Source organism: Pseudomonas sp. H3_C08 (assembly GCF_054669455.1).
On record NZ_CP162803.1, the window covers coordinates 3,145,510 to 3,202,500 of the forward strand.

A 56,991-nucleotide genomic window follows, 5' to 3' on the forward strand; every position below is an offset into this window, starting at 1 on the left:
TTCCGGGACGATCAGGGTGATCTTGTCGCCAACATTGAGACGGAAACGGCGGGCGGTGATTTCGCCAATCACCACGCCGAACTCGCCGGGCTTCAAGGCATCCAGACGGCCCTGCACAATGTGCTGGGCAACAATCGACACCTTGCCTTCCTGCGCAGGATCGACGCCGCTGATCTGGATCGGCTGCATCAAGCCCTTGTAGGAGAGCATGCCTTCCATCTCAGTGAACGGCACGGCGGCAGTCACTTCAGGATTTTTCATCGCGGCGGCGGCCACCGGCTGCCAGTCATCGATCGGCTTGACGCCAACGATGGTCGCGTGGGGCACCATGCCGAGGATGCGCGAGCTCATTTCGCGCTGGAAGCCATTCATCACCGACAACACCACGATCATCGCCAGCACGCCGAGGGCGAGGCCGATCATCGAGGTCATCGAAATGAACGAAACAAAGCGATTGCGGCGCTTGGCGCGGGTATAGCGCGTGCCGATAAAGATCGATAACGGTCTGAACATTCGCTGGGGCACCGTATAAAAATAAAAGACCCGACGCCTTTACAGACGTCGGGTTTCAGCCAGTCAGATAGGCGTGAGGCAACCTTCTTGCAGGTGCAGTACGCGATCCATCTGGCGGGCCAGGTTCATGTCGTGAGTCACCACCAGGAACGCCGTGCGCATGGAGGTGCTGAGTTCCAGCATCAAATCCTGAATGCCTTGGGCGGTGTGGGAGTCGAGGTTGCCGGTTGGCTCGTCGAGCATCACCAGGCCCGGCTTGTTCACCAGGGCGCGGGCGATGGCCACACGCTGACGTTCACCGCCGGACAGTTCCGCCGGTTTGTGCTCCAGGCGATGACCGAGGCCGACGCGCTCCAGCAACGCCGTGGCGCGCTGACGCGCTTCCGGGATCGGCGTCTTGCCGATCAGCAGCGGCATGCAGACGTTTTCCAGTGCGGTGAATTCCGGCAGCAAGTGGTGGAACTGGTAAACGAAACCGAGCGCACGGTTACGCAGCAGGCCACGCTTCTTCTCGCTCAGCGCCGACAGTTCTTCACCGTCGAGCCAGACGCTGCCCTTGGTCGGCGTATCGAGGCCGCCGAGCAGGTTGAGCAAGGTACTTTTGCCCGAACCCGAGGTGCCGACGATCGCGACGCGCTCGCCCGGGTGTAACTCCAGTTGCAGGCCGGCCAGTACTTCTACCGATTCCGGGCCTTCCTCGTAAGATTTGCCCAGGTTGCGGCAGCTCAGGATTGCTTGTTCACTCATGCCCGACTCACTCATAACGTAGCGCCTCCGCCGGCTGGGTGCGCGCCGCACGCCAGGCTGGATACAGGGTGGCGAGGAAACTCAGGACCAACGCAGCGGCGCAGACCATGACCACATCCTGGCTCTGCACCTGCGACGGAAGATAATCAATGAAATACACGTCAGCATTAAGGAATTTGTGGCCGATCAGGCCTTCCAGTGCCGAGATCGCCGCGCTGACATTAAGCGCGGCGAAAATACCGACCACCGCGCCAATCGCCGTGCCGACCACACCGATCACCGTGCCCTGCACCATAAACGTGCGCATGATCGTGCCCGGCGTCGCGCCCAACGTACGCAGAATGGCGATGTCGCCCTTCTTGTCGTTGACCACCATCACCAGCGTGGAAATGATGTTGAACGCAGCGACGGCGACGATCAGCAACAACAGCAGGCCGATCATGGCTTTTTCCATACGGATCGCCTGATACAGATTGCCGTGGGTGCGGGTCCAGTCGCGGGCGTAGTAATGGTCTTCGCCAAGCTGCTGGGCGATGTTCCATGCCACACGCGGCGCCTGGAACAGGTCGTCGAACTTCAGGCGAATGCCCTGCACCTGATCCGGTTTCCAGCGGTGCATCTTCGCCAGATCCTGCAGGTTGGTCACGCCCAGATAGCCATCGAGTTCGCCAGCGCCGACATGGAAAATGCCGACCACGGTGAAGCGCTTCATGCGCGGGAACATCCCGGCCGGGGTCACGCTGACCTCCGGCGCGACAAAGGTGACCTTGTCACCGATGCCGACGCCGAGCTTGGTCGCAGCCTTGTCGCCGATGACGATGCCGAAACTGCCCGGCGTCAGATCGTCGAGTTTGCCCTGTTTCATGAAGTTGTCGATGATCGACACATTGCGCTCGAGCGCAGGGTCGATGGCGTTGAGCAACACCTTGGACACCTGACCATTATTGGTCAGCAGGCCCTGCATCTGCGTAAACGGCGCAACCGCCGTCACCTGCGGGTTCTGCTTGACCTGGGTGGCCAGGCTTTGCCAATCGTTGATCGGTTCAGTGGATTCAATGGTCGCGTGGGGCACCATGCCCAGCACACGGGTGCGCATCTCATGATCGAAGCCGTTCATCACCGACAACACGACGATCATCACGACCACGCCAAGGGCGAGCCCGATCATCGAAGTCAGGGAAATGAATGACACAAAATGATTGCGACGCTTTGCACGGGTATAACGCGTGCCGATAAATACGAAGAGAGGTCTGAACATGTCGGGGCTTGTTCGGAGGGAAAAGGAACGTCCTTGTGGCGGGGGTCGATAACCAGCTTTACACTCAGACCACCGCCGCTACCATGGGTTCGCCATGTCGACATTAGATGAAGAAGATCGCCGCGAATACTACCGTATCGAGGACACGATCGCACTGGAAATTCGGCCCCTGTCTGCTCCCGAAGCTGCAGGCCAGGAAGTGTTGCAGGATGCTTCCCCACTGTTCAACCTGCTCAGCGAACTGCACCTGAGTGAATTCGAGTCGCAACACCTGTTGCGGCAGATCAGCGAGCGCGACCGGGCCATTGCCGCGTTCCTGAAATCCCAGAACAAGCGCATCGACCTGCTCAGCCAGGTGGTCGCCCTGACCGTGCTCGGCCATATCGGCGAGCCGCAACCGGTGATCATCTCCGAGGGCGGAATCGACTTTCAGCACCCGACACCGATTGCCACCGGCGCTCACCTGTCAGTGAAACTGGTGCTGATGCCGCAAGCGCTGGGCCTGTTGCTGCGTGCCCGCGTCACCCATTGCGACCGCAAGGGCGAAGGTTATGACATCGGTACCGAGTTCGAACACCTGACCGATGCCCAGCGCCAGTTGCTCGCCCGCTATATCTTGCAGAAGCAGGCCCAGGAACGACGTCTGGCCCGCGAACAGAACGAATCAGGCATTTAATTTAAGGAAGAACCGTGACCCTCATCTACGGCCACCGCGGCGCCAAGGGCGAAGCACCGGAAAACACCCTGAGCAGCTTTCAGGAATGTCTCAAGCACGGCGTGCGCCGTTGCGAACTCGATCTGCACCTGTCCAAGGACGGCGAGTTGATGGTCATCCACGACCCGACCCTCAAACGCACTACGGAGCGGCGCGGCAAAGTCGTCGAACACACCGCCGCCGAGCTGGTCACTTACGACGCGCGCAAGGGTGGCCCGGGCTGGATCAAGCCGTGCCCGATTCCGACGCTGGAAGAGTTGTTCGAGAAGTGTGATTTCGAGCATTGGCAACTGGAGGTCAAAAGCGCTTCACGTACTCGCGCCGCAACCACGGTGCTGGCGATTCGTGAAATGGCGCAACGGCATGGCCTGCTCGACAAGGTGACGATCACCTCGAGTTCGCGGGAAGTGCTGAAAGCGGCGCTGGATCTGGTGCCGGATGTGTCACGCGGATTGGTGGCCGAATACGCCTGGCTCGACCCATTGAAAGTCGCGGCCAGCTATGGCTGTGAGATTCTCGCGTTGAACTGGACGCTGTGTACGCCGGAACGTCTGCAAAAGGCGCAGCGTCAGGGGCTGCATGTGTCGGTGTGGACCGTCAACGAGCCTGCGCTGATGCGCAGACTCGCCGACTTCGGCGTTGACAGCCTGATTACAGACTTTCCCGGTTTGGCCACTGCCACCCTCGAGAATTGCTGAAATCGGTCTCCCCGGCCGGCTCAGGCCACCGGCCGGAGCCCGTCAAAAAGCCGGTTGAGGCCATCGTACGCCGCTACCCGATAGGCTTCGGCCATGGTCGGGTAGTTGAACGTGGTGTTGACGAAGTACTTCAGGGTGTTCAGCTCGCCCGGCTGGCTCATGATCGCCTGGCCGATGTGAACGATCTCCGACGCCTGATAACCGAAGCAGTGAACGCCCAGCACTTCCAGGGTTTCACGGTGGAACAGAATCTTCAGCATGCCTTGCGGCTCGCCGGCGATCTGCGCACGCGCCATGCTCTTGAAGAACGCCTTGCCGACTTCGTACGGCACTTTGGCCTGGGTCAGTTCATGTTCGTTCTTGCCGATCGAGGCTGATCTCCGGAATGGTGTAGATGCCGGTCGGCACGTCATTCACAAAGCGCCAGCTACCGTTATCGACGATGCTGCCAGCAGCCGAACGACCCTGGTCGTGGGCGGCACTGGCCAGGCTCGGCCAGCCGATCACGTCACCGGCACCGTAGATGTTCGGCACGCAGGTGCGGTAAGCCTCGTCGACCTCGATCTGGCCACGGCTATTGACCTTGACGCCGATGTTTTCCAGGCCCAACTGGTCGGTGTTACCGGTCCGGCCGTTGCACCAGAGTAAGGCATCGGCCTTGATCTTCTTGCCGGACTTGAGGTGCAGGATCACGCCGTTGTCGACGCCTTCAACGCGATCGTAATCTTCGTTGTGGCGCACGGTGATGTTGTTGTTGCTGAAGTGATAGCTCAACGCCTGGGAGATTTCCGAGTCGAGGAAGCTCAGCAACTGACCACGGTTATCGACCAGTTCAACCAACACACCCAGACCGCTGAAGATCGACGCGTATTCGCAACCGATCACGCCGGCGCCGTAAACGATCAGTTTGCGCGGGGTGTGGCCGAGGCTGAGGATGGTGTCGCTATCGTAGATACGCGGGTGGTGGAAATCGATGTCCGCCGGGCGATACGGGCGCGAACCGGTGGCGATGATGATGTGCTTGGCCACCAGTTTCTCGACCACGCCGTTGGCGCAGACCACTTCGATGGTTTGCTCATCGGCGAAGCTGCCGGTGCCGAAGAACACGTCGACGCGGTTACGGGCGTAGTAGCCGGTGCGTGAAGCGACTTGTTTGGAAATAACCTTTTCAGCGCTTTTCAACACGTCCGGGAAGGAGAACCAGCGTGGTTCGCCGATCGCCCGGAACATCGGGTTAGTGTTGAACTGCATGATCTGCCGCACCGAGTGACGCAGTGCCTTGGACGGGATGGTGCCGAGGTGGGTGCAGTTGCCGCCGACCTGGCGACGGCTGTCGACCATCGCGACCTTGCGCCCTGCTTTGGCGGCGTTCATTGCCGCGCCTTCTCCCGCCGGGCCGGAACCCAGCACCACCACGTCGTAGTTGTAGACAGCCATGCGTACTCCTCAGAACAGGCCGCGGTGCCAGCAGCACCGGCGGCTAAATCACGCCGAACGGCGGCGCGAAGGAACAATTGGGGGTCAATCAAGAACCCGGACACAGTCTATAGAAGCGTCAACGCCGCGCACATTAACCCTTGGTCGCGTCGTAGGCTACTTTTGCCTGCACTACAACGCCAGCTTTCGTATTGCTCTCAGTCAGTTTTCTTGCCAGTGAGGCGCTCGAAAGCCGTATTGGTACGAACGACAAAACCTGTATCGGCACGAATCACAAAGAATGCACCAATGTCATGTTTTTCCGCATAGTCCCACGCCCTTTCCGGGCCAAGAATCAGCAACAGCGTCGATAGGCCATCGGCCATCAGCGCTGAAGGATGAATCACCGTGACGGACGCCAGGTCGTGTAGGACCGGTGCGCCGGTGCGCGCATCAAAGGTGTGGGAATAACGCCGGCCGTTCTGCAGGAAATAGTTGCGGTAGTCGCCGGAGGTGGAAACGCCGTAGCCGTCGACATTGATAATGTGCTCGGTCACCTGTTGATCGTCACGAGGCTCTTCCAGCGCGATGCGCCACGATGAGCCGTCAAGCTTTCGCCCCTTTGCCTTTAGCTCACCCGTGGCTTCAGCGAGGTAATCGTGGATGCCCATGGCATCGAGCCGTGCCGCGATGGTGTCGACGGCATAACCGGCGGCGATGCTGTTGAAATCGACTTCGACGGCGGCGTCCTTGCACAACTGCTCGCCATTGATGCGCAAGTGCTGATAACCGACGCGCGACATCACCTCGGCGAGTGCGGCGGCGCCAGGGACTTTCTCTTCGCGCCCCTGCGGGCCGAACCCCCAGAGATTCATCAGCGGTTCGACAGTCAGGTCGTAGGAGCCTTCGCTTTGCGCTGACAGTTGTTCGCCTGTGCGGACCAGTTCAAGTACCGCTGCAGGCATTTTCTGACAGCTGTTGGCGGGCAAAGCGTTGAAGCGCTCGATGTCCGAATCGTTGCGATAGGTGGATAGCTGCCGATCGACTTCGCCGAGGATCCCCTCCACTTCACCGCGAACTTGCTTCGGCTCGGGCAAGCCGGCGCGGCGCACATACTTGATCGAATATGTGCTGCCCATGGTCGGCCCACCGAAGCCTTCCATGGAGTCGCCATTGCCGCAGCCAGCCAACAAGCCAGCCAGAATCACAAGCCCCAGCAACCGTCCAGTGAACAATTATTCATCTCTCCGTAAAACCGCGACGGCCATTATGAATTAAAGGATCTGCAACATCTTTATACAAAATCCAATAGTGAGTACCTGAACATGTCCTCCACCACGGGCAAAGGCAAAGCGATTTTTCGCGTTGTCAGCGGCAACTTCCTCGAAATGTTCGATTTCATGGTCTACGGCTTTTACGCCACAGCCATTGCCAAGACCTTCTTCCCCACCGACAGCGCCTTCGCTTCGCTGATGCTTTCACTGGCAACCTTTGGTGCCGGCTTCCTGATGCGACCGCTCGGGGCGATTTTCCTCGGCGCCTATATCGACCGCCATGGCCGTCGCCAAGGGCTGATCATCACGCTGGCGTTGATGGCTGCCGGTACGGTGCTGATTGCCTGTGTGCCAGGCTACGCGACCCTCGGCGTTGCCGCGCCACTGATCGTGCTGTTCGGTCGCTTGCTGCAAGGCTTTTCCGCTGGCGTAGAACTGGGCGGTGTATCTGTCTATCTGGCAGAGATCGCCACCCCGGGCCGCAAGGGCTTCTTTGTCAGTTGGCAATCCGCCAGTCAGCAAGCGGCAGTGGTTTTCGCCGGCCTGCTCGGGGTCGGCCTCAATCACTGGCTGAGCCCGGAACAAATGGGCGACTGGGGCTGGCGCGTGCCGTTCCTGATCGGCTGCATGATTGTGCCGGTAATCTTCGTCATTCGCCGCTCGCTGGAGGAGACGCCGGAGTTCCAGGCCAGAAAACACCGCCCTACCCTGCGGGAAATCGTCCGCTCGATCGGTCAGAACTTCGGCATCGTCATCGCCGGCATGGCGCTGGTGGTGATGACCACGGTTTCTTTTTACCTGATCACCGCCTACACCCCGACGTTCGGCAAGGCTGAGCTGCACCTGTCGGACTTCGATGCGTTGCTTGTAACGGTATGCATCGGCCTGTCGAACTTCTTCTGGTTGCCGGTGATGGGCTCGGTGTCTGACAAGATCGGCCGTAAACCCTTACTGCTGGCGGCGACGATTCTGGCGATCCTGACCGCCTACCCGGCGCTGTCGTGGCTCGTGGCGAACCCGAGCTTCAGCCATTTGCTGATTGTCGAGTTGTGGCTGTCGTTCCTCTACGGTTCGTACAACGGCGCGATGGTGGTGGCGCTGACCGAGATCATGCCGGTGGAGGTGCGCACGACCGGTTTCTCGCTGGCTTACAGCCTGGCAACCGCGACGTTCGGCGGGTTTACCCCGGCGGCGTGTACGTATCTGATTCATGTGCTGGATAACAAGGCTGCGCCGGGGATCTGGCTCAGTGGTGCGGCGGTGTTGGGATTGATTGCAACTCTGGTGTTGTTCCGCGGCAATAAGCATGAACTGCGCACCGCGCAAGCGGCCATACCCGGCGGCACTCGATAGAACGCTTTCGCGAGCAAGCTCGCTCCCACAGGGGATTTTCTGAGCGACACAGATCCAGTGTGGGAGCGAGCTTGCTCGCGAAGAGGCCGGTACTGACAACACAGCTATAAAAGGCACACAAACAAAAACGCCCCGACCTAAGTCGGGGCGTTTTCATTTGCAACGAGTGCTTAGCGCGGGAACGCTGGCGGGTTTACACCGGCCATGTCTTCCATCACGCGAACCACCTGGCAGCTGTAGCCGAACTCGTTGTCGTACCAGACGTACAGAACAACGCGGTTGTCCTGAACGATGGTCGCTTCAGCGTCGACCACACCGGCGTGGCGCGAACCGACGAAGTCAGTCGAAACCACTTCCTGCGAGTTGACGAAGTCGATTTGCTTGTGCAGATCGGAGTGCAGCGCCATGTAGCGCAGGTACTCGTTCATCTCTTCACGGGTAGCGGCTTTCTCAAGGTTGAGGTTGAGAATGGCCATCGACACGTTTGGCGTCGGAACGCGGATCGCGTTACCGGTCAGCTTGCCGGCCAGCTCAGGCAGGGCCTTGGCAGCAGCGGTGGCAGCACCGGTCTCGGTGATGACCATGTTCAGCGCGGCGCTACGGCCACGGCGATCGCCCTTGTGGAAGTTGTCGATCAGGTTCTGGTCGTTGGTGTACGAGTGAACGGTTTCGACGTGACCGTTGATGATGCCGAACTTGTCATTCACAGCTTTCAGCACCGGCACGATGGCGTTGGTAGTGCAGGAAGCGGCGGACACGATCTTGTCGTCAGCGGTGATTTCGTTGTGGTTGATGCCGTGAACGATGTTCTTCAGCTTGCCTTTGCCAGGCGCGGTCAGAACAACGCGGTCGATACCCGGGCAGGCCAGGTGCTGACCGAGGCCATCGGCGTCACGCCATACACCGGTGTTATCCACCAGCAGCGCGTCTTTGATGCCGTACTGGGTGTAATCCACCTCGGTCGGGTTCTTCGCGTAGATCACCTGGATCAGGTTACCGTTGGCGGTGATGGTGTTGTTTTCTTCGTCGATGGTAATGGTGCCGTTGAACGAACCATGGACCGAATCGCGACGCAGCAGGCTGGCGCGCTTGGTCAGGTCGTTGTCGGCGCCTTTGCGCACGACGATGGCACGCAGACGCAGACCGTCGCCACCACCGGTTTTCTCGATCAGGATGCGCGCCAGCAAACGGCCGATACGACCGAAGCCGTACAGCACAACGTCGGTGCCTTTACGTGCGGAAGCGTTTTGCTGGCCAACCACGTCAGCCATTTCTTCACGAACGAATTGCTCGGCGCTGCGGCCATTGCCTTCGTTACGGAATTTGAACGCCAACTTGCCCAGATCTACCGAAGCCGCGCCGAGCTTGAGCTCGCTCATGGCCTTGAGCAGTGGGAATGTTTCGTGGACGGAGAGTTCGCTGTCGTCGGAAGAACGGTGGCGCGCAAAGCGGTGAGCTTTGAGAATCGCGATGACAGACTGGTTGATCAGGCTGCGGCCATAGATCGAGCTCACCACGTTGTTATTGCGGTAGAGCTGACCGATAAGCGGAATCATCGCTTCTGCGAGTGCTTCACGGTCGATCCATTCACCAAGACACTGGTCGGGCTTCTGAGTCACGGTAACCTTCCACATGTAGGGGCAGAAAAAAGGGGCTACATTATGCCGCCGACAACCTCATTCAGCAATGCGCGCTTGTCGCGAAATCGGTAACAAAATCCAGTTCAAAAAAATTACGCCTCGCGCCAGCCCAGTAAAACCGGGGCTTTCAGCGCAGTCAATTTTTCGACGACTGTTAGACGATGTCTGTAACCCTCCGTAACACCAGCCACTTTCGGCACTACATAATCGCTAAAAAACCGCTGGTTTTTATGGTTACCACTACATTTCGTCCAAACAGCGAAGATAGACGTAGTCTGCAACTGACAGGCGGCACCGGACGCCGCTACAATTACCGACTTTGTCGCAAAGCCTGGAGCTCAACCTTCCGTGCCCGTTCTGCGTCTACCGCTACTCCCTGCCGAGGCAGGTAAACAGCATTGGGGCAATCTGCCCGGTGCTGCCCTCAGTCTCGCGATTGCCGAGGCTGCCAGCGCTGCCAAGCGCTTCACCCTGCTACTGACCGCCGACAGCCAGAGCGCTGAACGACTGGAACAGGAGCTGAGTTTCTTCGCCCCGGATTTGCCCGTGCTGCATTTCCCTGACTGGGAAACTCTGCCGTACGACCTGTTCTCGCCGCACCAGGACATCATTTCCCAGCGCATTGCCAGCTTATATAGGCTGCCAGAGCTGGCGCATGGCGTGCTGGTGGTGCCGATCACCACAGCGTTGCACCGGTTGGCGCCGACCAAATTCCTGCTCGGCAGCAGCCTGGTGCTGGACGTCGGCCAGAAGCTCGATGTTGAACAGATGCGTGCGCGACTCGAAGCCAGTGGCTATCGCTACGTCGACACGGTTTATGAGCACGGCGAGTTCACCGTTCGCGGCGCACTGATCGATCTATTCCCGATGGGCAGCAAACTGCCCTATCGCATCGACCTGTTCGACGACGAAATCGAAACCCTGCGTACCTTCGACCCGGAAAACCAGCGCTCCATCGACAAGGTCGATTCGGTCAAGCTGCTGCCGGCCCGTGAGTTTCCGCTGCAGAAAGACGCAGTCACCCGCTTCAAGGCGCGTTTCCGCGAGCGTTTCGACGTGGATTTCCGACGCTGCCCGATCTTTCAGGATCTGAGCAGCGGCATCACCCCGGCCGGGATCGAGTATTACCTGCCGCTGTTTTTTGACGAAACCTCGACACTGTTCGATTACCTGCCGCAAGACACGCAAGTGTTCTCGCTGCCCGGCATCGAACAAGCTGCGGAGAATTTCTGGAACGACGTGCGCAATCGTTACGAAGAGCGCCGCGTTGATCCATCGCGTCCTTTATTGCCGCCGGCAGAATTGTTCCTGCCGGTGGAAGACTGTTTCGCCCGTTTGAAGAGCTGGCCACGTGTGGTCGCCAGTCAACAAGACGTGGAAACCGGCGTCGGCCGCGAGCGCTTCCCCGCGCAAGCACTGCCGAATCTGGCAATCGAGGCCAAAGCCACGCAACCGCTGGCGGCGCTGTCGGCGTTCCTCGATGAGTTCCCCGGTCGCGTGCTGTTCACCGCCGAATCAGCGGGCCGTCGTGAAGTCCTGCTGGAGTTGCTTGAGCGCCTGAAGCTGCGACCGAAAAATGTCGACAGCTGGCCTGATTTCGTCGCGAGCAAGGATCGTCTGGCGATCACCATTGCCCCGCTCGACGAAGGCCTGATGCTGGATGAGCCGGCGCTGGCACTCGTCGCGGAAAGTCCGCTGTTCGGTCAGCGCGTGATGCAACGTCGTCGTCGCGAGAAACGCAGTGACGTCAGCAATGACGCGGTGATCAAGAACCTCACCGAGCTGCGCGAAGGCGCGCCGGTGGTGCACATCGATCACGGTGTCGGCCGCTATCTGGGCCTGACGATTCTGGAGATCGACAATCAGGCCGCCGAATTCCTCACCCTCGAATACGCCGAGAACGCCAAGCTTTACGTGCCCGTAGCCAACCTGCACTTGATCGCGCGTTACACCGGCAGTGACGATGCGCTGGCCCCGCTGCACCGCCTCGGCTCGGAAACCTGGCAGAAGGCCAAGCGCAAAGCCGCCGAACAGGTGCGTGATGTCGCCGCTGAATTGCTCGATATTTACGCCCGTCGCGCCGCTCGCGAGGGTTACGCATTTGCCGACCCGAAAGCCGATTATGCGACGTTCAGCGCCGGGTTCCCGTTCGAAGAAACCCCTGACCAGCAATCGACCATCGAAGCCGTGCGCGAAGACATGCTCGCGCCGAAACCAATGGATCGCCTGGTCTGCGGCGACGTCGGTTTCGGCAAGACCGAAGTGGCCATGCGTGCGGCATTCATCGCCGTGCACGGCGGTCGTCAGGTGGCGATTCTGGTGCCGACCACCCTGCTCGCCCAGCAGCACTACAACAGCTTCCGCGACCGCTTCGCCGACTGGCCCGTGACAGTAGAAGTAATGAGCCGCTTCAAATCGGCCAAGGAAGTGAACGCGGCGATCGCCGATCTGGCTGAAGGCAAAATCGACATCGTCATTGGCACGCACAAGCTGCTGTCCGACGATGTAAAAATCAAAAACCTCGGGCTGGTGATCATCGACGAAGAACACCGTTTCGGTGTCCGTCAGAAAGAACAGCTCAAGGCCCTGCGCAGCGAAGTCGACATTCTTACGCTGACCGCCACGCCGATTCCGCGCACGCTGAACATGGCGGTGTCGGGTATGCGCGACCTGTCGATCATCGCTACGCCGCCAGCGCGACGCCTGTCGGTGCGCACCTTCGTCATGGAGCAGAACAAGAGCACGGTCAAAGAGGCCCTGCTCCGTGAACTGCTGCGCGGCGGCCAGGTTTACTACCTGCACAACGATGTGAAAACCATCGAGAAGTGCGCCGCCGATCTCGCCGAACTGGTGCCGGAAGCCCGCATCGGCATCGGTCACGGACAAATGCGCGAGCGCGAACTCGAACAGGTGATGAGCGACTTCTATCACAAGCGCTTCAACGTGCTGATCGCCTCGACCATCATCGAGACCGGCATCGACGTGCCGAGCGCCAACACCATCATCATCGAGCGCGCCGACAAGTTCGGCCTGGCACAACTGCACCAGTTGCGTGGTCGTGTCGGCCGTAGTCACCACCAGGCTTACGCCTACCTGCTGACGCCGCCGCGCCAGCAAATTACCTCGGACGCGGAAAAGCGTCTGGAAGCGATTGCCAATACTCAGGATCTCGGTGCCGGTTTCGTCCTGGCGACCAACGACCTGGAAATCCGTGGCGCCGGCGAACTGCTCGGCGATGGCCAGAGTGGGCAGATTCAGGCCGTGGGCTTCACGCTGTATATGGAGATGCTCGAACGCGCGGTGAAATCGATCCGTAAGGGCGAACAACCGAACCTCGATCAGCCGCTGGGCGGTGGCCCGGAAGTCAACTTGCGAGTGCCGGCGCTGATTCCGGAAGACTACCTGCCGGATGTTCACGCGCGTCTGATTCTGTACAAACGCATCGCTTCGGCCACCGACGAGGAAGGCCTCAAGGATCTGCAAGTCGAGATGATCGACCGTTTCGGCTTGTTGCCGGAACCGACGAAGAATCTGGTGCGCATCACGGCGTTGAAATTGCAGGCTGAGCAACTGGGTATCAAGAAGGTCGATGGCGGGCCGCAAGGTGGGCGCATCGAGTTCGAAGCGCAGACGCCGGTCGACCCGATGACGCTGATCAAGCTGATCCAGAGCCAGCCAAAACGCTACAAATTCGAAGGCGCGACGATGTTCAAATTCCAGGTACCGATGGAACGTCCGGAAGAGCGCTTTAATACTGTAGAGGCGCTGTTTGAGCGCCTCCTCCCGAAATCTGTTTGAAGGACGCCCAATGCGCCTGTTCCGCTCAGTGACTTTGCTACTTGCTTTGGTAGCCCCTTCGGCTTTCGCCGATGACCTGTATCAGGTCGAAATGATTCTGGTGCGCCAGAACGCCGTACCGGCAATCGTCAGCCGCGCCGCGCCGGAAGACTGGGCCGCTGGGGCCCAGCGTTTGAGCGACGACAGCAAACGCACACCGGCGTTGAACGACGTTGTCAGCAAACTCACCGCCAGCGGCGACTACAGCGTGCTGATGCACAAGGCCTGGCAGCAAACCCTTGACGAAGCACCGGCAAAAGTGGCGGTCAGCGACGGTCAGGAGCAGTTCGGTCAATTCCCGATCGAGGGCACGCTGGAAATGAAACTGGGGCGTTTCACCGATGTGAACGCCGATTTCTGGGTCAATCAGATCGACGCCAATGGCCTGGTCACCGCGAGCGAGCGCCTGAAGCAGGACAGCCACACCAAAAATGGCCAACTCAACTACCTGGACAACGGCCATCTGGCCTTGCTGATCAAGATCACTTCCCTGACCGCGCCAGCGCCACGGGAAGCGCCTGAAGCGATTCCGGACTGATCGAAGTCCTTATGTCCCCGCCCCTGAGTAAACCGTTGGCACCCTCCTGGGTCAGCCGATTCAAGGAACAGAGCCTGGAGCGTGGCCGCCGCTATGCCCTGGAAAACCGGGTACGCATCGCCCAGGTCGGCGATGCGACCATCACCGCCAGTTGCGAAGGCTCTGGCGGTAACGTTTACCGCCAGACCATCCAGCTGCGCGAATCCGCCAAAAACACCTTGCTGCTGGTCGATGCCAGCTGCACGTGCCCGGTTCGCAGCAACTGCAAACACTGCGCAGCGGTGCTGCTGAAAGTGCAGGAAACCCTCGATTACCCGGCCGCCGCCAAAGACGCCGAACTCTTGGAAAAGCTGCAAGCCGTGCTGGAAAATCGCAGCCCGAAGGCGCCACCGCAAGTGCTGGTCGACAATGTGCAGCCACTGCCACGCCTATGGCTGGCCAGTGTCGAGTTCAGTGCCTTCGAACCGCGCAACGGCAAGATGCAGCGCTACATTCAGCATCGCGCGGCGCTTTCGTTCAGCTACCTTGACGAGTACGTCAGCGGGCAGAAGAACAGCGATATCCTGATTCGCCAGGAAAGCCAGACGCTGCGCGTCAAACGCCATCCGGATGTCGAGCAGTCGTACCGCGAACAGTTGCGCATCCTCGGCTTTCGCATCGCCACCCGCCAGAGCAAAGCCCTGCCGGAAAGCGCCGGTGAACTGTACGAGATGGTCAATGACAGCGCTTGGCTGACGTTCACCCTCAACGACCTGCCGAAACTGCGCAGCCAAGGCTGGGAATTGCAGATCGACGAGGAATTCGGCTTCGATCTGACCGCTGTGGATGACTGGTACGCCACCGTCGAGCAGGTGCCGGAACGCGATTGGTTTGATCTGGAACTAGGGATCATCGTCAATGGTGAGCGCCTGAGTCTGTTGCCTATCCTGCTCAACCTGATGCGCTCGCACGCGGAAATCCTCAATCCGGAACGCCTGGCGCGCCGTCGCGATGACGAGCTGATTCTGGTCAACATCCCGCAACGCACCAGCGAGCATGGGCCGCTGCAAGTGGCTTTGCCGTTGGGCCGGTTGAAGCCGGTATTGATGACGCTCGGCGAGTTCTATTTGCAAGAGCCGGGCGAAACCACCCTGCGCCTGAGCAAGGCCGACGCCACCCGCCTGAATTCGCTGGAAGGCCTTCCGCTGCTGTGGGAGGGCGGCGAGCAGATCCGCACGTTTGCCCAACGCCTGCGCGATATTCGTGATTTCAGCGCAGAGGCGCCTGAAGGCTTGAATGCGACGTTGCGGCCTTATCAGCTCGAAGGCTTAAGCTGGATGCAGTCGCTACGGCAACTGGAAGTCGGCGGGATTCTCGCGGATGACATGGGCTTGGGTAAAACCCTACAGACCCTGGCGCATATTCTCAGCGAGAAAAACGCCGGACGTCTCGATCGCCCGTGCATGGTGGTGATGCCGACCAGCCTGATTCCGAACTGGCTCGATGAGGCGGCGCACTTTACCCCGCAACTGAAAGTGGTTGCCCTGTATGGCGCCACTCGCAAAAAGCATTTCGATAATCTGGCCGACTTCGACCTGATCCTCACCACCTACGCCCTGCTGCCGAAAGACGTCGAACGTCTGGCCAAACAGCCGCTGCATGTGCTGGTGCTGGATGAAGCGCAGTACATCAAGAATCCGAACAGCAAAGCCGCTCAAGCCGCCCGCGAGCTTAATGCACGCCAGCGCTTGTGCCTCAGCGGTACGCCGCTGGAAAATCACTTGGGCGAGCTGTGGTCGCTGTTTCACTTCCTGCTGCCCGGCTGGCTCGGCGACGTAAAAAGCTTCAACGCCGATTACCGCGTGCCGATTGAAAAGCGCGGCAGTGAAGTCAGGCTTCAGCACCTCAACGGTCGGATAAAACCGTTCTTGCTGCGCCGCACCAAGGAACAAGTGGCGACCGAGTTGCCGCCGAAAACCGAGATCATCCATTGGGTCGATCTCAACGAAGCGCAGCGCGATGTGTATGAAACCATGCGCCTGGCGATGGACAAGAAGGTCCGCGACGAGATCACCCGCAAAGGCGTGGCGCGCAGCCAGATCATCATTCTTGAGGCGCTGCTCAAACTGCGTCAGGTCTGCTGCGATCTGCGCCTGGTCAATGACGCCACCCTGCCCGCTCGCGGCAGCACGTCAGGCAAGCTCGACAGTTTGATGGAAATGCTCGAGGAGTTGTTCGAGGAAGGCCGGCGGATTCTGCTGTTTTCGCAGTTCACTTCGATGCTGTCGTTGATCGAGGAAGAGTTGAAAAAACGTAACGTGTCCTACGCGCTACTGACCGGCCAGACCCGGGATCGGCGCACGCCGGTGAAGGAATTCCAGAGCGGCAAGCGTCAGATCTTTCTGATCAGCCTGAAGGCCGGCGGCGTCGGTTTGAACCTGACCGAGGCCGACACGGTGATTCATTACGACCCGTGGTGGAACCCGGCCACCGAGAATCAGGCGACGGATCGCGCCTATCGGATCGGCCAGGAGAAACCGGTGTTCGTCTACAAGATGATTGCCCGGGGCACCGTGGAAGAGAAGATTCAGCACCTGCAAAAGGAGAAATCCGACTTGGCAGCGGGCGTGCTGGATGGGCGCAAGGCCGGGGACTGGAAGTTGCAGAGTGATGATATCGAGGCGTTGTTTGCGCCGTTGCCGGATAAGTCCGACAAGCGTTGATATCTGCGTCGCCTGTTAGATAGCTTTCGCGAGCAGGCTCGCTCCCACACTGGATCGGTGGCATTCACCAATCCAGTGTTCACAGGGATCTTGTGAATCACACAAATCTAATGTGGGAGCGAGCCTGCTCGCGAATGGCTCACCTCGGTATAACGTTTAAAACCCAGGCTCAATCCTTGGAAACCGGCAACGGTGCAAACAGCGCCTCAATGTCACTCTGCTCCAGCTTCCAGCCACCTGTCGTCCCGCCCTCAAGCACCGCCCCGGCCAACGCCGCTTTCTCCTGCTGCAGCGCCTGTATTTTTTCCTCTACCGTGCCACGAGCAATCAGCTTGTAAACGAACACCGGGTTGTTTTGCCCGATTCGATACGCACGATCGGTGGCCTGATTCTCCACCGCCGGGTTCCACCAAGGGTCGAAGTGAATCACCGTGTCCGCAGCGGTCAGGTTCAAACCGGTACCGCCCGCTTTGAGACTGATGAGAAACAGCGGCACCTTGCCGCCCTGAAAATCCTTCACCGGTGTGCGTCGATCCGTGGTGTCTCCGGTCAGCAGCGAATAGGCAATGTCACGTTGCTGCAATTCTTCCTCGATCAAGGCGAGCATCGAGGTGAACTGCGAAAACAGCAGGATTCTTCGACCTTCGCCGAGCAACTCTTCGAGCATCTCCATCAGGCTGATCAACTTGCCACTGCCGGAGCGCAGCGCCTTCGCTGTCAGCGGCATGTTGATCAGGCGCAGGTCGCAACAGACCTGCCGCAGCTTGAGCAAGGCATCCAGAATGATGATCTGACTGCGCGCCACGCCACTGCGGGCAATTTCGTCGCGGACTTTTTTGTCCATCGCCACGCGAACCGTTTCATAGACATCCCGCTGGCCGTCGCTGAGATCGACCCAATGGACAATTTCGGTTTTCGGCGGCAGTTCGGTGGCCACCTGATCCTTTTTGCGGCGCAGCAAAAACGGCTTGATGCGCGCTGTCAGGTGCTGCATGCGCTGAACATTGCCGTGCTTCTCGATTGGCGTGCGGTAATCGCGATTGAAGGACTTGCTGTCGCCGAGCCAACCGGGCATGAGGAAATGAAACTGCGACCAAAGCTCGCCCAAGTGGTTTTCCAATGGCGTGCCGCTCAGGCACAAGCGCTGGCGGGCCTGCAAATCGCGTGCGGCCTGCGCGGCTTTGCTGAGCGGGTTCTTGATGTTCTGCGCTTCGTCGAGAATCAGCACGCTCCACAACTGCGGCTGTAGAACCTCGAGATCCCTCGGCAGCAAAGCGTAAGTGGTCAGTACCAGATCGTATTCAGCCAGATCAGCGAAATCCTTTTGCCGCCCCGAGCCGTGCAGCGCCAACACTTTCAACTGGGGGGTGAAGCGCTCGGCCTCGTCGAGCCAGTTGGGAATCAGGCTGGTCGGCATCACCGCCAGAGCCGGGCAATCGAGGCGTCCGGCGTGTTTTTCCGTGAGCAGATGCGCCAAGGTTTGCAGCGTTTTGCCCAGCCCCATGTCATCGCCCAGAATGCCGCCTACTTCAAGCTCGCGCAGGGTTTGCATCCAGTTCAGGCCTTCGAGCTGATAGGGGCGCAGTTGCGCGTTAAGGCCGGCCGGCGCAGCGACCTGGGTGTGACTGGAATTCTGCAAGCGCTTGGCGAAGGTGCGCAGCCGCTCGCCACCCTGCCAATCCAGCGGCACGCCATCGAGCATACTCAAGCGCGCGGCATCCGGGACACTCAAGCGCAGTGCATCGCCCTGATGACCGCCCAGGTACAACTCGCCCAGCGTGGCCATCAGCGGTTTGATCCGACTCAGCGGCAGCGCGACCTTGGCGCCCGAAGGGTCGCCAAAACCGCTGGGCTTCAGTTCGATCAGGAGTTTTTCGTCATCGCTGCGTTGTGCCAGATTGACCGGGTCAAGCAAGCGCGGCTGGGTGCGCAACAAGTGCAGAAGGATTGGTAGCAAACTATAGCGCTGACCATTGACGACGATACCCAACTGCAAATCAAACCACTGATGCCCGGCCTCTTCCTCGACCTCCGCGTACCAATGCTCGACTGGCTGCACATTGAAATGAAAGCCGGGACTCATCTCGACTTCCCAGTTCGAGGCGCGCAACGTGGCAAGCCCTTCGTGCATAAACCCGAGCCAGGCGGAATCATCCGGCAACGTGAACATCTCGCCGGGACGATCCAGCGAGCTCTTGCGCGTGGCTTTCTTGAAGCCGAACTTTTGCAGGATCTGACGCAGTTTCTTTTCCACCGCAGGCTGGCGTTGAATGCGCTGGGTTTCGGTACCGTTGAGGATCATTACTTCCGGGTTGCGATCCACCGTCGGCTGGCCGTTGTAGGTAAACACCAGGGCGGCGCGGTGCTCAAGAACGTATTCCCAGCGCGAGCGCTCCCGACCGCTGACGAGGGTGAGTTGCGGCTGCGGTAGTACGTCGTCAATGATTCGTTCGGTCAGTTGGTGTGGCGGCGGGATTCTCGTTGCCGCACTCATGCGATGACTGAACTGCATGGCCTGACGCGCCGGAATGTCCGGCGCCAGAGTCAAATGACTGGCCAGTTTTTCATCCAGTTCATTGAACAGAGGGCCAATCTGCCGCTGTTCACGATCCAGGTAATAAAGCGGCTCCAGCGCCAGCACGGTTTCCTGCGCAGCCTCGGCACTGCTCCACTGCGCGCGGAACCCGCCGTCGGCCTGCTCGGCCCAGGCGAACCGGCCGATGCGTTTCGCGCCAGACATCAACGGTTGCAGATCCTCGAAATCGAGGAACAGCCGCGAGGTGCGCAGGAGCATTTCCAGCAGTTCGGCGCCGCTGCTGCCTTCCAGCGGAAAGCCGCTGTAATAGGCGTGATGGGAGTGCATGGCAACCAGCAGCCTGGCGACGCGCAGATCCAGCTCGGACAGGTAGCCGGGCTGACGCATGAGCATTTCCGCCAGCGAATACATCGGTTTGACTTCGCGTAACTCGCCGCTTTTGAGCTGGGAGACCTTGAAAATATCGAGCAGCCATTTGCCGCTCACTGACGTTGGCTTGAGCTTGTAAAACAGGCGCGTGCCTGCAGTTTGCGCGCCTTCTTCGATGGGCTTGGCCGGCACGGGAATGGTCGAAAGCCAATGTTCCAGCGCCCGCCCCAACTGGGTCTGTGCGTTACTTTCGGACGCTTCATGATCACTGCCCTGCAGGTGATAGAGCACCGCAGCGCAGTGTTTGCAGTCGATTGAGACAGGACAGGTGCACAGGCAACGCACGTTGACGGAACCCAGCCGATCTTCGGACAGGTAAATGGTTTGTTCATACGCCTGATCTTCCGAACCGACGCAGAACGCCTCGACCTTTCTGTCATCGATCTCGATGATCTCTACCCGGTCTTCGGCGGCATAAGCCCGAGCCTTGGCCAGCGCCTTGCTACTGAATGCCTGAGTCCAGGCCAACGACTTTAGCCTTTCGATGAAAATGCTCATGGGCAGCCCTTAGCCGGCCAACACCCGCGCCAACGTCGCCTTCACCTTGCCCATGCCGTCATGCAAGGCCTGCTCGATCTCAGCCATGGTAATTACTTCGGTGGTCTTGCCCGCGGCTGGGTTCACTACCAGCGCCAGACAGGCGTAATCCAGATCCAGCTCACGCGCCAGCGCCCCTTCCGGCATGCCGGTCATGCCAACGATGTCGCAGCCATCGCGCTCAAGACGCACGATCTCCGCCACGGTTTCCAGACGCGGGCCCTGAGTGCAGGCATACACGCCTTGATCGCTGTATTCGCAGCCTTCGGCAGCCACCGCAGCAATCAACTGCTGACGCAGCGGCTCGCTGTAGGGGAAGCTGAAGTCGATATGGGTGACGTGCTCCAGATCATCGGCGAAGAAAGTGTGCTCGCGCCCACTGGTGTAGTCGACGATCTGGTGCGGCACGCAGAAATGACCGGTGCCCATCGCTGGATGAATACCGCCCACCGCGTTAACGGCAATGATTGCTTCGGCACCGGCCTGCTTCAGCGCCCACAGGTTGGCGCGGTAGTTGACCTTGTGCGGCGGGAAACGATGCGGATGGCCGTGACGGGCGAGGAACAGCACTTCCTTGCCGGCGTATTCACCGATCTGCACGTCGGCCGATGGCGCGCCGTAGGGAGTGTCCACCGCCAGTGACTGGCGAATGGTCAAGCCTTCGAGCTGGGTCAGGCCGGTGCCACCGATGATTGCGTAAACCGTCATAGCGAAAATCCTTAATCGATCAGTTGAGCATCTTTGAGGGCGCCAACGGCGGTGAGCCAGCGCGGATCCTGACGGTAATCGGTGCTGGCGAATGCCTGACCGCGCATGCGCGCGATGCGGTCTGAAGGCTTGACCTTCATGCGCTGCGCGGCGCTCAGGGCCAGTTCGGCAGCGGCGCGATCGTTGCATACCAGGCCCATGTCGCAACCGGCCGTGAGTGCGGCCTCAATACGACTGGCGGCATCGCCAACCACGTGGGCGCCGGCCATCGACAGGTCGTCGCTGAAGATCACACCGTCGAACTGCAATTCGCCGCGCAGGATGTCCTGCAACCAGCGCCGGGAGAAGCCGGCAGGCTGCGAGTCGACTTGCGGGTAGATAACGTGGGCCGGCATCACAGCGGCCAATTGTTTGCTGAGCCTGGCGAAGGGCACGAGATCGTTGGCGCGGATCTCGTCCAGGCTGCGCTCGTCGTTCGGGATCGCCACGTGGGAATCAGCTTCGGCCCAGCCGTGGCCAGGGAAATGCTTGCCAGTAGCAGCCATACCCGCGCTGTTCATGCCGCGAATGAACGCTCCGGCAAGCACTGCGGCGCGCTCCGGATCGCCCTCAAATGAACGGGTGCCGACAACAGCGCTGCGCTGGTAATCCAGATCCAGCACCGGGGCGAAACTCAGGTCGAGACCGACCGCCAGCACTTCAGTGGCCATGATCCAGCCGCATTGCTCGGCGAGGTATTCGGCGTTCGGATTGTCGGCGATGGCACGCATGGCCGGCAGGCGCACGAAGCCCTGACGCAGGCGCTGCACGCGACCGCCCTCTTGATCCACCGCCAGCAGCAGATCCGGACGAATCGCCCGAATCGCCGCGCTGAGCTCACGCACCTGACGCGGATGCTCGATGTTGCGCGCGAAAATGATCAGGCCGCCCACTTCGGGCTGACGCAACAATTGGCGATCTTCGGCCGTCAGCCAGGTACCGGCGACGTCCACCATCAACGAGCCTTGCAGGCCAGCAGTCATAGAGATTCCTTGAAAACGAAAAACCCGATCCGCAGCAAATCGCTACCCTGAGCAATGCTCGGCAGGTCGGCAATTTCTATGGATTTCGGGTTCAGAACGAGAGTCGGCATGGGCGGCTAGCTTAGCGGATACAAGCTGCCGCGCCCACCCGTGCGCGGTTAAACCTTGGCGGCGACCGGCGTTGATTTACTGCGCGGACGCAGTTGCGCGGTGGCCATCGCGGCGTCAGTGACGCCGGTTTCGGCACGCATGCCCGCAGCGAGGAACGGCACCATCAGGCGCATCACTTGCTCAATGGAGGTGTTGACGCCGAAATCGGTCTCGGCAATTGCGCGCAACGCCTTGATGCCAGACATGCTGAACGCCGCGGCGCCGAGCATGAAGTGCACGCGCCAGAACAGCTCGATCGGCGGAATGCGTGGTGCGGCTTCGTTGACCAGCAACATGTAGCGACGGAATACCTTGCCGTACATGTCTTCCAGATAACGGCGCAAGTGGCCCTGGCTCTGGCTGAACGCGAGGCCGAGCAAGCGCATGAAGATCGACAGGTCATTGCCGCTGCGTGGTTGCACCACAAGGGCCTGCTCGACGAGGATTTCGAGCAACTCTTCAAGCGTCGGCTTGTTTTCAGGCTTGGCCTGACGGCGCTCCAGTTCTTTATCGAGGCTGATGCAGAACGGCCCGAGGAAGCGCGAGAAAACCGCTTGAATCAGCGCTTTTTTCGAGCCGAAGTGATAGTTCACCGCTGCCAGGTTGACGCCGGCCTTGCTGGTGATCAAACGCAATGAGGTTTCGGCGAAACCTTTCTCCGCGAACAACTGCTCGGCAGCATCAAGAATGCGTTCAACGGTTTCCGACTGGGCCATGGCTACTCCGCCTGACAAACACTTGTTTGAAACATACGTTTCAGCCTGTGCCTTGTCAAGCCTGCCGGTTCGTTTTGGGAATGGTCGGTCAGCTATTTAACCACACAAGCCCAACTCATTAATAAGCACGAATGCCGACCGTCTGGCGGCCTGCAAAAAAACGGGCATTGCCAAGGACGCTTCACTGTATATAATCCCAGTCACTGTATAAAAAGACAGAGCGATCAATATGCTAAAGCTGACGCCACGCCAAGCCGAGATTCTGGCCTTTATCAAACGCTGCCTCGAAGACAACGGCTATCCGCCGACCCGTGCGGAAATCGCTCAGGAACTGGGCTTCAAGTCGCCGAACGCGGCTGAAGAACATCTCAAGGCACTGGCCCGAAAAGGCGCCATCGAGATGACACCGGGCGCTTCTCGCGGTATTCGCATACCCGGCTTTGAAGCCAAGGCCGACGACTCTACCCTGCCAATCATAGGCCGGGTCGCTGCCGGCGCGCCGATCCTCGCCCAGCAGCACATCGAAGAATCCTGCAACATCAACCCGGCCTTCTTTCATCCGCGCGCCGACTATCTGCTGCGCGTACACGGCATGAGCATGAAGGACATCGGTATTTTCGACGGTGACCTTCTTGCCGTGCACACCACCCGCGAAGCACGTAATGGCCAGGTCGTCGTTGCCCGTATCGGCGACGAAGTGACGGTCAAACGTTTCAAGCGTGAAGGTAGCAAGGTCTGGCTGATTGCCGAAAACCCCGAGTTCGCCCCTATCGAAGTCGACCTGAAAGATCAGGAACTGGTGATCGAAGGCTTGAGTGTCGGCGTAATCCGCCGCTAAAGGAGGCTTTATGCAGTTCCCACACACCCCTCAGCAAACACAACTGCCTTTATTCGAAGCGTTTCTGGCGCAACCGATGGCGCCGATCCTGAAAGACGTGGTCGAACGCCCCTGGAATGCCGAACCCGAAGTATTCAGTGAGCTGTCACTGCGTGGTGCGGCCGGGAACTGCCTGAACCTGCTCGCCCCGATTCTTCGCGAACTCAGCGAAGATCAGGACGCACGCTGGCTGACATTGATCGCACCACCTGCCAGCCTGACTCAAACCTGGCTGCGGGATGCCGGCCTGAACCGCGAACGTATTCTGCTACTGCAACCACGGGGTGCTCAAAGCGCCCAGCAACTGGCGTGCGAAGCTCTGCGGTTGGGGCGCAGCCACACTGTGGTCACCTGGCTCAACCCGCTAAACACCCACTCGCGGCAACAACTGATCAGCGCCGCACGCACGGGCGAAGCTCAGAGCTTGAATATTCGCTTGGGTTGAGGGTTGCGACTACGCGCTGTGTGAAGCGCAGGGCTTCTCCAGGGACAGAGAAGCCGATCTGAAGCGGTAACATTAAAAAGCAAAGGCGCGGATCAATGAAGAACCCGCGGCCCCTCTTCCTTATCAAACTCGCCTTCGACCATACGACCGGCCATCTGCACGCCGACGCTTAGCATCGCCTTGGCGATTTCTACATGCTGACCTTGAAGGAACGCCTTGGCATCGTCGGAGAAATCCAGCGTCACCAGAGAACCCTCGTCCTCAGCCCTGCGCAGTTCGATTCGGCCGTCTGGTAACTCGACAATTTCTAGAAAGGACGTTGGCATATAGGTCTGTTCTCCACGAAAGGCAGGGATTATATAGACATCATTCAGGCTTCGCTCGGGATCTTGACCAGCAGCATGTTTCAGATTGCCACCGTGTCAATCACCCTCAGCACTCGTTCAAGCCTTCGCGAAAGCGAATCGCCAAGCCTTTCAGATTTTGCCGCCAGCTCTCCAGCTCCTCTCGACTCAACTCTTCTGGCGCTTGTTCTTCATCCAGATTAATCGCCTGAATCAGCGGCTGAGTCACGTCCCCTTTGGGCTTGTGTGGCACCCGTGGCGGCTGGAACAGCGCCGAATGCGCAGCCAGCAGTTTTGCCAGCCAGGTTTCAGAGTTTCCCGCGAGTTCGACCATCTCGGCCAACTCGGGAATCGCGATCGACTCCAGCACCTCACGTGTCAGCAGCATCTCGGCGCGTGGTGCATTGGCCTGCGGTAGACGATAGAAACCAGCGATCTCGTGACAAAGACCGAGCAAAGCGCCGTAAAGGTGAAACAACGCCGATTCACGCCCCGCCTGAATCAACGCCAGCGAATTCATCGCTCGCCCCTCTTCGGCGCGAGCCAGAGCTTCGAGCGACAGTCCGGCGAAATAGATCTTCTGGTTGGTGCGGGTATAGAGTTCGTGAGCCATGACGGCGCTCTCCACAACGAAATATTTGCTTCACACAGGCCGGACAGTGTCGTGGATCAGCCGATCCCACCGCAAGCACAAAACAAAAAGGCCGCATGAAAACCCGGAGGGGTCATCATGCGGCCTTTCAGTATCAGGCTAACGCTTACTCAGCTTTGGCCTTCGTACGTTTGTCTTCAACCGTCCACTTGCCGCCATCGAAGTACGCCTTCCAACCGGTAGGCTTGCCATCGACTTCGGTCTGTACGTATTGCTCCTTGGTCTTGCGGCTGTAGCGAATCACCGCCGGAAGACCATCAGGATCTTTCTGTGGAGCGTCGCAGAGGAAGTGGTACTTCGGATCGATCTCGTCCTTGTGCGGCAGAATCTCGATCACCAGCGGAGCACGGGTCTCACGGTTTTTCGGGAACTGACTGGCAGCCAGGAACAGACCGGACGCACCGTCACGCAGGATGTAGGTGTCGTTGACCTTTTCGCATTTCAGCTCAGGCATCTTCACCGGATCCATTTTCGGCGGCGCCGCGTCACCGCTCTTGAGCAGTTTACGGGTGTTCTTGCAGGTCGGGTTGGTGCAACCGAAGAACTTGCCGAAACGCCCGGTCTTGAGTTGCATCTCGCTGCCGCACTTGTCGCATTCCAGGCTCGGACCTTCGTAGCCCTTGATGCGATAGCTGCCCTCTTCGATTTCGTAGCCTGCGCAATCCGGGTTGTTACCACAGATGTGCAGCTTGCGTTTTTCGTCGAGCAGGTACGCGTCCATCGCCGTGCTGCAGATCGGGCAGCGGTGCTTGCCACGCAGTACCAGCGATTCCGACTCACCCTCGTCGTCCGCGGCGATTTCATCGCCCGGCACCAGGTTGACGGTGGCCTTGCAGCGTTCTTTCGGCGGCAGGCTGTAGCCTGAACAACCGAGGAAAACGCCTGTCGACGCGGTACGAATCTGCATCGGACGACCACAAGTCGTGCACGGAATGTCGGTCATGACCGGCTGGTTGGCACGCATGCCGCTGTCCGGGTTTTCGGCTACTTCGAGTTTCTTTTTGAAGTCGCCGTAGAACTCGTCCAGTACGTTTTTCCAGTCGCGCTCGCCCTGCGCCACGTCATCGAGGTTCTCTTCCATGCCTGCGGTGAAGCCGTAGTCCATGAGGTTCGAGAAGCTTTCCGACAGACGCTCGGTGACGATGTCGCCCATCTTTTCCGAGTAGAAACGACGGTTGTGCAGAGTCACGTAACCGCGATCCTGAATGGTCGAAATGATCGCAGCGTAAGTCGAAGGACGACCGATACCGCGCTTTTCCATTTCTTTCACCAGACTGGCTTCCGAGTAGCGGGCCGGCGGTTTGGTGAAGTGCTGCGATGGATCGAGCTTGATCAGCTTCATCACGTCGCCCTGCGCCATATCAGGCAGAACGTCGTCATCACCCGGTTTGGCAATCTGCGGCATGACACGGGTGTAACCGTCAAACTTGAGGATACGGCCCTTGGCGCGCAGCTCGAAGTCACCAGCGCCTACGCTGACGGTGGTCGACAGGTATTGCGCCGGCAGCATCTGGCAAGCGAGGAACTGGCGCCAGATCAGCTCGTAGAGACGCTCAGCGTCACGCTCCATACCCGCCAGCTTGCTTGGCGTGGTGTTGGCGTCAGAAGGACGAATCGCTTCGTGAGCCTCTTGTGCGCCTTCCTTGCTGCTGTAGACGTTCGGCGTTTCCGGCAGGTACTTCTTGCCGAACTCGTCTTCGATGTAAGTACGCGCCATCGTCACGGCATCAGCCGAGAGGTTGGTCGAGTCGGTACGCATGTAGGTGATGTAGCCGGCTTCGTACAGACGCTGGGCCATCATCATGGTTTTCTTCACGCCGAAGCCCAGGCGATTGCTCGCTGCCTGTTGCAGGGTCGATGTGATGAACGGCGCCGACGGCTTGCTGCTGGTCGGTTTGTCTTCGCGCTTGACGATGCTGTAGCTGGAAGATTTGAGTTTCTCCAGCGCGGCCATGGCCTGAGCTTCGTTGAGCGGCTTGAACGCTTCGCCTTTTTCGCGAGCCACTTCGAAACGCACGGTGGAGCCTTTGGTGGTGCCGAGATCGGCATGCACTTCCCAGTACTCTTCCGGGTTGAACGCGCGAATTTCACGTTCACGCTCAACCACCAGCTTCACGGCAACCGATTGCACGCGACCGGCGGACAAGCCACGAGCGATCTTCGCCCACAGCAGCGGCGAGACCATGTAACCGACAACGCGGTCGAGGAAGCGACGCGCCTGTTGAGCGTTGACACGATCAATGTCCAGCTCACCCGGTTCCGAGAAAGCTTCCTGAATCGCTTTCTTGGTGATTTCGTTGAACACCACACGCTTGTAGCGGCTGTCGTCACCACCGATGGCTTCGCGCAGGTGCCAGGCAATGGCTTCCCCCTCGCGATCCAAGTCGGTTGCGAGATAGATGGTGTCAGCATCTTTGGCGAGCCGGCGCAGCTCTTCGATGACCTTCTCTTTACCCGGAAGGATCTCGTACTGGGCTTTCCAGCCATGATCAGGATCGACACCCATACGCGAGACCAGCTGCTTGCGCGCTTTCTCTTTCGGCGAGAGCACCGGACCTTCGCCCGCAGCAGCCTTGCCGCGCTTGGCGGCTGGCTCTTTGCTGGCGCTAGCCGAACCGCTGGTGGGCAGGTCTCGGATATGGCCGATACTCGACTTCACCACGTATTGGTTACCCAGATACTTGTTGATGGTCTTGGCCTTAGCCGGGGATTCCACAATGACCAGCGATTTGCCCATGGATCAGAAAATTCCTGAATTCTAGAAGTGAAAGGCGGTTGGCGCCTGACGCGGCACCGCTATATATAGTTGATACAAGGTGAGGTCAAGCACAGGGTTCTGTGCGCACTCGCCTTATGCCTTGGAAAAAAGGCTCGGTTCGGCTTGCACCAAAGCAAAGCGTGGCACCTGCTCGCCGTCAACCTCGACTGACTCGAGAAACATGCTCAGAGGGCGTACCCAAAAGCCGTAATCGCCATACAGGGCTTGGTAAAAGACCACTTCTTCTTCGGTCTCGGAATGCCGCGCAACACTGAATACGCGGTACTGCGGACCTTTGTAATGTTGGTAGAGCCCAGGTTGTATCGGCATGCTTCGGCCCTCACTCAAATTTTTTCAAAAATAAAAACAAAATAAATCCACAAAAACAAAAACCGGGGCACTTGGCCCCGGCTTCCATCGACGAGACGCTTAAACGCGTTCGAAGACGGTGGAGATGCCTTGGCCGAGACCAATGCACATAGTGGCCACCCCGAAGGTACCGCTATTCTGCTTCATCACGTTCAGCAAAGTGCCGGAAATACGGGCACCGGAGCAACCGAACGGGTGACCCAGGGCGATCGCACCGCCGTGCAGGTTAACCTTCTCGTTCATCTTGTCGAGTACTTTCAGATCTTTCAGCACTGGCAGGGCCTGTGCGGCGAAAGCTTCGTTGAGCTCGAAGAAGTCGATATCGTTGATGCCAAGGCCCGCACGCTTCAGGGCTTTTTGTGTCGCCGGAACTGGACCATAGCCCATGATTGCCGGATCCACACCCGCCACTGCCATCGAACGGATCACCGCCATTGGCTGGATACCCAGGTCCTGCGCACGCTGCGCCGACATCACGATCATGCACGAAGCACCATCGGTGATCTGCGACGAAGTACCGGCAGTCACGGTGCCGCCCTTTGGATTGAAGGCAGGCTTGAGGGCCGCCAGACTTTCCAGGGTGGTTTCCGGACGAATGGTTTCGTCGTAGTCGAACAGTTTCAGGAAACCGTTCTCGTCATAGCCCTGCATCGGGATGATTTCATCCTTGAACTTGCCTTCCACGGTGGCCTTGTGGGCCAACTGGTGGGAACGCACGCCGAAAGCGTCCTGTTGTTCGCGAGTGATGCCGTGCATTTTGCCGAGCATTTCAGCGGTCAGGCCCATCATGCCCGAGGCTTTCGCCGCGTACAGCGACATGTGCGGGTTCGGATCGACACCGTGCATCATGCTCACATGGCCCATATGCTCGACGCCGCCAACCACGAACACGTCACCGTTGCCGGTCATGATTGCTTGCGCAGCGGTGTGCAGCGCACTCATCGACGAGCCGCACAGACGGCTGACAGTCTGACCGGCCGAGGTGTGCGGGATCTGGGTCATCAGCGAAGCCATGCGCGCGATGTTCCAGCCCTGCTCCAGGGTCTGGTTGACGCAGCCCCAGATCACGTCCTCGACTTCTGCAGGATCGACCTTGGCGTTGCGTTCCAGCAACTTGCTGATCAGGTGCGCCGACATGTCTTCGGCGCGGGTGTTGCGGTGCATGCCGCCCTTGGAGCGGCCCATCGGAGTACGACCGAAGTCGACAATCACGACGTCTCTAGGATTCAAGCTCATAAGTTCACTCTCACTCTAGTTGGGGGCGCTTAACCGAAGAAGCTCTGGCCGTTTTTGGCCATTTCGCGCAGCTTCGCGGTCGGGTGGTACAGCGCGCCCAAATCAGCGTATTGGTCAGCCAGGGCAACGAACTCGGCAACACCGATCGAATCGATGTAGCGCAGCGCACCGCCACGGAATGGAGGGAAACCGATACCGTAGACCAGACCCATGTCGGCTTCGGCGGCAGTTTCAACGATGCCGTCTTCCAGGCAACGCACGGTTTCCAGGCACAGCGGGATCATCATCCAGTTGATGATGTCTTCGTCTGTGACTTCGCGCTGCTCGTAAACGATCGGCTTGAGCACTTCCAGCACCGAAGGGTCGGCGACTTTCTTCTGCTTGCCTTTCTTGTCGGCCTCGTAGGCGTAGAAGCCCTTGCCGTTCTTCTGGCCCAGGCGCTTGGCTTCGTACAGCACGTCGATGGCCGAACGACGGTCATCCTTCATGCGATCCGGGAAACCTTCAGCCATGACGTCACGACCATGGTGACCGGTGTCGATGCCGACCACGTCCATCAGGTACGCCGGGCCCATCGGCCAGCCAAATTTTTCCATGACTTTGTCGATACGGACGAAGTCGACACCGGCGCTGACCAGCTTGGCGAAACCGCCGAAGTACGGGAACAGCACGCGGTTAACGAGGAAGCCCGGGCAGTCGTTGACGACGATCGGGTTCTTGCCCATTTTCTTGGCGTAGGCAACGGTGGTGGCAACAGCCAGCTCGCTGGACTTCTCGCCACGGATCACTTCCACCAGCGGCATCATGTGCACCGGGTTGAAGAAGTGCATGCCGACGAAGTTTTCCGGACGCTTGAGGGCCTTGGCCAGCAGGCTGATGGAAATAGTCGAGGTGTTGGACGCGAGGATGGTGTCCTCTTTGACCTGACCTTCGACTTCAGCCAGTACAGCTTGCTTGACCTTCGGGTTCTCGACCACAGCTTCGACAACCAGATCGACGTGACCGAAGTCGCCGTAGGACAGGGTCGGACGAATGGCGTTGAGCACTTCAGCCATTTTCGCAGCGGTCATGCGACCCTTATCAACGCGGCCAACCAGCAGTTTGGCGGCTTCAGCCAGACCCTGCTCGATGCCGTGCTCGTTGATGTCCTTCATCAGGATCGGCGTACCTTTGGAGGCCGACTGATAAGCGATACCGCCACCCATGATGCCGGCGCCGAGTACAGCGGCCTGCTTCACGTCTTTGGCGATTTCGTCGTAGGCCTTGGCCTTTTTCTTCAGCTCCTGATCGTTCAGGAACAGACCGATCAAGCTCTGCGCGGCAGAGGTCTTGGCCAGTTTGACGAAACCGGCAGCTTCGACTTCCAGCGCCTTGTCACGACCGAAGTTCGCGGCTTTCTGGATAGTCTTGATCGCTTCAACCGGCGCCGGGTAGTTCGGGCCAGCCTGGCCGGCGACGAAACCTTTGGCGGTTTCGAAAGCCATCATCTGTTCAATAGCGTTCAGCTTGAGTTTTTCAAGTTTCGGCTGACGCTTGGCCTTGAAATCGAACTCGCCGGAGATGGCGCGCTTGATCAGTTCAAGGGCAGCTTCCTGCAGTTTTTCAGGAGCAACCACGGCGTCGACGGCGCTGACTTTCAGGGCGTCTTCAGGGCGGTTTTCCTTACCGGAGGCAATCCACTCGATGGCGTTATCGACACCGATCAAGCGCGGCAGACGCACGGTGCCACCGAAGCCTGGGTAGATACCCAGCTTGACTTCCGGCAGGCCGATCTTGGCTTTGGTCGACATGACGCGATAGTCAGCCGCCAGGCACATTTCCAGACCGCCGCCCAGGGCGATGCCATTGATGGCCACTACGGTTGGGACGTTGAGGTCTTCGAAATCGCTGAAGATCTTGTTGGCTTCGAGATTGCCAGCAACCAGCTCGGCATCCGGCAGCTTGAAGTTGTCGACAAATTCGGTGATGTCGGCGCCGACGATGAACACGTCCTTGCCACTGCTGACGATCACGCCCTTGATCGAAGCATCTGCCTTGATGGTGTCTACGGCCTGACGCAGTTCGTTCAGGGTTAGACGGTTGAACTTGTTGACGGACTCACCCTTGAGGTCGAATTTCAATTCGACGATGCCACTTTCAAGAGCTTTAACCGTGATGGCTTTACCTTCGTAAATCATCAACTGATCTCCACGATATGGAAGCTGAACAGTACACGTCGGACGCAGGCGAATGGCTCGGCAGGACGCTTTTTCGTCGATGCTAACGCCAATCCACCCGGCACACCCGCCAACGCGATAGTCGGGATTCTGTAGGAGCAGTCTGTAAGACAAACGCTCAATTCATACGCCCGTTTGATTTGGGTACGTCACCTTCACGGAATTTCCGACAATTGTCAATCGCCCAAAATACGGGTTGAAATGCGACTTTGCGGTCATTTCTGTAAGACGAAGACCCGCAACACGCGTCTGCATGTGAAGCCATTCATAGAATCAATAGTTAGAAAAGTCGCCCTAATTCGCAGCAGCCCTTGTTTAAAGGGCTACGCTGGGTGGACGACAGGGAAATGCGTTGACAGAACCTGCATCAAAAAAGATTTCCGGCCTGCCTGGCCAACCCCGCCCGATGAATCATGTCGGGCTTTTTATTGCGCGTCTGCCGGACGTTCCCCACCGTTGCAGTGGGAAAAGTCCGCGCGTCACGCCAGTGCTTTCAGAGTGACGTCGATGTCCTGCAACACCGACGCTTCGCCCTTCTCGCCCCAGTACAAGGCGATCATCTGCTTGTCTGCTTCGACTTTGAAAACGTTGCCTGGCAACTTTTCGAAATGATTGAGCAGCGCCCGATCTTCGCAGACTTCCTGCCATTGATTGACCCACACACCCGGCGATTTTTGCCAGAAAGTCCAGCAGGCAGGCGACTTGCCACGGCGCGGCCGATGATACTGCGCACACGGATTCGGCGGCTCTTGCGCCAGCCAGTGCGGCCACTCCTGAGGCGCCAGTTGCATGGCCAGCCCCATGCGCCGCGCCTCCATGCGCAAGGCGATGCGACCGCTTTGCGCGCGCGATGGGCGCAACCACGCCAACGGACTCAAAACCACCAGCAGGATTGACACCACCAACCAGACCGTCATATCTCTATTCCCAATTCTTGGTGAGCGCATTGTGTCACTTTAGAACCAATGCGCTTGAAACCAGCCATACTTAACAATATTGAAACCTCACGAGGAGCACCTCATGCCCTACCACCACATCCTGGTCGCCGTAGATCTGACCGAAGAGTGCGACCCAGTGATTCACCGCGCCCGCGAGCTGTCGGTGAGCAATGGCGCCAAACTGTCGCTGGTGCATATCGTCGAACCAATGGCGATGGCATTCGGCGGCGACGTGCCGATGGATCTGTCACAACTGCAACAACAGCAGTTCGATCAGGCCAAGGAGCGTCTTGAGCGTCTGAAACTCAAGTATTCCGAACTCGAAGGCGCCAACTGCCACCTGACCTATGGCCAGCCACGCCAGGAAATCCATCACTTCGCCAAAGAACAGCTGTGCGATCTGATCGTGGTCGGTAGTCATGGTCGTCACGGCCTGGCGCTGTTGCTCGGCTCTACCGCCAATGACGTGCTGCACGGCGCACCATGCGACGTCCTCGCCGTCCACCTGGTCAAACGTTGAAACACTGATCATTGTGGGAGCGAGCCTGCTCGCGAAGGCGTCGGCACATTCAGCATTAATGCCGCCTGACACACCGCATTCGCGAGCAGGCTCGCTCCCACATTGGGACTGCGCTTACATGTGAAAAGCCCGGCGTTCATCACTGAGCGCCGGGCTTTTTCACATCAGGAACATTCAGGCGTCCAGCTCGGCCCAACGCTCCAGCAACGCATCCAGCTCAGCCTGCAACTGCTCCAGCGAAGCAATCACCTTGGCCGTTTCAGCCGCAGGACGCTGATAGAAACCGGCTTCAGCCATTTCAGCTTCCACGGCAGCAATTTGCTGTTCCTTGGCGTCGATATCGCCCGGCAGCGCTTCCAGCTCGCGCTGCAGCTTGTAGCTCAGCTTTTTCTTGGAAACCGGGGCAGCAGCGGCAGGCGCAGCAACCACAGCAGGCTCAGCGGTGACCACCGCCGAATTCAGGTCAGCCTTGCCGGATTTGCTTTCGCTTACGCCCAGCAGACGCGGCGAACCGCCCTGACGGATCCAGTCCTGATAACCACCGACATATTCACGCACCTTGCCTTCACCTTCGAAGACCAGAGTACTGGTGACCACGTTGTCGAGGAATGCCCGGTCGTGGCTGACCATCAGCACAGTGCCATTAAAGGTCAGCAGCACTTCTTCGAGCAGCTCGAGGGTTTCCACGTCGAGGTCGTTGGTCGGTTCGTCGAGTACCAGCAGGTTCGCCGGTTTGCTGAACAGTTTGGCCAGCAACAGACGCGCACGCTCACCACCCGACAGCGCCTTGACCGGCGTGCGGGCACGCTGCGGGCTGAACAGGAAGTCGCCGAGGTAGCTCAGCACATGACGGCTCTGACCATCGATATCGATAAAGTCTCGACCTTCGGCGACGTTGTCGATCACGGTCTTTTCCAGATCCAGTTGATGACGCAACTGGTCGAAGTACGCCACGTCGATCCGCGTGCCCTCTTCCACTTTGCCGCTGGTCGGTTGCAGACCGCTGAGCATCAGTTTCAGCAGGGTGGTCTTGCCGGTACCGTTGGCGCCGAGCAGACCGATACGGTCGCCGCGCGTGAGCACCATCGAGAAATCCTTGATCAGGAACGGGCCGCCCGGGTGAGCGAAACTCACGTTCTCGAGGACCATCACCTGCTTGCCGGACTTGTCGGCCGTGTCCAACTGAATGTTGGCCTTGCCGGTGCGCTCACGACGCTCGCTACGCTCCACGCGCAACGCTTTCAGGGCGCGGACGCGGCCTTCGTTACGGGTGCGGCGCGCCTTGATACCCTGGCGGATCCAGACTTCTTCCTGGGCCAGTTTCTTGTCGAACAGCGCGTTGGCGGTCTCTTCGGCGGCCAGCGCGGCTTCTTTGTGCACAAGGAAACTGGCGTAGTCGCCGTTCCAGTCGATCAGGCCGCCGCGATCCAGTTCGAGGATGCGCGTGGCAAGGTTTTGCAGGAAGGAACGGTCGTGCGTGATGAACAGCACGGCGCCCTGGAAATCTTTCAGGGCTTCTTCGAGCCAGGCAATCGCACCGATGTCCAGGTGGTTGGTCGGTTCGTCGAGCAGCAGCAGATCGGGCTCGGACACCAGCGCCTGCGCCAGCAGCACGCGACGACGCCAGCCGCCGGACAACTGGGCGAGGGTCTTGTCGGCCGGCAGTTGCAGACGGCTCAAAGTGCTTTCGACCAGAGTCTGCAAGCGCCAGCCATCACGGGCTTCGAGGTCTTGCTGAACGTGCATCAGCTTGTTCAGGTCATCTTCAGTAACGCAGTTCTGCGCAAGGTGATGGTATTCGGCGAGCAACGCGCCCACGCCATCAAGGCCTTCAGCGACCACGTCGAACACCGTCCGATCGTCGGCCACCGGCAATTCTTGCGGCAATTCGCCGATTTTCAGACCGGGGGCACGCCACACCGAGCCTTCATCGGGCTTCTGGTCGCCCTTGACCAGTTTCATCATGCTGGACTTGCCAGTGCCGTTGCGGCCGATGATGCACACCCGCTCACCACGGGCGATCTGCCAGGACACCTTGTCCAACAACGGCATAGCGCCGAACGCAAGGGACACATCGCTGAATTTGAGCAGGGTCATGAGCTTCTCCAAAAACCGGGCGCGCATTCTACCTGAGTTAGGGCTTCAACAGGCCGGCAATTTGTCTGTCGAAGCACTCTGCACAACATTTGTTGCGAACTTGTGCTGCGAGGCCGGCAAAGCTTTCGCCGCTTGCTGGCAAAAGGCTAAGCTACAGACAATTCAGTGCTGACCGAGGTCGGCACTTGTCATGATTTCTCTGCCCGGATGTCTCATGCGCAGTCGCCTTTTCAGTGTCTTGTCCTGTTTGCTACTTACCGCCGCTGCCGCTCAATCCGCCCAGGCGGTGGACCTGTCCACCCAACGCCAGTATTACGATGAAGCCAAGCGCGCCCTGGCCAAGGGTGATACCGGCCCGTATTTCCGTTACAGCCAGGCGCTGGCCGATTACCCGCTGGAACCGTATCTGGCCTACGACGAACTGACCGCGCGGCTGAAAACCGCGAGCAACGCGGAAATCGAGAAGTTCCTCGCCGAACACGGTGACCTGCCCCAGGCCAACTGGATGAAACTGCGCTGGTTGCGCTGGCTCGCCGACCGTGGCGACTGGGCGACCTTCGTCAAGTATTACGACCCGAAACTCAACTTCACTGAACTGGACTGCCTGAATGCGCAGTACCAGATCAGCAGCAACCATAAGGCCGAAGGTTACGCCAACGCCGACAAGCTTTGGCTGACCGGTAAATCGCAACCTGCGGCGTGTGACGCGCTGTTCGGCATCTGGGCCGCCGACGGCCAGCTCACCGAACAAAAACGCTGGGAGCGCACCAAGCTCGCCGCTCAGGCACGCAACTATCCACTGGCCAACAGTCTGGTCAACGGCCTGACCACCCTCGCCCCGCGCGGTCGTTTGCTGGTGGATGTGGCGCAAAAACCGGAGTTGCTCAATCAGCCTTCGCGCTTCACCCCGGCCGATGAACCGATGTCCGATGTGGTCAGCCTCGGCTTGCGCCGACTGGCCCGTCAGGATCCGGACAAGGCCATGGCGTTGCTCGACGGTTACGCCAGCAGCATGCATTTCTCCCGCGATGAAAAAGTCGCGATTGCCCGGGAAATCGGCCTGACCCTTGCCCGTCGTTTCGACAGCCGCGCGCTGGACGTGATGACCAAATACGACCCGGAGCTGCGCGACAACACCGTCTCGGAATGGCGCTTGCGCCTTCTCCTGCGTCTGGCCCGTTGGGACGACGCCTACCAGCTGACCCGCCGTCTGCCGCAGGATCTGGCCACCACCAACCGCTGGCGCTACTGGCAGGCGCGTAGTCTGGAACTGGCCCAGCCGCAAAACCCGGAAGCGCAGACCCTGTACAAAAACCTTGCGCGCGAACGTGATTTCTACGGTTTCCTTGCCGCCGACCGCTCGCAATCGCCGTACTCGCTGAACAACAAGCCATTGGTCCTCAGCCAGGCGCTGATCAACAAGGTGCGCAACACGCCGGGTGTACGCCGCGCGCTGGAATTCCATGCCCGTGGGCAAATCGTCGACGGTCGTCGCGAGTGGTATCACGTCAGCCGCCATTTCAATCGCGATGAAATGGTTGCCCAGGCGAAACTCGCTTACGACTTGAAATGGTATTTCCCGGCGATCCGCACCATCAGTCAGGCGCAGTACTGGGACGATCTGGATATCCGCTTCCCGATGGCCCACCGCGAAACGCTCGTGCGTGAAGCCAAGGTACGTGGCCTGCATTCGAGCTGGGTGTTTGCCATCACCCGCCAGGAAAGCGCTTTCATGGACGACGCCCGCTCCGGCGTCGGCGCCAGCGGCCTGATGCAATTGATGCCGGGCACCGCCAAGGAAACCGCGCGCAAATTCAGCATTCCGCTGGCCTCGCCGCAGCAAGTTCTGGACCCGGACAAGAACATCCAGCTCGGCGCCGCATATCTGAGCCAGGTGCACAGCCAGTTCAACGGCAACCGCGTCCTCGCCTCCGCCGCCTACAACGCAGGTCCTGGTCGCGTACGCCAATGGCTGCGCGGCGCCGATCACCTGAGCTTCGACGTGTGGGTGGAAAGCATTCCGTTCGACGAAACCCGTCAGTATGTGCAGAACGTGTTGTCGTACTCGGTGATCTACGGCCAGAAGCTCAACTCGCCGCAGCCGCTGGTGGACTGGCATGAGCGCTACTTCGACGATCAGTGATCACCCGACTGACGCCGACTAAAGAAAAATGCCCGTATCGCGAGATACGGGCATTTTTTATGGGCACAACCTGAGCGGCTATTTAGTGAATGGCAGGATCGGTGACAGGATTCGTTGAAGCACTCTTGCCATCATTGAACTGCAAAGCCGCCAACCGCGCATACAGTGGATTGCTGGCAATCAGTTCCTGATGGGTGCCAATGGCCACAAGCTTGCCCTGATCCATTACCGCAATCCGGTCAGCGTTTTTCACCGTGGCCAGTCGATGCGCGATCACCAGCGTGGTGCGGTTTTGCATCAGGCTCGGCAGGGCTTCCTGAATCAGGTGTTCGCTCTGCGCATCAAGGGCGCTGGTGGCTTCGTCCAGCAGCAGGATCGGTGCGTCGACCAGCAACGCCCGGGCGATCGCCAAGCGCTGACGTTGGCCGCCGGACAGGCCGAGGCCACCATCGCCGAGATGGGTCTGGTAACCGTTGGGCATTTTCTCGATAAAGTCGTGGGCGTGAGCAATTTTTGCCGCGTCCTTGACCTGCTCCAGCGTCGCCCCGGGATTGCCGTAACGAATATTCTCTTCAACACTGCCGAAAAACAGCGCCGGCGATTGTGATACCAGGGCGAAGTGACGGCGCAGGTCCAGCGGATCGAGGCTGGTCAACGGCACGCCATCAATCAGGATCTGCCCTTCCAGCGGATCATAAAAACGCAACAGCAAGTCGTACACGGTGGACTTGCCAGCGCCGGACGGCCCCACCAGCGCCAGTGTCTCGCCAGCGCGAATGGTCAGATTCAAACCGTTGACGGCGTAGCTTTCCGGACGCGAAGGGTAGGAAAAACGCACGTCCTGCAATTGCAATTCACCCCGCACGCGCTCCGGCAAGGTCATCAACCCGCTGACGGGCGGCTGGATGATGTTTTCCGAACCCAGCAGTTCAGCGATACGTTCGGCGGCCCCCGCCGCGCGCTGCAGTTCGCCGATCACCTCACTCAACGTGCCAATCGCACTGCCGACGATCAGGCTGTAAAAGACAAACGCCGCCAGTTCACCCCCGGTGATGCGCCCGGCGATCACGTCCATGCCTCCGACCCACAACATCACCGCCACGGCGCCGAGCACCAGCACAATCACCATGGTGATCATCCACGAACGCTGAAAGATGCGTTTTCGCGCGGTGTCAAACGCGTCCTCGACCGTCGTCGCGAAACGCCGCTCATCCTGGACCTGGTGGTTGTAGGCCTGCACGGTTTTGATCTGGCCGAGGGTTTCCGACACATAGCTGCCGATATCGGCGACCCGGTCCTGGCTCAGCCGCGACAGATTGCGCACGCGCCGGCCGAAAATCAGGATCGGTGCAACCACGAACGGCAAGGCAATCACCACAATGCTGGTGAGTTTCGCATTGGTCACGAACAGCAGGATGACGCCACCGATAACCATCAACAGGTTGCGCAGGAACATCGACAACGACGAGCCGATCACCGATTGCAACAGCGTCGTGTCGGCCGTCAGCCGCGACTGGATCTCGGAACTGCGGTTGTTCTCGTAGAACCCGGGGTGCAGATAGACCAGATGGTTGAACACCTCGCGGCGGATGTCGGCCACGCAGCGCTCGCCGATCCACGACACCCAGTAGAACCGGGCAAACGTGCCCACCGCCAGACCCAGCACCATCAACATGAAGATGCCGATGCTCTGGTTGAGCTGGTGCGGCGACTGAGTCATGAAGCCCCGGTCGACCAACAGTTTGATCCCCTGCCCCATCGACAAAGTGACGGCGGCCGTAACGATCAACGCCAGCAGCGCAGCGATGACCTGCCAGCGGTAAGGGGCCAGAAATCGACTGGTCAGACGCAGCGCGCGACGGTGTCGTGAAGAAAGCTTCGGGGTCATTCAGGTGTACATCCGTGTTGATGAAAGGGCTAGCGTAAACCTTCTTTGGGGTGGAACTCTGTAAATCACAATGAGTCAGGTTAAATATGCCCCCAAAGACTAGGCCATAGTTGCTATCGGTCTAACGTCAAGGTTGAGACGAACGGTCATTTCTGTTGGACTGGAATTGCCGCTCATGACGGATCGAAAGGCGCTGTCACAGCCTGGTCACGTGGCGGTTTTAATCTGGGTAAACAACCTGATGAGGAGACAGGCCATGTCCTTGCAACACAGCAGCGATGACAAGATTGAAGTGATCCGCACCAAGCCCGGCCAACCTCTGGGTTGCTCGATTATCGATAAGGATGGGCGTGAAGTACCGATCACCGAAGACATGATCCAGGACGCGTGCCGCGAACTGGACAAGCGATTGGTCAAGCCTGCCAAACAAAAGTGATATAGCCACCGTCTTCCTGACCCGGCCCCTTTGGCCGGGTTTTTTCTGTCTGTAAATCCGGCATTTGTGGTGAGACCTTCGCGAGCAGGCTCGCTCCCACAGGAGATCGTCAGTGAGTGCGAGATCCTTGTGGGAGCGAGCCTGCTCGCGAAAGGGCCGACCCGGTTTCTAGACCGTCACCGCCCCCAGCGCCGCGACGATCTTCGCCAACGCCGGCGAATCCCCTTCAATCCGCACCTTCAGCCCTTCAATCTCGCGCCGCACCGGATACTGTTTACGCAACACATCGAACGCCGCCCGCTGCTCGCCGACATTACCTACAAGGCTGCGGCGAAAATCCGCATCATCACGGCGCGGGTCGTACACGCCTCGGCACAACATCGCCAGCGCCCAGGCCGGCTCGCTGTCGCCATGCAAGGTCACTTGCGACAACCACGGCGCCGGTAGCAGCTCACTGAGTTGAATGCTTGCTGGCTGGCCGATGAATTGGCAGTAAGCCTGATAGATCTGCGCCGTTCCGCGCTGTTTGCCATCAAGGCTGTAACCGGCAATGTGCGGAGTGGCGAGTACGCAAAGCTCGGCCAATGCAACATCAACCTCAGGCTCGGCCTCCCAGACATCGAGAACGGCTTGCAGGTCTTCACGCTCCAGCAGCACTTCGCGCAGCGCGGCGTTATCCACCACCGGACCACGCGCCGCGTTGATCAGCCATGCACCGGGCTTGAGCTGCTGCAGACGCTGCTGATCGAACAGATGCCAGGTCGCACCAACGCCGCTGCGTGTCAGCGGTGTGTGCAGACTGATTACGTCACACTGCTCGATGATTTGCTCAAGGCTCACGTAATCGCCGCCCTCGGCAGCCTGACGCGGCGGATCGCAGACTTTGACGTTCCAGCCCAACCCTTTCAGAACCTTGATCAGACGCCCTCCCACCTCACCGGCGCCGACGACACCATAAGTCCGCTGAGTGAGATCGACACCTTCGATTTCGGCGAGGGTCATCAGACTGCCCAGCACATAATCGACCACACCACGGGCGTTGCAGCCGGGTGCGCTCGACCAGGTGATGCCGGCCTCATTGAAGTAGTCGAGATCCAGATGATCGGTGCCGATCGTGCAGGTGCCGACAAAGCGCACCTTGCTGCCCTCAAGCAACGTGCGGTTGACGTTGGTCACCGAGCGCACGAGTAACACGTCGGCCTGCGCGACCGTCGCACGGTCGATGGAACGGCCCGGTACCCGGCGGATCTCGCCGAAACCGGCAAAAAAGGCATCGAGCAGCGGGATATTTTCGTCGGCAACAATCAGCATGGCGGGCTCCTTAGGCGGATCGGCAGTTTAGGTGCAGATCGGTCGCCGGGCCAGCGGGCTTTGCGCTTACAAATCCGCAACAGAGGATTTTTCCTGACCAAGGCGTCAGCGGCGTAGAATGCGGCGCCTTGCGCATCAACAGCTGTGGACGTTTTTCCCGTGAATTCTGTAACTGATCAACCTGTCGCCGTCTCCCTCACTCGCCCCGCGCGGATTCGCCTGGAGTTCAAGAACCTGCTCGCCCTGGCATTGCCGATCATCATCGCGCAACTGGCGACTACGGCCATGGGCTTCGTCGACGCGGTGATGGCTGGCCGCGTCGGGCCAAAGGATCTGGCAGCGGTGGCGCTGGGCAACTCGATCTGGGTGCCGGTGTTTCTGCTGATGACCGGCACTCTGCTGGCAACCACGCCGAAAGTCGCTCAGCGCTTCGGCGCCGGTACCCACAGCGAAATCGGCCCTATCGTCCGTCAGGCGTTGTGGCTGGCGCTGGTGGTCGGACTGATCGCCACCGCCATGCTGGTGGCCGCCGAGCCGGTGCTGCACCTGATGAAGGTCGATCCCGAGTTGATCGGCCCGTGCATGCAATACCTGCACGGCATCGCCAGTGGTCTGCCGGCAGTGGCGTTCTATCACGTACTGCGCTGCACCAGTGACGGCATCGGCCGTACGCGTCCTGCCATGGTGCTGGGCCTGTGCGGTCTGGCGCTGAACATTCCGCTGAACTACATCTTCATCTATGGCCATTTCGGTGTGCCGGCGATGGGCGGCGTCGGTTGCGGTTGGGCCACGGCCATCGTGATGTGGGTGATGGCGCTGGGGCTGGCCGGTTATGAGCGCTGGGCACCGGCCTATCGTTCGAGCGAAATCTTCAGCCGTTTCGACTGGCCACAATGGACAGTGATCAAGCGTCTGCTGGCGATTGGTCTGCCAATCGGTATCGCCGTGTTTGCCGAGTCGAGCATTTTTGCCGTGATCGCCCTGCTGATCGGCAGTCTTGGCGCCACCGTGGTGGCCGGGCACCAGATTGCCCTCAATGTCAGTTCGCTGGTGTTCATGATTCCGTATTCGCTTGGCATGGCGGTGACCGTGCGCGTCGGTCAGGCACTGGGCCGCGAAGAGCCACGCGAAGCGCGTTTTGCCGCTGGTGTCGGCATGGGCACCGCGCTGGCTTACGCCTGCCTGTCGGCGAGCATGATGCTGTTGCTGCGCGAGCCGATTGCGGCAATCTACACCGCTGACCCGACGGTGATTCACATCGCGGCGATGCTGATTGTGTATTCGGCGCTGTTCCAGTTTTCCGACGCGATCCAGGTCACCGCCGCCGGCGCGCTGCGTGGCTATCAGGACACGCGCGTGACCATGATCCTGACCCTGTTCGCCTACTGGGGCATTGGTTTGCCGGTGGGTTACGCCCTTGGTCTGACCGACTGGCTCGGCGAGCCACGCGGCCCGAGTGGTTTGTGGCAGGGTTTGATCGTGGGCTTGAGCTGTGCGGCGTTGATGCTGTCGATTCGCCTGACGCGCAGTGCGCGCAAGCGTATTCGGATCAGTCGCTCGGCGGGTTGATCGCCCATAAAAAAAGACCTGCAGATGCAGGTCTTTTTTTTGCCTTTGATCAGGACTTTTTGCGGATCCAGTACAGATAAGTACCGGCTTCTTCGTGCTGGCTCACCAGTTCATGGTCGAGAAACACGCAGAACTTGGGGATATCGCGTTTGGTCGACGGGTCGGTGGCGATCACTTTGAGCAGGCCGCCGGGCGCCAGATCACGAATGTGTTGATGCAGCATCATCACCGGCTCCGGGCAATTGAGGCCGGTGGCGTCGAGGGTGCCGTCGACCGGGGTATCGATCATTTCACTCATGATTCACTCCTGAAACTGGCCGGCATTGTCGCGCATTGCCGGGTATTCGGTCATCTGTGGCGTTACGCCACACCCCTGTAGGAGTGAGCCTGCTCGCGATGGCGTAGTGTCAGCCAACATCAATGCTGAATGACCCAGCGCTTTCGCGAGCAGGCTCACTCCTACAGGGTTATGTGTTGTGTCAGCGGGATTTGGCTTTCTTGGTGTCGTGACGGCGCAAATGGCAGGTCACTTCTTCGCGGTCGTGATACAGCTGTTTGCAGCCGATATCGACCTTGATCCCGCGTGCCTTGAAACCATCGGCAATGCGTTCGAGCAAGCGCTTCACTTCGGCGTAACGCTGCTTCATCGGCAACTTCAGGTTGACCACCGCCTCGCGGCAATGCCCTTCGCCGATCCACTCTTCCAGCATGGCGGCATTGCGCGCCGGTTTCTCGACGATGTCGCAGACCATCCAGTCCACCGGTTGCTTGGGCTTGAAGGTGAAACCGTCTGCCATCAAATGCTGAACCAGTCCGGTATCCATCAGACTTTCAGCCATCGGGCCGTTGTCGATCGCGGTCACCAGCATGCCGCGATTGACCAGTTGCCAGGTCCAGCCGCCCGGCGCGGCGCCGAGGTCGACGCCGGTCATGTCGCTGTGCAGACGATCCTCCCACTGATCACGCGGGATGAAGTGGTGCCACGCCTCTTCCAGCTTCAGCGTCGAACGGCTCGGTGCTTCACGCGGGAACTTCAGCCGCGGAATGCCCATCGGCCACATCGCCGAATTGCCGGCATCGGCCATGCCGAGAAACACTTCACGACCGCTCTTGAAGGTCAGCAGCAGACGCGGTTTGCTGGCGTCATCCACCAGTTTGCCGGCGCCGGTCAGGGCCTTGCGCAGCGGGCCTTCGAATTTCTTGCAGAAATTCGACAGTTCCTTGCCGTCGTTGGTGTCGACGACTTCCAGCCACAGGCTGCCGCACACCGGGAATCCGGCCATGTGCGCGAGGATCACGCTGATGCGGTCGGTTTCCGGCAAATCGATGAAAACCCCGCGCGCCCACTGGCGCGGGAAGATCAATTCAGCGAAACGCTGACCGCGCATCAGGCGCTCGGCGCCGTCTTCTTCGGTGCAGACAAACTCGGCGCAGGCGGTAGCCGCTTTGGCCTTGGCGTAGCCGGCCACGTTGAGTTGCGCGGCGAGGTCGGAAATCTCCGAACAGACTTCGCCTTCGAAGCCTGGCCGGCAATGCATGAATAGGGTGTTCATTCTTACTCCTGGGCAGCGGGCGATCATTCGGCCGCCGCGCGATGCTCAGGCCTTGCGTTGAAGCAAAGCCTGTCACGAAAACCGGCGCATGATAGCCGATGTCGGAACCTTGGTTCCGCTCATAGAGTCCAGTTATTAGCCAGCTACCTAAAACAGGGCTAGGTTTAAAGCTCTATTCGTCCCCTCAATCCGTAGCCGTGCGGATTCAAAGGAGTGATCGTAATGCCGTCCCTCGATAGTCTGAAAACGCTCAAAACCCTGCAAATCGATGACAAGACCTACCACTATTTCAGTTTGCCGGATGCCGCCAAAAGCCTGGGCGACCTCGACAAGCTGCCCATGTCGCTGAAAGTCCTGCTGGAAAACCTGCTGCGCTGGGAAGATGAAAAAACGGTCACCGGCGCCGACCTCAAGGCGATTGCCGCCTGGCTCAAGGAGCGCCGCTCCGACCGCGAGATTCAATACCGCCCTGCCCGGGTGTTGATGCAGGACTTTACCGGCGTGCCCGCCGTGGTCGACCTTGCCGCCATGCGTGCGGCGATGGCCAAGGCCGGTGGCGATCCGCAGCGAATCAATCCGTTGTCGCCGGTGGATCTGGTGATCGACCACTCGGTGATGGTCGACAAGTTCGCCACCGCCAGCGCGTTCGAGCAGAACGTTGACATCGAAATGCAGCGCAATGGCGAACGTTACGCCTTCCTGCGTTGGGGCCAGAGCGCTTTCGACAATTTCAGCGTGGTGCCGCCGGGTACCGGTATCTGTCACCAGGTCAACCTCGAATACCTCGGCCGCACCGTGTGGACCAAGGATGAGGACGGCCGCACCTACGCGTTCCCCGACACGTTGGTCGGCACCGACTCGCACACCACCATGATCAATGGTCTCGGCGTACTCGGCTGGGGCGTCGGCGGGATCGAAGCCGAAGCGGCGATGCTCGGGCAACCGGTGTCGATGCTGATTCCGGAAGTGATCGGTTTCAAACTGACCGGCAAGCTCAAGGAAGGCATCACGGCCACCGACCTGGTGCTGACCGTCACGCAAATGCTGCGCAAGAAAGGTGTGGTCGGCAAGTTCGTCGAGTTCTACGGTGACGGCCTCGCCGACCTGCCGCTGGCCGACCGCGCGACCATCGCCAACATGGCCCCGGAATATGGCGCGACGTGCGGTTTCTTCCCCGTTGACGACGTAACGCTGGAATACCTGCGCCTGTCCGGGCGGCCACCGGAAGTGGTGAAACTGGTCGAGGCGTACACCAAGGCTCAAGGCCTGTGGCGTCTGCCCGGTCAAGAGCCGGTGTTCACCGACAGCCTGGCGTTGGACATGGGCAGCGTCGAAGCAAGCCTCGCAGGGCCAAAACGCCCGCAGGATCGCGTTTCGCTGCCGAATGTCGCACAAGCGTTCAGCGACTTCATGGATCTGCAATTCAAACCCACCAGTAAAGAAGAAGGACGTCTGGAAAGTGAAGGCGGTGGCGGTGTCGCGGTGGGCAATGCCGATCTGGTCGGCGAAACCGAATATGAATATGAAGGCCACACTTATCGCCTGAAAAACGGCGCCGTGGTCATCGCCGCGATCACGTCCTGCACCAACACCTCGAACCCGAGCGTGATGATGGCCGCCGGCCTGCTGGCGAAAAAAGCGGTGGAAAAAGGTCTGACCCGCAAACCTTGGGTGAAGAGTTCGCTGGCACCGGGTTCGAAAGTGGTCACCGACTACTACAAGGCTGCGGGGTTGACGCAATACCTCGATCAGCTCGGCTTTTCCCTGGTCGGCTATGGCTGCACCACTTGCATCGGCAACTCCGGGCCACTGCCGGAGCCGATCGAGAAAGCCATCCAGAAAGCTGACCTCACCGTCGCCTCCGTGCTCTCCGGCAACCGCAACTTCGAAGGCCGCGTGCATCCATTGGTGAAAACCAACTGGCTGGCCTCACCGCCGCTGGTGGTCGCCTATGCCCTGGCCGGCAGCGTGCGCAGCGACATCAGCAGCGAACCGCTGGGCGAAGATCAGCAAGGCAATCCGGTGTACCTGCGCGATATCTGGCCGACCAGCAAAGAGATCGCCGACGCGGTCAATCAGGTCAGTACGGCAATGTTCCATAAGGAATACGCCGAAGTGTTCGCCGGTGATGAACAGTGGCAAGCCATCGAAGTGCCGCAAGCGGCGACGTATGTGTGGCAGGACGATTCGACTTACATCCAGCATCCGCCATTTTTCGACGACATTTCCGGCCCGTTGCCTGAAATCAAGGATGTCAAAGGTGCACGGGTGCTGGCCCTGCTGGGTGATTCGGTGACCACCGACCATATCTCCCCCGCCGGCAACATCAAGGCCGACAGCCCGGCCGGGCGTTATTTGCGCGAAAAAGGCGTGGAGCCACGGGACTTCAACTCCTACGGCTCACGTCGCGGCAATCATGAAGTGATGATGCGCGGCACCTTCGCCAACATCCGTATTCGCAACGAAATGCTCGGCGGTGAAGAAGGTGGCAACACGATCTACATTCCGACCGGCGAAAAACTGGCGATCTACGACGCGGCGATGAAGTATCAGGCTTCGGGAACGCCGCTGGTGGTGGTTGCCGGACAGGAATACGGCACTGGCTCTAGCCGTGACTGGGCGGCCAAAGGCACCAATCTGCTGGGGGTCAAAGCGGTGATCGCGGAAAGCTTCGAGCGAATTCACCGTTCCAATCTGGTGGGCATGGGCGTGTTGCCGCTGCAGTTCAAGCTTGATCAGAACCGCAAGAGCCTCAATCTCACCGGCAAGGAAACCTTTGAAATCCAGGGTCTGACCGGCGTCGAGCTGACACCGCGGATGAATCTGCCGCTGCTGATCACCCGTGAGGACGGGCGCCAGGAGAAGATCGAGGTGTTGTGCCGGATCGATACGTTGAATGAGGTGGAGTACTTCAAATCGGGCGGGATCCTGCATTACGTCCTGCGCCAATTGATCGCCTCGTAACGCACAAACCAAAGTAGGAGCTGCCGCAGGCTGCGATCTTTTGATCTTGCTTTTAAAAGCCAAAGTCAAAAGATCGCAGCCTGCGGCAGCTCCTACATACAGGCGAAAAAAAACCCGCCGAAGCGGGTTTTTCCCAAGACCATTATCGACTCCCTGTCGGCAGCGATCCTTGCAAATGGTCGATCATCCTTGATCCTGAAACACTCCCTGTGTCTCAGTTGATGTGTGTAGATTACGCGGTGGATCCAATCGCCAATAGTCGTAAAAGCTACCAGCGCGTGTAGGACATTCGCCATAGCAACCCTTCCGAAAACCCCTAGCCGTGTCAGGCAGCAAGCATGGAAGCCGCGATCTGCGCGACGTTCAGCTGTCCTGGGGCCTGTTTCCAGCACCACCGTGCACATGGCCGGCTGTCGCTGTCGTTCAGGCAAGATTCGAAGGTCTCAGCCACCGTCACGCTCGCGGGCCTTGGCGCTCTCGGCAAGAAACTGTTCGAGCCGGCTCAACTGCTCCTCCCAGCCACGGCTGTCCATGTAATACGCCTCTTTCTGGCGAATGTCAGGAATGTGCGCGAAGCCGGATTCGGACACTTTCAGCAACGTACCGCTCTCGAAGTCTTCCAGCTCGAACCTGACCAACGTAGTCGGCTCCTGGGAGTAGTCGATCTTCGGATTGACCGCATACGGATGCCAGCGAAACGAAAACAACTGCTGCGGCTCGACCCGCTCGATCAGCACGTTCCACAACACGTGTTCATAACCCGGATACGTGACCTGCCCTTGCGTCCATTCACCGGCAATAAAACGCCTGCCCTCCAGCGCCACCCCAAACCACTGGCCAAACGCCTCGGCATCGACCAATGCACGCCAGACATGCGAACGCGGCGCCTTGAGCGTGATTTTGCGTTCGAAACTATTGGGTACTGGTTTCATACGTCACCTCCTGTTTTGAACACTAGGCCTGTATGACCACATGTCCAATGTGAAGTTGTATCAAGGCGGTGCAGTCATTCATCGGCAAGGACACATCAAGCTGCACTTTTTGACCGTTGCTGTGATGGATCCAGGCACCCTCTGCCCAACGAAACTGTTACCTTCTCCAGCGAATTTGAATCTACAAGGACGAATCATGCCGCCATCCCTCGCTGAACGTTACCGCGGAGCCCTGCTCGGTCTTGCGTGCGGCGACGCTGTCGGTACTACGGTTGAGTTCAAACCACGGGGATCATTCCCACCATTGACCGATATGGTCGGCGGTGGCCCGTTCCACCTCAAGCCAGGACAGTGGACCGATGACACTTCCATGGCCCTCTGTCTGGCAGAAAGCCTGCTGAACAAGAATGGATTCAACGCTGCCGACCAGATGGGCCGCTACCTCAACTGGTGGCAATGGGGTTACCTCAGTTCGACCGGTGAATGTTTCGATGTCGGCATGACCGTCAGCCAGGCGCTCGCGCAGTATCAACAAACCGCTGATCCCTTCGCCGGCTCGACCGATCCGTACAGCGCCGGCAACGGTTCGCTGATGCGTCTGGTGCCGGTGGTGCTGTTCTACTTTCCCGATGCCCGGAAAATCCAGAGCTTTGCCGCCGACAGTTCGCGAACCACCCACGCAGCACCTGAAGCCATCGAATGCTGCCAATTGTTGGCCGGGTTGATTGCCAGAGCGCTTGAAGGCGCAAGCAAAGCAGAACTGCGTCAGTTGCCTTCCGCCAGCTTCTCGCAATCCAAGGTTGCCGCCATTGCGCGTGGCGAATACCTCGTTCAGTCCGAGACGGATCTCAAAGGCAATGGCTACAGCGTGCAGTCCCTGGAAGCGGCGCTGTGGTGCTTTCACCAGACGGACAGCTTCGAAGCGGCCATTTTGCGAGCGGCCAACCTGGGTGATGACGCCGATACCACCGCCGCGATCACCGGTCAGTTGGCCGGCGCCTATTACGGCGTGCGGGGCATTCCTGCACATTGGCTGGAAAGGCTGCACGATGGTGAGGAGATTGCGGCCATCGCCGACCGTTTGCTCGACGCCTCCCGAATGCGCCTGCCTGAATAAGTGCGAAGCAGCCGCTACACTGCTCGGCACTTATCTTCGATACAGCGAGACTTGACCATGTCCCCACGCCTGCTTCTGGCCCTCACCCCCTTTCTGTTCACTCCCCTCGCCCACGCCGCCGTCGACTGCGCCAATGCCAGCGATCAAGCGACGATGAATCAGTGCGCCGGGCAAGACTTCAAAGCGGCGGACAAGGAGTTGAACACCGTGTATCAACAGATCATCGGGCGATTGAAGGACAACCCGGATGGCAAGAAGCTGTTGGTCAGCGCGCAGCGGGCGTGGCTCGGGTTTCGGGATGCCGAGTGCAAGTTTTCATCGTCGGGAGTTACTGGCGGGAGCGTTTATCCGTGGGTTTACAGCAGTTGTCTGACGGGGGTGACCAAGCTGCGGGTTGAGTCGCTGAAACAGTATTTGAAGTGTGAAGAAGGTGACATGAGCTGCCCGGTGCCTAGGGCCTGATTTTTTTGCGGCGGCTTTGAGGATCCTTCGCGAGCAGGCTCGCTCCCACATTGGAATGCATTTCAAATGTGGGGGCGGAGAACATCTTTCACCTTTACGGAATTTGATGACGAGCACACTGATCAGACCTAAGGTTTCGACCCGGCAGCCATCGATGAAATCCTCGGACTCACGGCCCGCAACTTGTGCAGTGTAGTGATTCTGCCGCTAGGGCATAGAGCCACTGAGGGAGAGTGGTTGGTCAACTTGAAAAAGGTTCGGCGCTCGCGGGAAAACTTCATTACCGAGATCAAGTAAGACCGGTTAGAGCGGGGACTGAAGCATGCTTGTGGCGCATGCCCCCCGCTCCAATCATTCGCAGAACCCGTCATCGATATCAGCGGCCACCGCGTAGGTCGCGGCCCTCCCCTGCTCTCGACTTGCTTCGAACTCGAAAATCTATCGACATAGAAATCCCCGCAAATCGATTGAACTGAGGTTCACTCTATGACCACTGCGTCCGATGCCAACAACGCCCTTCACAAAACAAGAACAATTTATTATTGCCATTCGATAATTTAACATCGAGAATTAGTCATTCCCAATGACACCGCAAGGATTTTTCATGAGTACTCGTAACAACGGATTGGCACTGCAGCGCATGCATTGGGTGGGATTACTGGCAGCGATTCTTGTCTGGGTCTTAGCGGTGACCGAGGTCGGTGGCAACGCTTCGATCTGGTTCTTCCAAACGGATGAAATGCTCGCGGCTCTGCTCTACGCCTTCGCCGAAAACTCGCCGCAATTACTTGACCCGTTTGTCGAAGGTGCCCTGCTTGCCCCCGATACATGGCTCTCGCCACTGGTCACTGCGCTGCTCGTCGTTTTGGATTTCCTGCCCGTCCTGCTTTCGACCTACGTGCTCTGGCTGACAGGGTTGTTTTTCCTGCGCTTGTCCCGCGGCGAAACCTGGACCGAGCGCAACATCAAGGTGTTATGGCGAGTGGGGATTCTGTGCATCATTTCTCCGGCCGCCTACCCCCTGATAGAGACCTTGCAAGGTTTGGCCCTGTCTATTGATCTGCCGCCAGGGGATCGTATTTTTCAGTTCTCGATCGGCCTGTCTTCCACTTCTGCCTACGAGATTGTCAAAGGCGTATTGCTCTGTTTGTTTTCAATTATCATGCGCGATGCAAAAGTACTCAGCGATGAGCAAAGCCAATACATATAGAACAATACAATGACCATTATCGTCCGCCTTGACGTTGTCATGGCCACGCAAAAAATTCGCTCGAAAGAGTTGGCCAGCCTGCTGGGCATCACCGAGGCCAATCTGTCATTACTGAAGAATGGCAAGGTCAAGGGCGTGAAGATGGCCACCCTGGACAAGCTCTGCGCAGCACTCGATTGCCAGCCAGGCGATTTGCTGGAATACCAGAAAGACTGAGCCTTGCGCAGGCGTGCAAGTTAATTGTCGCCAGTCCACACCGTTTAACTCTTATTCAATCCTTAGTTTGTAAGGCGGCTTTCTCATGACCCGGTTTTTACTTTGCGCGCTGTTTTTACTGACAGCGTTGATCAGCGGCTGCGCCACGCAAATGGACGTCGCGCTAAATGCCACACCCGATCCGGACTATCATTTTGACCGAAAGGCGACTGTGCTGGTGACGTCTGCGAGTGGCAGCGACGAAAACGCTCTTAATGCCCGCTATTATCTTCGCGACATGGTTAACGCGCTGAAAGACAGGGGTTTCCAGGAGGTCTATACCGACGCCAGTCTGCCAAAGAACCACGCGCCGATAAAAATGACTGTCAGCCTCGATATTGGCAGTCGACAGGTGACTTACCGCTATACCGCCACCGACTATGGGCAAGTGCCGACCAGCACCTCTACCGTGTGCAAGACCAGCAAGAAAAAAGACGACCGACTGACCTGTACAAGTAAACCGAACACCACCTATGGACCGGTAGGGACCTCGGAGCGCACCGGTTACACCACGCTCAGCACCTTCGTTGCCACTGCCCGCGACGAAGTCAGCAAGCGCCCGGTCTACCTGCTTCGCGCGTCGTCCTATAACGAAGACTGCCAATCCACCAAGGTTGAAGCCTTTCTGGTAGAACAGGGCTTGCAGAACCTGAACTTCGAGGATCGCGTACAGCGCAACTACACCGTCACGATGCCCGAGGGTTACCGCTGCAAATAGGCTTTGCAAGACAGATCACAGTAACGGCTCAGCTTGCATGAGCCGCTATTGTGAACTGTTGAAGGTTAAACGTGCGGGTCACCCGGCGCTTTCGTCGGCGCGGCGTATTGCGGCTTGAGATGACCGTCCTGATCAAGCAGCCAGGCGTCCATGATCTGCCGCACCACAGGGCCGGCAACACGACCACCGGCCTCGCCGTTCTCGATCATCACCGAAATCGCAATCTTCGGATGCTCGGCCGGCGCAAAGCCAACGAACAAGGCGTTATCGCGGTGGCGCTCCAGGGTTTTCTCGCGGTTGTAGCGCTCGCCCTGCTTGATCGCCACCACTTGCGCGGTACCACTCTTGCCAGCGATGCGATATTGCGCACCGGCCGCGGCCGCACGAGCAATGCCTCGCGCATCGTGCATGACCATCTGCATGCCGTGATTGACCTGCTCCCAGTCTCGCGGATCCTTGAGCAGGATGTTCGGCATCGGATGTTCGTCGACAGGAGCGACACCGTCGACGGTCTTGGCCAGGTGCGGCCGGTTCCAGACACCTTTGTTGGCGATCAATGCCGTGGCCTGAGCCAGTTGCAGCGGTGTGACCTGCATATAGCCCTGGCCGATGCCAAGGATGACCGTTTCGCCCGGGAACCAGGCTTGACGGCGGGTCGCGCGCTTCCACGCTTGCGATGGCATCAGGCCGGGCGACTCTTCAAACATGTCCAGCGAGACCTTCTCACCCAAGCCGAACATTGCCATGTAATCGTGCAGGCGATCGATGCCGAGCTTATGCGCAAGGTCGTAGAAATAGGTGTCATTGGAACGCATGATCGCCGCGTCCATATCCACCCAGCCGTCGCCACTGTGGTTCCAGTTGCGGTACTTGTGATCGAAGTCCGGGAGTTGGTAATAACCGGGGTCGAAGACGCGCGTCTGCGGTGTCACGACGCCGGCGTCGAGGCCGGCGATTGCCACTTCTGGCTTGATCGTCGAGCCCGGTGCGTAGAGCCCGCGCAGCACACGGTTGAACAGCGGCCTGTCGATCGAATCTCGCAGTGCCGAGTATTCCTTGGAGCTGATACCGGTGACGAACAGATTCGGATCGAAGCTCGGATTGCTGACCATGGCCAATACCTCGCCCGTCGACGGATCGAGCGCTACCACTGAACCACGACGATCACCCAGCGCGGCTTCGGCGGCTTCCTGCAGTTTGATGTCGAGGCTCAGGACGATGTTCTGGCCCGGGACCGGGTCGGTATGTTTGAGCACACGCAGTACGCGACCTTGAGCGTTGGTCTCCACTTCTTCGTAACCGACGTGGCCGTGTAGTTGCGCCTCGTAGAAGCGTTCGATGCCGGTTTTGCCGATGGATTGCGTACCGCGATATTCGACCGAGTCGAGGCTCTTCGACTCTTTTTCATTGATCCGCCCGACGTAGCCGATCGAGTGGGCGAAATGCGCGCCGAGCGGGTAATGCCGGACGAACTGGGGTTCGACATCGAGGCCCGGGAGGCGGAACTCATTGACGGCCAATACAGCAATTTGCTCTTCCGTCAGCTCATAGAACAGCGTGACCGGCGTAAACGGGTGACGGGACTGCTTCATGGCTTTATCGAAGACTGTACGATCTTCTGCAGGCAAGTGCAGGAGGTTGATGACCTCGTCCAGTTCTTGATTGACGTCGGTGGCGCGCTCGCGGGTGATAGTCAGGTTGAAACTGGGGCGGTTATCGGCGAGCAAGACGCCGTTGCGGTCGTAGATCAAGCCGCGTGTCGGCGGGATCGGCAATACGTGGACGCGGTTGTTTTCGGAGATCGTGGAGTGGTAGTCGAACTCCACCACCTGGAGGATGTACAGGCGCACGACAAGGGCGCAGCTGATGGCGAAAACGAACAAGGCGCAGGCGATCAAACGTTTGTTGACCAGGCGCGTCTCTTTTTCGTGGTCTTTGATCGGGATCGGTTCAGGCATTTCTACAGCAACTCTTCGACATAAATGAGTACCGATCCGTGGGCATGACATCAGTCCGTTAAAAAAAACGAGCTGCACCATACCAAAGACTGCCCGGTCATTTCAGAAGGAATTTCCCCAATGGCCATTTCTTGCGACGGCTGGGACAGCGTTGTCTTGTGAAAACTTTCCTGCGGGCAAAACAAAACCCCAACTGCTTTCGCAATTGGGGTTTCGGAATTTAATCTTGACGATGACCTACTCTCACATGGGGAAACCCCACACTACCATCGGCGATGCATCGTTTCACTGCTGAGTTCGGGATGGGATCAGGTGGTTCCAACGCTCTATGGTCGTCAAGAAATTCGGGTACTGACTCGTGACCTTGTGGTCTCGCTTCAGCAAATTGGGTATGTGACAGCTTTCGGCGTTTTGTGAACATCGAACTTTCGGTTCGTTTCGTCTTCACACACCGCAATCTGGTCTCTTCGACGCAAATTGCTTGGGTGTTATATGGTCAAGCCTCACGGGCAATTAGTATTGGTTAGCTCAACGCCTCACAGCGCTTACACACCCAACCTATCAACGTCGTAGTCTTCGACGGCCCTTCAGGGAACTCAAGGTTCCAGTGAGATCTCATCTTGAGGCAAGTTTCCCGCTTAGATGCTTTCAGCGGTTATCTTTCCCGAACATAGCTACCCGGCAATGCCACTGGCGTGACAACCGGAACACCAGAGGTTCGTCCACTCCGGTCCTCTCGTACTAGGAGCAGCCCCTCTCAAATCTCAAACGTCCACGGCAGATAGGGACCGAACTGTCTCACGACGTTCTAAACCCAGCTCGCGTACCACTTTAAATGGCGAACAGCCATACCCTTGGGACCGGCTTCAGCCCCAGGATGTGATGAGCCGACATCGAGGTGCCAAACACCGCCGTCGATATGAACTCTTGGGCGGTATCAGCCTGTTATCCCCGGAGTACCTTTTATCCGTTGAGCGATGGCCCTTCCATACAGAACCACCGGATCACTAAGACCTACTTTCGTACCTGCTCGACGTGTCTGTCTCGCAGTCAAGCGCGCTTTTGCCTTTATACTCTACGACCGATTTCCGACCGGTCTGAGCGCACCTTCGTACTCCTCCGTTACTCTTTAGGAGGAGACCGCCCCAGTCAAACTACCCACCATACACTGTCCTCGATCCGGATAACGGACCTGAGTTAGAACCTCAAAGTTGCCAGGGTGGTATTTCAAGGATGGCTCCACGCGAACTGGCGTCCACGCTTCAAAGCCTCCCACCTATCCTACACAAGCAAATTCAAAGTCCAGTGCAAAGCTATAGTAAAGGTTCACGGGGTCTTTCCGTCTAGCCGCGGATACACTGCATCTTCACAGCGATTTCAATTTCACTGAGTCTCGGGTGGAGACAGCGCCGCCATCGTTACGCCATTCGTGCAGGTCGGAACTTACCCGACAAGGAATTTCGCTACCTTAGGACCGTTATAGTTACGGCCGCCGTTTACCGGGGCTTCGATCAAGAGCTTCGCGTTAGCTAACCCCATCAATTAACCTTCCGGCACCGGGCAGGCGTCACACCCTATACGTCCACTTTCGTGTTTGCAGAGTGCTGTGTTTTTAATAAACAGTCGCAGCGGCCTGGTATCTTCGACCGGCATGAGCTTACGGAGCAAGTCCTTCACCCTCACCGGCGCACCTTCTCCCGAAGTTACGGTGCCATTTTGCCTAGTTCCTTCACCCGAGTTCTCTCAAGCGCCTTGGTATTCTCTACCCAACCACCTGTGTCGGTTTGGGGTACGGTTCCTGGTTACCTGAAGCTTAGAAGCTTTTCTTGGAAGCATGGCATCAACCACTTCGTGTTCTAAAAGAACACTCGTCATCAGCTCTCGGCCTTAAGATCCCGGATTTACCTAAGATCTCAGCCTACCACCTTAAACTTGGACAACCAACGCCAAGCTGGCCTAGCCTTCTCCGTCCCTCCATCGCAATAACCAGAAGTACAGGAATATTAACCTGTTTTCCATCGACTACGCTTTTCAGCCTCGCCTTAGGGACCGACTAACCCTGCGTCGATTAACGTTGCGCAGGAAACCTTGGTCTTTCGGCGTGGGTGTTTTTCACACCCATTGTCGTTACTCATGTCAGCATTCGCACTTCTGATACCTCCAGCAAGCTTCTCAACTCACCTTCACAGGCTTACAGAACGCTCCTCTACCGCATCATCCGAAGATGATACCCGTAGCTTCGGTGTATGGTTTGAGCCCCGTTACATCTTCCGCGCAGGCCGACTCGACTAGTGAGCTATTACGCTTTCTTTAAAGGGTGGCTGCTTCTAAGCCAACCTCCTAGCTGTCTAAGCCTTCCCACATCGTTTCCCACTTAACCATAACTTTGGGACCTTAGCTGACGGTCTGGGTTGTTTCCCTTTTCACGACGGACGTTAGCACCCGCCGTGTGTCTCCCATGCTCGGCACTTGTAGGTATTCGGAGTTTGCATCGGTTTGGTAAGTCGGGATGACCCCCTAGCCGAAACAGTGCTCTACCCCCTACAGTGATACATGAGGCGCTACCTAAATAGCTTTCGAGGAGAACCAGCTATCTCCGAGCTTGATTAGCCTTTCACTCCGATCCACAGGTCATCCGCTAACTTTTCAACGGTAGTCGGTTCGGTCCTCCAGTTAGTGTTACCCAACCTTCAACCTGCCCATGGATAGATCGCCCGGTTTCGGGTCTATTCCCAGCGACTAGACGCCCTATTAAGACTCGCTTTCGCTACGCCTCCCCTATTCGGTTAAGCTCGCCACTGAAAATAAGTCGCTGACCCATTATACAAAAGGTACGCAGTCACAGAACAAAGTCTGCTCCCACTGCTTGTACGCATACGGTTTCAGGATCTATTTCACTCCCCTCTCCGGGGTTCTTTTCGCCTTTCCCTCACGGTACTAGTTCACTATCGGTCAGTCAGTAGTATTTAGCCTTGGAGGATGGTCCCCCCATATTCAGACAAAGTTTCTCGTGCTCCGTCCTACTCGATTTCATGACTAAGAGATTTTCGCGTACAGGGCTATCACCCACTATGGCCGCACTTTCCAGAGCGTTCCGCTAATCTCAAAGCCACTTAAGGGCTAGTCCCCGTTCGCTCGCCACTACTAAGGGAATCTCGGTTGATTTCTTTTCCTCAGGGTACTTAGATGTTTCAGTTCCCCTGGTTCGCCTCTTGCACCTATGTATTCAGTACA

The 56,991-nt window shown here is 58.6% G+C and carries 41 protein-coding genes, 2 rRNA genes and 1 pseudogene (2 of these 44 cut by a window edge); 18 read left to right on the plus strand and 26 right to left on the minus strand.

All coding sequences use genetic code 11. The features are described from left to right. From AB4N74_RS14390 to AB4N74_RS14400, 3 genes are all read right to left on the minus strand, one after another. On the minus strand, positions 1–513 hold the 5' portion of the coding sequence (locus tag AB4N74_RS14390; protein ID WP_102902248.1) for a lipoprotein-releasing ABC transporter permease subunit. 732 nt of this gene lie to the left of the window's left edge; 513 of the gene's 1,245 nt are visible here — the first part of the coding sequence; its start codon is at positions 511–513; the stop codon falls past the left edge of the window. Between the two features lie 63 nt (positions 514–576). Then, positions 577–1,275, minus strand: a complete 699-nt coding sequence (lolD, locus tag AB4N74_RS14395; protein ID WP_007910506.1) for a lipoprotein-releasing ABC transporter ATP-binding protein LolD — start codon at positions 1,273–1,275, stop codon at positions 577–579. Further along, positions 1,268–2,518 (minus strand): lipoprotein-releasing ABC transporter permease subunit, encoded by a 1,251-nt coding sequence (locus tag AB4N74_RS14400; protein WP_034156426.1) that lies wholly within the window; start codon positions 2,516–2,518, stop codon positions 1,268–1,270. The genes lolD and AB4N74_RS14400 overlap by 8 nt, the downstream gene beginning before the upstream one ends. A gap of 94 nt (positions 2,519–2,612) precedes the next feature. Between AB4N74_RS14400 and AB4N74_RS14405 the strand changes: the two genes are divergently transcribed. Together AB4N74_RS14405 and AB4N74_RS14410 are read left to right on the plus strand one after the other, a co-directional pair. After that, positions 2,613–3,194, plus strand: a complete 582-nt coding sequence (locus AB4N74_RS14405; protein ID WP_007910502.1) for a PilZ domain-containing protein — start codon at positions 2,613–2,615, stop codon at positions 3,192–3,194. A gap of 14 nt (positions 3,195–3,208) precedes the next feature. Then, positions 3,209–3,931 (plus strand): glycerophosphodiester phosphodiesterase, encoded by a 723-nt coding sequence (locus AB4N74_RS14410; protein ID WP_007910500.1) that lies wholly within the window; start codon positions 3,209–3,211, stop codon positions 3,929–3,931. A 20-nt stretch (positions 3,932–3,951) separates the two neighbouring features. On the opposite strand, the pseudogene sthA reads toward AB4N74_RS14410, so the two are convergent. Beyond that, a pseudogene (gene sthA / locus AB4N74_RS14415) lies at positions 3,952–5,368 on the minus strand (Si-specific NAD(P)(+) transhydrogenase). 197 nt (positions 5,369–5,565) lie between these two features. After that, positions 5,566–6,510 (minus strand): FAD:protein FMN transferase, encoded by a 945-nt coding sequence (locus tag AB4N74_RS14420; RefSeq protein WP_460092246.1) that lies wholly within the window; start codon positions 6,508–6,510, stop codon positions 5,566–5,568. A gap of 162 nt (positions 6,511–6,672) precedes the next feature. Between AB4N74_RS14420 and tcuC the strand changes: the two genes are divergently transcribed. Continuing rightward, positions 6,673–7,974: an MFS transporter gene (gene tcuC / locus AB4N74_RS14425; protein WP_093433694.1), complete on the plus strand. Its 1,302-nt coding sequence runs from the start codon at positions 6,673–6,675 to the stop codon at positions 7,972–7,974. Between the two features lie 170 nt (positions 7,975–8,144). Here the strand turns inward: tcuC and AB4N74_RS14430 are convergent, their stop codons facing one another. Continuing rightward, complete coding sequence (locus AB4N74_RS14430) at positions 8,145–9,608, minus strand: glyceraldehyde-3-phosphate dehydrogenase (RefSeq protein WP_186624461.1); 1,464 nt, start codon at positions 9,606–9,608, stop codon at positions 8,145–8,147. Positions 9,609–9,962: 354 nt separating this feature from the next. On the opposite strand from AB4N74_RS14430, the gene mfd reads away from it, so the two are divergent. From mfd to AB4N74_RS14445, 3 genes are read left to right on the plus strand one after another with little or no spacing between them, the layout of a single operon-like run. Then, entirely contained in the window at positions 9,963–13,412 is a 3,450-nt protein-coding gene (mfd, locus tag AB4N74_RS14435) for a transcription-repair coupling factor (RefSeq protein ID WP_093433689.1), read from the plus strand. Between the two features lie 10 nt (positions 13,413–13,422). Beyond that, positions 13,423–13,989 carry a CsiV family protein gene (locus AB4N74_RS14440; RefSeq protein ID WP_460100951.1) on the plus strand — a complete coding sequence of 189 codons (567 nt, stop codon included), beginning with the start codon at positions 13,423–13,425 and terminating at the stop codon, positions 13,987–13,989. 11 nt (positions 13,990–14,000) lie between these two features. Then, on the plus strand, positions 14,001–16,691 hold the full coding sequence (locus AB4N74_RS14445) for a DEAD/DEAH box helicase (RefSeq protein ID WP_093433684.1): 2,691 nt from the start codon (positions 14,001–14,003) through the stop codon (positions 16,689–16,691). A 169-nt stretch (positions 16,692–16,860) separates the two neighbouring features. On the opposite strand, the gene AB4N74_RS14450 is transcribed toward AB4N74_RS14445, so the two are convergent. From AB4N74_RS14450 to AB4N74_RS14465, 4 genes are all read right to left on the minus strand, one after another. Then, positions 16,861–20,154 (minus strand): DEAD/DEAH box helicase, encoded by a 3,294-nt coding sequence (locus AB4N74_RS14450; RefSeq protein ID WP_460100954.1) that lies wholly within the window; start codon positions 20,152–20,154, stop codon positions 16,861–16,863. 9 nt (positions 20,155–20,163) lie between these two features. After that, positions 20,164–20,901: an S-methyl-5'-thioinosine phosphorylase gene (locus AB4N74_RS14455; protein WP_460100957.1), complete on the minus strand. Its 738-nt coding sequence runs from the start codon at positions 20,899–20,901 to the stop codon at positions 20,164–20,166. A gap of 11 nt (positions 20,902–20,912) precedes the next feature. Next, entirely contained in the window at positions 20,913–21,923 is a 1,011-nt protein-coding gene (gene nagZ, locus AB4N74_RS14460) for a beta-N-acetylhexosaminidase (RefSeq protein ID WP_093433674.1), read from the minus strand. Positions 21,924–22,081: 158 nt separating this feature from the next. Then, a complete protein-coding gene (locus AB4N74_RS14465; protein ID WP_007910473.1) occupies positions 22,082–22,789 on the minus strand; it encodes a TetR/AcrR family transcriptional regulator in 708 nt (235 codons plus the stop codon). Positions 22,790–23,018: 229 nt separating this feature from the next. On the opposite strand from AB4N74_RS14465, the gene lexA reads away from it, so the two are divergent. Further along, a complete protein-coding gene (gene lexA, locus AB4N74_RS14470) occupies positions 23,019–23,627 on the plus strand; it encodes a transcriptional repressor LexA (protein ID WP_003226590.1) in 609 nt (202 codons plus the stop codon). A gap of 10 nt (positions 23,628–23,637) precedes the next feature. Beyond that, the gene (sulA, locus tag AB4N74_RS14475; RefSeq protein WP_095050467.1) at positions 23,638–24,111 is read left to right on the plus strand and encodes an SOS-induced cell division inhibitor SulA; all 474 of its coding nucleotides are present in this window, start codon (positions 23,638–23,640) and stop codon (positions 24,109–24,111) included. A gap of 92 nt (positions 24,112–24,203) precedes the next feature. On the opposite strand, the gene AB4N74_RS14480 is transcribed toward sulA, so the two are convergent. From AB4N74_RS14480 to AB4N74_RS14510, 7 genes are all read right to left on the minus strand, one after another. Further along, on the minus strand, positions 24,204–24,437 hold the full coding sequence (locus tag AB4N74_RS14480) for a hypothetical protein (protein ID WP_007910471.1): 234 nt from the start codon (positions 24,435–24,437) through the stop codon (positions 24,204–24,206). Positions 24,438–24,543: 106 nt separating this feature from the next. After that, complete coding sequence (locus AB4N74_RS14485) at positions 24,544–25,068, minus strand: DUF6586 family protein (RefSeq protein ID WP_099756794.1); 525 nt, start codon at positions 25,066–25,068, stop codon at positions 24,544–24,546. Positions 25,069–25,213: 145 nt separating this feature from the next. Next, on the minus strand, positions 25,214–27,844 hold the full coding sequence (gene topA, locus AB4N74_RS14490) for a type I DNA topoisomerase (RefSeq protein WP_093433668.1): 2,631 nt from the start codon (positions 27,842–27,844) through the stop codon (positions 25,214–25,216). 114 nt (positions 27,845–27,958) lie between these two features. After that, the gene (locus AB4N74_RS14495; RefSeq protein ID WP_007910467.1) at positions 27,959–28,195 is read right to left on the minus strand and encodes a DUF1653 domain-containing protein; all 237 of its coding nucleotides are present in this window, start codon (positions 28,193–28,195) and stop codon (positions 27,959–27,961) included. Between the two features lie 99 nt (positions 28,196–28,294). Beyond that, a complete protein-coding gene (gene fadA / locus AB4N74_RS14500; RefSeq protein ID WP_007910465.1) occupies positions 28,295–29,470 on the minus strand; it encodes an acetyl-CoA C-acyltransferase FadA in 1,176 nt (391 codons plus the stop codon). A 29-nt stretch (positions 29,471–29,499) separates the two neighbouring features. After that, a complete protein-coding gene (fadB, locus tag AB4N74_RS14505; protein WP_093433666.1) occupies positions 29,500–31,647 on the minus strand; it encodes a fatty acid oxidation complex subunit alpha FadB in 2,148 nt (715 codons plus the stop codon). A gap of 518 nt (positions 31,648–32,165) precedes the next feature. After that, positions 32,166–32,603 (minus strand): hypothetical protein, encoded by a 438-nt coding sequence (locus tag AB4N74_RS14510; protein WP_320337459.1) that lies wholly within the window; start codon positions 32,601–32,603, stop codon positions 32,166–32,168. Positions 32,604–32,706: 103 nt separating this feature from the next. On the opposite strand from AB4N74_RS14510, the gene AB4N74_RS14515 reads away from it, so the two are divergent. Continuing rightward, a complete protein-coding gene (locus tag AB4N74_RS14515; protein ID WP_320337458.1) occupies positions 32,707–33,144 on the plus strand; it encodes a universal stress protein in 438 nt (145 codons plus the stop codon). A 174-nt stretch (positions 33,145–33,318) separates the two neighbouring features. Here AB4N74_RS14515 and AB4N74_RS14520 read toward each other — a convergent pair whose 3' ends face one another. Next, a complete protein-coding gene (locus tag AB4N74_RS14520) occupies positions 33,319–35,241 on the minus strand; it encodes an ATP-binding cassette domain-containing protein (RefSeq protein ID WP_320337457.1) in 1,923 nt (640 codons plus the stop codon). Between the two features lie 214 nt (positions 35,242–35,455). Here AB4N74_RS14520 and AB4N74_RS14525 point away from each other — a divergent pair, with 214 nt between their 5' ends. After that, on the plus strand, positions 35,456–37,384 hold the full coding sequence (locus tag AB4N74_RS14525) for a transglycosylase SLT domain-containing protein (RefSeq protein WP_093433658.1): 1,929 nt from the start codon (positions 35,456–35,458) through the stop codon (positions 37,382–37,384). A gap of 82 nt (positions 37,385–37,466) precedes the next feature. Here AB4N74_RS14525 and AB4N74_RS14530 read toward each other — a convergent pair whose 3' ends face one another. Next, the gene (locus tag AB4N74_RS14530; RefSeq protein WP_186624467.1) at positions 37,467–39,272 is read right to left on the minus strand and encodes an ABC transporter transmembrane domain-containing protein; all 1,806 of its coding nucleotides are present in this window, start codon (positions 39,270–39,272) and stop codon (positions 37,467–37,469) included. A 256-nt stretch (positions 39,273–39,528) separates the two neighbouring features. Between AB4N74_RS14530 and AB4N74_RS14535 the strand changes: the two genes are divergently transcribed. Beyond that, the gene (locus tag AB4N74_RS14535) at positions 39,529–39,708 is read left to right on the plus strand and encodes a PA1571 family protein (RefSeq protein WP_093433652.1); all 180 of its coding nucleotides are present in this window, start codon (positions 39,529–39,531) and stop codon (positions 39,706–39,708) included. Positions 39,709–39,876: 168 nt separating this feature from the next. On the opposite strand, the gene pdxB is transcribed toward AB4N74_RS14535, so the two are convergent. Beyond that, entirely contained in the window at positions 39,877–41,019 is a 1,143-nt protein-coding gene (gene pdxB / locus AB4N74_RS14540) for a 4-phosphoerythronate dehydrogenase PdxB (RefSeq protein WP_460100969.1), read from the minus strand. A gap of 159 nt (positions 41,020–41,178) precedes the next feature. Between pdxB and AB4N74_RS14545 the strand changes: the two genes are divergently transcribed. Beyond that, on the plus strand, positions 41,179–42,588 hold the full coding sequence (locus tag AB4N74_RS14545; RefSeq protein ID WP_099756799.1) for an MATE family efflux transporter: 1,410 nt from the start codon (positions 41,179–41,181) through the stop codon (positions 42,586–42,588). A 49-nt stretch (positions 42,589–42,637) separates the two neighbouring features. On the opposite strand, the gene tusA is transcribed toward AB4N74_RS14545, so the two are convergent. Further along, positions 42,638–42,886 carry a sulfurtransferase TusA gene (gene tusA, locus AB4N74_RS14550; protein ID WP_093433644.1) on the minus strand — a complete coding sequence of 83 codons (249 nt, stop codon included), beginning with the start codon at positions 42,884–42,886 and terminating at the stop codon, positions 42,638–42,640. A gap of 181 nt (positions 42,887–43,067) precedes the next feature. Next, positions 43,068–44,141, minus strand: coding sequence for a 23S rRNA (cytidine(2498)-2'-O)-methyltransferase RlmM (gene rlmM, locus AB4N74_RS14555; protein ID WP_093433641.1), 1,074 nt, complete (start codon positions 44,139–44,141; stop codon positions 43,068–43,070). A 222-nt stretch (positions 44,142–44,363) separates the two neighbouring features. Between rlmM and acnA the strand changes: the two genes are divergently transcribed. Further along, complete coding sequence (gene acnA / locus AB4N74_RS14560) at positions 44,364–47,105, plus strand: aconitate hydratase AcnA (RefSeq protein ID WP_460091634.1); 2,742 nt, start codon at positions 44,364–44,366, stop codon at positions 47,103–47,105. A 443-nt stretch (positions 47,106–47,548) separates the two neighbouring features. On the opposite strand, the gene AB4N74_RS14565 is transcribed toward acnA, so the two are convergent. Continuing rightward, on the minus strand, positions 47,549–48,037 hold the full coding sequence (locus AB4N74_RS14565) for an SRPBCC family protein (RefSeq protein WP_093433632.1): 489 nt from the start codon (positions 48,035–48,037) through the stop codon (positions 47,549–47,551). 196 nt (positions 48,038–48,233) lie between these two features. On the opposite strand from AB4N74_RS14565, the gene AB4N74_RS14570 reads away from it, so the two are divergent. The 5 genes from AB4N74_RS14570 to AB4N74_RS14590 all read left to right on the plus strand — a co-directional run bounded on the left by AB4N74_RS14570 (position 48,234) and on the right by AB4N74_RS14590 (position 51,799). Beyond that, positions 48,234–49,154 carry an ADP-ribosylglycohydrolase family protein gene (locus AB4N74_RS14570; RefSeq protein ID WP_460100975.1) on the plus strand — a complete coding sequence of 307 codons (921 nt, stop codon included), beginning with the start codon at positions 48,234–48,236 and terminating at the stop codon, positions 49,152–49,154. A 57-nt stretch (positions 49,155–49,211) separates the two neighbouring features. Then, positions 49,212–49,616: a lysozyme inhibitor LprI family protein gene (locus tag AB4N74_RS14575; RefSeq protein ID WP_460100979.1), complete on the plus strand. Its 405-nt coding sequence runs from the start codon at positions 49,212–49,214 to the stop codon at positions 49,614–49,616. A 604-nt stretch (positions 49,617–50,220) separates the two neighbouring features. Further along, positions 50,221–50,826 (plus strand): hypothetical protein, encoded by a 606-nt coding sequence (locus tag AB4N74_RS14580; protein ID WP_093433623.1) that lies wholly within the window; start codon positions 50,221–50,223, stop codon positions 50,824–50,826. A 9-nt stretch (positions 50,827–50,835) separates the two neighbouring features. After that, complete coding sequence (locus tag AB4N74_RS14585; RefSeq protein ID WP_007910409.1) at positions 50,836–51,042, plus strand: helix-turn-helix domain-containing protein; 207 nt, start codon at positions 50,836–50,838, stop codon at positions 51,040–51,042. Between the two features lie 85 nt (positions 51,043–51,127). Beyond that, the gene (locus AB4N74_RS14590; RefSeq protein ID WP_099756803.1) at positions 51,128–51,799 is read left to right on the plus strand and encodes a hypothetical protein; all 672 of its coding nucleotides are present in this window, start codon (positions 51,128–51,130) and stop codon (positions 51,797–51,799) included. 65 nt (positions 51,800–51,864) lie between these two features. Here the strand turns inward: AB4N74_RS14590 and mrdA are convergent, their stop codons facing one another. From mrdA to AB4N74_RS14605, 3 genes are all read right to left on the minus strand, one after another. After that, positions 51,865–53,757, minus strand: a complete 1,893-nt coding sequence (gene mrdA, locus AB4N74_RS14595; RefSeq protein ID WP_034156458.1) for a penicillin-binding protein 2 — start codon at positions 53,755–53,757, stop codon at positions 51,865–51,867. Between the two features lie 224 nt (positions 53,758–53,981). Beyond that, positions 53,982–54,097, minus strand: a 5S ribosomal RNA gene (rrf, locus tag AB4N74_RS14600). 152 nt (positions 54,098–54,249) lie between these two features. Next, positions 54,250–56,991, minus strand: a 23S ribosomal RNA gene (locus AB4N74_RS14605); it runs 152 nt beyond the window's last position.

Coding starts and splice junctions, on each gene's coding strand:
- lexA (WP_003226590.1), top strand. CDS start 23,019: ATGCTAAAGCTGACGCCACGCCAAGCCGAGATTCTGGCCTTTATCAAA.
- AB4N74_RS14455 (WP_460100957.1), bottom strand. CDS start 20,901: ATGACGGTTTACGCAATCATCGGTGGCACCGGCCTGACCCAGCTCGAA.
- AB4N74_RS14525 (WP_093433658.1), top strand. CDS start 35,456: ATGCGCAGTCGCCTTTTCAGTGTCTTGTCCTGTTTGCTACTTACCGCC.
- AB4N74_RS14530 (WP_186624467.1), bottom strand. CDS start 39,272: ATGACCCCGAAGCTTTCTTCACGACACCGTCGCGCGCTGCGTCTGACC.
- AB4N74_RS14485 (WP_099756794.1), bottom strand. CDS start 25,068: ATGGCTCACGAACTCTATACCCGCACCAACCAGAAGATCTATTTCGCC.
- AB4N74_RS14480 (WP_007910471.1), bottom strand. CDS start 24,437: ATGCCAACGTCCTTTCTAGAAATTGTCGAGTTACCAGACGGCCGAATC.
- AB4N74_RS14580 (WP_093433623.1), top strand. CDS start 50,221: ATGAGTACTCGTAACAACGGATTGGCACTGCAGCGCATGCATTGGGTG.
- nagZ (WP_093433674.1), bottom strand. CDS start 21,923: ATGACTGCTGGCCTGCAAGGCTCGTTGATGGTGGACGTCGCCGGTACC.
- AB4N74_RS14535 (WP_093433652.1), top strand. CDS start 39,529: ATGTCCTTGCAACACAGCAGCGATGACAAGATTGAAGTGATCCGCACC.
- AB4N74_RS14400 (WP_034156426.1), bottom strand. CDS start 2,518: ATGTTCAGACCTCTCTTCGTATTTATCGGCACGCGTTATACCCGTGCA.
- AB4N74_RS14510 (WP_320337459.1), bottom strand. CDS start 32,603: ATGACGGTCTGGTTGGTGGTGTCAATCCTGCTGGTGGTTTTGAGTCCG.
- fadB (WP_093433666.1), bottom strand. CDS start 31,647: ATGATTTACGAAGGTAAAGCCATCACGGTTAAAGCTCTTGAAAGTGGC.
- AB4N74_RS14430 (WP_186624461.1), bottom strand. CDS start 9,608: ATGTGGAAGGTTACCGTGACTCAGAAGCCCGACCAGTGTCTTGGTGAA.
- AB4N74_RS14590 (WP_099756803.1), top strand. CDS start 51,128: ATGACCCGGTTTTTACTTTGCGCGCTGTTTTTACTGACAGCGTTGATC.
- mrdA (WP_034156458.1), bottom strand. CDS start 53,757: ATGCCTGAACCGATCCCGATCAAAGACCACGAAAAAGAGACGCGCCTG.
- sulA (WP_095050467.1), top strand. CDS start 23,638: ATGCAGTTCCCACACACCCCTCAGCAAACACAACTGCCTTTATTCGAA.
- AB4N74_RS14520 (WP_320337457.1), bottom strand. CDS start 35,241: ATGACCCTGCTCAAATTCAGCGATGTGTCCCTTGCGTTCGGCGCTATG.
- AB4N74_RS14465 (WP_007910473.1), bottom strand. CDS start 22,789: ATGGCCCAGTCGGAAACCGTTGAACGCATTCTTGATGCTGCCGAGCAG.
- tusA (WP_093433644.1), bottom strand. CDS start 42,886: ATGAGTGAAATGATCGATACCCCGGTCGACGGCACCCTCGACGCCACC.
- tcuC (WP_093433694.1), top strand. CDS start 6,673: ATGTCCTCCACCACGGGCAAAGGCAAAGCGATTTTTCGCGTTGTCAGC.
- acnA (WP_460091634.1), top strand. CDS start 44,364: ATGCCGTCCCTCGATAGTCTGAAAACGCTCAAAACCCTGCAAATCGAT.
- rlmM (WP_093433641.1), bottom strand. CDS start 44,141: ATGAACACCCTATTCATGCATTGCCGGCCAGGCTTCGAAGGCGAAGTC.
- fadA (WP_007910465.1), bottom strand. CDS start 29,470: ATGAGCTTGAATCCTAGAGACGTCGTGATTGTCGACTTCGGTCGTACT.
- AB4N74_RS14570 (WP_460100975.1), top strand. CDS start 48,234: ATGCCGCCATCCCTCGCTGAACGTTACCGCGGAGCCCTGCTCGGTCTT.
- pdxB (WP_460100969.1), bottom strand. CDS start 41,019: ATGCTGATTGTTGCCGACGAAAATATCCCGCTGCTCGATGCCTTTTTT.
- AB4N74_RS14515 (WP_320337458.1), top strand. CDS start 32,707: ATGCCCTACCACCACATCCTGGTCGCCGTAGATCTGACCGAAGAGTGC.
- AB4N74_RS14445 (WP_093433684.1), top strand. CDS start 14,001: ATGTCCCCGCCCCTGAGTAAACCGTTGGCACCCTCCTGGGTCAGCCGA.
- AB4N74_RS14495 (WP_007910467.1), bottom strand. CDS start 28,195: ATGCCGATACAACCTGGGCTCTACCAACATTACAAAGGTCCGCAGTAC.
- AB4N74_RS14575 (WP_460100979.1), top strand. CDS start 49,212: ATGTCCCCACGCCTGCTTCTGGCCCTCACCCCCTTTCTGTTCACTCCC.
- AB4N74_RS14440 (WP_460100951.1), top strand. CDS start 13,423: ATGCGCCTGTTCCGCTCAGTGACTTTGCTACTTGCTTTGGTAGCCCCT.
- lolD (WP_007910506.1), bottom strand. CDS start 1,275: ATGAGTGAGTCGGGCATGAGTGAACAAGCAATCCTGAGCTGCCGCAAC.
- AB4N74_RS14405 (WP_007910502.1), top strand. CDS start 2,613: ATGTCGACATTAGATGAAGAAGATCGCCGCGAATACTACCGTATCGAG.
- AB4N74_RS14585 (WP_007910409.1), top strand. CDS start 50,836: ATGACCATTATCGTCCGCCTTGACGTTGTCATGGCCACGCAAAAAATT.
- topA (WP_093433668.1), bottom strand. CDS start 27,844: ATGGGCAAATCGCTGGTCATTGTGGAATCCCCGGCTAAGGCCAAGACC.
- AB4N74_RS14420 (WP_460092246.1), bottom strand. CDS start 6,510: ATGGAAGGCTTCGGTGGGCCGACCATGGGCAGCACATATTCGATCAAG.
- AB4N74_RS14565 (WP_093433632.1), bottom strand. CDS start 48,037: ATGAAACCAGTACCCAATAGTTTCGAACGCAAAATCACGCTCAAGGCG.
- AB4N74_RS14450 (WP_460100954.1), bottom strand. CDS start 20,154: ATGAGCATTTTCATCGAAAGGCTAAAGTCGTTGGCCTGGACTCAGGCA.